Source organism: Stutzerimonas stutzeri (genome assembly GCF_024448985.1).
Classification (GTDB): Bacteria; Pseudomonadota; Gammaproteobacteria; order Pseudomonadales; family Pseudomonadaceae; genus Stutzerimonas; species Stutzerimonas stutzeri_AP.
Window position 1 is genome coordinate 1 of sequence record NZ_JAMOII010000024.1, and the last position, 54,176, is coordinate 54,176.

A 54,176-nucleotide genomic window follows, 5' to 3' on the forward strand; every position below is an offset into this window, starting at 1 on the left:
TTCAGCCCACCATCTGCTGGCACCGCTGGTGACGCCTCGCCTGGCCTATGCGGCCGGCGCTGAACTCTGGTGGGCTGAAGCCCACCCTACAAATTGCGCCGAGCTCTGGCTGGCTGAGTTGGAGCGCCGCCTGGCCCGGCCCTCGACTTGCTGCCTCGATCAGACGCCTTACTAAGCAGGCTCGAAACCGTGCGTGCCACGACATGATTAATTGTCGCTGCTACCTGCCGGCAAATAATCGCCACGGCTCAAACCATGGCGCTGCATCTTTTCGTTGAGGGTGCGGCGCGGTAGCTGCAGCAGGGTCATGACTTCGCTGATGTTGCCTTTGCACTGCTGCAGGGCGTTGTGCAGGCATTGCGCCTCGAAGGCTTCCATCTGCTCGGCCAGCGAGGTGCCGGTGCTCGGGCCGCTGGGCGGCGGCGGGGTCAGGCCCAGGGCGTGGCGTTCGGCGGCGTTGATCAGTTCACGGACGTTGCCTGGCCAGTCGTGGCTCAGCAGCTGCGCCAGTTCGGCGGGGCCGACCGGCAGGGGCTTGCGGCCATGGCGCTGGGCGGCCTGGGTGACGAAGTGGTCGAACAGCAGCGGAATGTCTTCACGACGCTCGCGCAGCGGCGGGATATGCAACTCGGCAACGTTCAGCCGATACAGCAAGTCTTCGCGGAAACGTCCGCCGCGCACTTCTTCCAGCAGGTCCGGCTTGGCCGCGCTGATCACTCGCAGATCGACTTCGATGCTGCGGTTGGAGCCCAGCCGTTCCAGGGTCCTTTCCTGCAGCACGCGCAATAGCTTGACCTGCTGGGCCAGCGGCATGCTTTCGATTTCATCGAGGAACAGGGTGCCGCCGTGGGCATGCTCGATGCGACCGATGCGCTTGCCCTGGGCGCCGGTGAAGGCGCCGCTTTCATGGCCGAACAGCTCGCTCTCGAAGATGCTTTCGGGGATGGCCGCGCAGTTCAGCGCCACGAACGGATGGCGCGCGCGCGGGCTGAAGTCGTGAAGGCAGCGCGCCACCTGTTCCTTGCCGCTGCCGGTGTCGCCGCGGATCAGCACGTTGACGTCGGTGCCGGCCAGTTCCAGTACCTGGCGGCGCAGGTTATCCACGGCGCGGGATACGCCCAGCAGCATCGATTCGATACGGCCCTTACGAGTGAACTGCTCACGCAGCTGGCGGTTTTCGCAGACCAGCCGGCGTTTGTCCTGGGCGCGGCGCACGCTGTCCAGCAGACGCTCAGGCGTGAAGGGTTTTTCGATGAAATCATAGGCGCCCTGGCGCAGCGCCTGCACCGCCATCGGCACGTCGCCATGGCCGGTGACCATGATCACCGGCAGCTCCGGGTCCATCGCGACCAGCTTTTCCAGCAGGCCGAGGCCGTCCAGGTCCGGCATGCGCACATCGCTGATCAGCACGCCGGGAAAATCGCGGTCGAGCAGGCCCAGCGCTTCGCGCGCGCTAGCGCAGGTGCGCACGCTGAAGCCGGACAACTCCAGCCATTGCTGGACTGCCTGGCGGATCGCCGCTTCGTCGTCGATGAAGATGACCTGACCGCTCATGTTTCGCTCCTTTGCCTGGCGCCAGTCTACTCGGCGACGTGCTCTTCGGCTGCCGGCAGCCGAATCTCGAATACCGCCCCTCCGGCGTCATTGCGTACAGTGAGGCTGCCGCCCAGGGCACGCACGATACCGTAGGAAACCGCCAGTCCCAGCCCAAGCCCTTGGCCGACCGGCTTGGTGGTGAAGAAGGGCTCGAATACCTGATCCAGATGTTTGCTGGCGATGCCGCCACCGCTGTCGGCGACACCCAGCCGCCATTCGTTCGCGTCGCGGCGGCAGTCGATGCGCAACTGCCGAGCGGCGCTGCCCTGCATGGCATCCAGCGCATTGTTGAGCAGGTTGATCAATACCTGCTCCAGACGGATCGCATCGCCGTTGACCCAAGCATCGGCCGGCACCTGGCGCATCACCTCGACGTCTTCGCCGCGAATGCGCGGGCCGAGCAGCTGCAGGGCCTGTTCCAGCACCTCGTCCAAACGTACGCGCTGCGGCAGCCCGGCGGGATTCTTGCGGGCGAAGGTCTTCAGGTGGCTGGTCAGCGCTGCCATGCGCTCGATTAGCCCTTCGACCTGCCCAAGGCCTTCGCGAACCGCCTCGCTTTTGCCGCTGTCGAGCAGCAGCCGCTGGCTGGCCAGCTGCATGCGCAGGGCGGTCAAGGGTTGGTTGATTTCATGGGCGAGGGCGGCGGACATCTGTCCCAGGGCGGCCATCCGGGCGGCATGGACGAGGCCGTCCTGTGCGGTCTGCAGTTCGCGGGTGCGGGCTTCCACCAGCCGTTCCAGCTCGTTGCGGCTGCGCTGTTCGACCCGGCGCGTCTTGCGCCGCTGGGCCAGGTAGAGCAGCAGGAAGGCCAGCGTCATCCACACGCCCGCGGCGGCCAGGCGATAGCTGCGGACGCTCGCGGCAACCTGTTGCGGCTCGTGTAGCAGGTGCAGCGTCCAGTCTTCCTCGGGCAGCGGTAGGCGCTGCCAGAAATAGCTGTGGCGACCGTCCGGTCCGTCGACCTGGCGACGTTCGCTATCCTTGTCGATGCGTTGCAGGGGCTTGCTGTGCAGTGGCCGCAGGTTCTGTTCGGCGTAGCGGCGTGCTGTGACCAGACGGTCGCGTACCTCGTCGCTGAGCGGCTGCAGGTAGCGGAAGCGCCAGGCCGGACGGTTGCTGAGGATGACAATGTCGAGCGAGTCGGTGATCAAGAGAATGCCAGACTGGCCGACCCATTCGCGCTGCATATCTTCCAGCTCCAGCTTGACCACCAGCACGCCGAGCACTTCGCCAGAGGCGTTCTTCACCGAGCTGGAAAGGAAATAGCCGGGAATTCCGGTGGTCACGCCCACCGCAAAATAACGGCCGTTGTCCTGGGTCAGCGCATCGCGAAAGTAGGGGCGAAAGCTGTAGTTGTAGCCGACGAAGCTGCTCCATTCACGCCAATTGCTCGCGGCCAGGGTGTCGCCGTTACGGTCGATCAGATAGAGCACCGACGAGCCGGCGGCCAGGTTCTGCTGCTCCAGGCGCCGATTGAGGCGGGCGCGCAGTTGCCGGTCATCGGGATTGGCCAGCAGGCTGCGGATGTCGCTGTCCAGCGCCAGCAGGGCCGGCACCGAGCGGAAGCGCTCGACCTGGGTATGGATCGTCTGGGCATAGAGCTCCAGCTGCTCGCGGGCTTCCTGACTACGTTCGGCCCAGGCGCGCTGTTCGGCGAGCCGCCCGGCCCAGTACATGCTCAGCAGCAGGCCGGCGAAGATCAGCAGCACGATCAGGACGACACGGTAGCGGTTGGCGAGGGCGGACATGAGCGGCTCTTTTTGTAAGAACGGCTATGTTAAGCCAGAGCGGCGCATTGCCAATCACTGCCGATGGTCCGTTTTGCCGTTAGCCGCGCATAACCGGGCGGCGTCGATGGTTATGATTGCCACTGCGGTTATCCCTGCAGAGGTATTGAGTGCTCAGGAAAATCTCCACAAACCAGCTCCGGTTCGGCATGTACATTCAGGCCATCGACGGGAGCTGGTTTTCGCATCCGTTCTGGCGAACCCGCTTCGTGCTCAGCGATCCGGCGGATCTGCAAGCGCTGCGCAGTAGCGGGGTGCCGGCTGTCTGGATCGATACCGAGCAAGGTGTAGATATCGCCGATGCAGCTGCCGCGACAACCGAACCCCATCCCGCCGTCGAGGCCCCTATCGAGGAGCTACCCGCGCGGGCCGCAACCTGCAGCGCCCGCGATGAAATGCAGCGCGCCTCTCGCGTGCTCAACCGCTCGAAGCAAGCGGTGGCTTCGCTGTTCAACGAAGCGCGTCTGGGCAATGCCGTGGACACGCAGGCGTGTCTGCCGGTGGTCGAGGAAATCAGTGAATCCCTCGCGCGCAATGCCTCTGCGCTGATCGGTCTGGCCAGGCTGAAGGACCGTGACGAATACACCTACATGCACTCGGTCAGCGTCTGCGCTTTGATGGTGTCGCTTGCTCGCCAGCTTGGACTGAATGAAAGCCTCACTCGCGAAGCTGGCCTGGCTGGGCTGCTGCACGACGTCGGCAAGATGGCGATGCCAGCGCAGGTGCTCAATAAACCCGGCAAGCTGACCGATGCCGAGTTCGACATCATGCGCGCTCATCCCGAGCGTGGCCACGCGATGCTCGTGCACAGCGGCACGATGCCCGAGGCGGTGCTGGACGTGTGCCTGCACCATCATGAAAAGGTCGATGGCAGTGGTTACCCGCACGGGCTGAAGGGTGAACAGATCAGCCTGTTCGCGCGCATGGGCGCGGTGTGCGATGTATACGATGCGATCACCTCCAGGCGCCCCTACAAGGAGGCCTGGGATGCCGCCAGTTCGCTCTCGCGAATGGCGCAGTGGAAGGGGCATTTCGATACCGGCGTGTTTCACGCGTTCGTCAAATCGGTGGGCATCTACCCGCTCGGTACGCTGGTCCGGCTGGAATCCGGTCGGCTGGGCGTGGTCGTCGACCAGAACCCCGGCAAGCTGACGGAGCCGGTGCTGCGCCTGTTCTATTCGACCAGAACGAAGATGCCCATCGCCCCGGAGGAACTAGACCTGTCGCGCCGCCACGGTGAAGACCGCATCGTCAGCCGTGAAGACCCGGTTACCTGGGGCTTCGCCAATCTGGATGATTTCTGGCGCTAGCGATGCAGGCCATCAGGCGGCCATCGCCGGTTGCGGCGTGATCCGCTATCCTTCGCCGCCCTTGCAGCGACCCTCCGCCTGAGCAGCAGCTCGGCGCGATAAATCTGCATTCCCCGCGCTTCGATTAGCGCGGTTCGCCCTACATTCGAAACTGGAACGGCTCTGTCAGCCGGCGCATCGCGTCGGGTCTGCAGCTGCCGCTTTTTCCCCTGGATAGCCAATGCTCCACTCGATCAAGCAAAACTGGTTCAGCAACATTCGTGGCGACGCGCTTTCGGGCCTCGTGGTGGCCTTGGCGCTGATTCCCGAGGCCATCGCCTTTTCCATCATCGCCGGGGTCGACCCACGGGTCGGCCTCTACGCGTCCTTCTGCATCGCCGTGGTGATCGCCTTCGTCGGCGGCCGGCCGGCGATGATATCCGCCGCCACCGGTGCCATGGCGCTGCTGATGGTGACCCTGGTGCGCGAGCACGGTCTGCAGTATCTGCTGGCGGCGACGCTGCTCTGCGGCGTGCTACAGATCGTCGCCGGCTACCTGCGCCTGGGCTCGCTGATGCGCTTCGTTTCACGCTCGGTGGTGACCGGCTTCGTCAATGCGCTGGCGATCCTGATCTTCATGGCGCAGCTGCCGGAACTGACCAATGTCACCTGGCACGTCTATGCCATGACGGCGGCGGGGCTGGGCATCATCTACCTGTTTCCGTACGTGCCGAAGATCGGCCGGGTGATCCCCTCGCCGCTGGTGTGCATCCTCTCGATGACTGCGGTGGCCATCTATTTCGGCCTGGACATCCGTACCGTCGGCGACATGGGCGAGCTGCCCGATACGCTGCCGATCTTCCTCTGGCCGGAGGTGCCGCTGACCTTCGAAACCTTGCAGATCATCTTCCCGTACTCCGCCGCTCTGGCGGTGGTCGGCCTGCTGGAATCGCTGATGACCGCGACCATCGTCGATGAAATGACCGACACCGGCAGCGACAAGAACCGTGAATGCAAAGGCCAGGGCGTGGCCAATATCTTCTCCGGCCTGTTTGGCGGGATGGCCGGTTGCGCGATGATCGGCCAGTCAGTGATCAACGTGAAATCCGGCGGCCGCACGCGCCTGTCGACGCTGATCGCCGGTGGGGTGCTGCTACTGCTGGTGGTGTTCCTCAGCGACTGGGTACGGCAGATTCCGATGGCGGCGCTGGTAGCGGTGATGATCATGGTCTCCATCGGCACCTTCCGCTGGGATTCCGTCCGCAACCTCAGGCGCTATCCGCTTTCCACCAACATCGTCATGGTGGTGACCGTGGCAGTGGTGGTCTTCACACACAACCTGGCCTATGGCGTGCTGGCCGGCGTGCTGCTGGCGGCGATGTTCTTCGCCAACAAGGTCGGCCACTACTTGCATATCGACTCGGAACTGGATGCCGAAGGCGGGCAGCGGACCTACCGTGTGGTCGGACAGGTGTTCTTCAGTTCCTCTGAGAAATTCACCACGGCCTTCGACTGCAAGGAGGCCCTCGCCAGGGTCATCATCGACCTCAGCCACGCGCATTTCTGGGATATCACCGCCGTCTCGGCGCTGGACAAAGTGGTGCTCAAGTTCCGCCGCGAGGGCGCTACGGTCGAGGTGCTGGGCCTGAACGAAGCCAGCGCGACCATCGTCGATCGCTTCGGCACCCACGATAAGCCTGAAACCACCGATACGCTGATGAGCCATTGATCGCGTACGCGCCAGGCAAGTGTCTGGCGCTATCGGTACAGATCGGCCCGCGACCAGGGCACCTCATGGGAGCCATCCGGCAGCGGCTTGCTCGCCAGAATCTGGTGCAGATTGATCCAGTTGCGACGGAAACCATAGGCGCAGCCGGCGAGATAGACACGCCAGATGCGCAACGCACGCTCGGGAATCATCTGCCGGGCCTCGGCCAGATTCGCTTCCAGGCGCTGGCTCCAGAAATCCAGCGTGCGCGCGTAATGCAGGCGCAGGCTCTCCACGTCAACGATTTCCAGCCCTGATTCGCTGATGCAGGCGCCGATCTTCACCAGATGCGGCAGCTCGCCGTGGGGGAACACGTAACGGTCGATGAACTCGCCGGCGCCATGCCCCACCGGTCGCCCATCGATGTGCCGCGAAGTGATGCCATGGTTCATCACCAGGCCACCGGGGCGCACCACTTCCGACAGCTGCTGGCAGTACAGCGGTAGGTTGGCGTGGCCGACATGCTCGAACATGCCGACACTGACCACCTTGTCGAACTGGCCGTTCTTGGGCAGATCGCGGTAGTCCATTAGCTCCAGCTGCACTTGGCCCTCCAGTCCTTCCGCGGCGACACTCTCGCGCCCGAGCTTGAGCTGCTCGCGGCTGAGGGTGATACCGAGCACTTCTGCGCCAAACTCCCGCGCCGCAAAGCGCGCCAGCCCGCCCCAGCCACAGCCGACGTCCAGCAGGCGGTCACCGGGCTTCAGCCGCAGCTTGCGGCACAGATGGCGCAGCTTGGCCTGCTGGGCCTGGTCGAGGTCTTCCGTTCCGGTCTCGAAATAGGCGCATGAATAGACCATCTCCTGATCCAGCCAGAGCTGATAGAAGTCGTTGGACAGGTCGTAGTGATAGGCAATGGCCTCGGCATCGGTGGTCTTGTCATGCGATTCGCGGGTCGGCAGGACGGTGGCATCGCCACCCAGAGCGCGGGTGATTTCATCGCCGATGCGGATTACCTCTTCAAGCGGGCCGTGCAGATCGATCTTGCCCTCGACGTAAGCACCGCCCAGCAGGGCGAGGCTGGGATGAGCCAGCTGCGCGATTAGATTGGGATCCTTGATCTCCAGCGTCACGCTCGGTGCGGGACCGATGTCGATTTCGTTGCCGTCCCATAGCCGCAGGCGCAACGGTAGATCCAGGTCTCGTAATGCTGGAAGCAATGTTGCCAACATGCTCGTTCTCCTTTTCCACACGTGCTGAAAAGGCTAGACCAACAATTCGAGTTTGCAGTGGGCTATGGATAGTTTTTAGCTATCGGTCAGATAGGCAAGTGGCTCAGGGCGAACCGTCGACCAGCCAAGCTCGACGATAGGTGCCTCTGCAGGCCTGCTCGCATAAAGCCGCCCGTGAATAGGGCGAATTGAGCGAAGCGGATAATGGCGGAAGGCAGTGGGAGTCGAACCCACCCGGGAACGGCTGCCGCCCCCAACCGGGTTTGAAGCCCGGCCGCACCACCGGGTGCGATTGCCTTCCAGAGACGTGCCCGAACGGGACTGAATCTGGACGTGCTGCAGCCTACCCGACCTCAGCCTCCGAGGCCAAGGCGCTGTCGGGTCGCACCTTGCGTTCGTTGCCGAAGCGCCGGGTGAGGCCGATACGGTCGAAATGCTCGAGCAGCTGGATGCTGCGCTTGCGGCCGAGCTGAATCTGGTCGCGGAACGCGGCGGCGCGGATCACGCCGTGTTGCCGTTCCATATCCACCACCCGATTGGCCAGCTGGCGGATGGTGGAGTCGGTGTAGAACAGGTCTTTGACGACCTGTTGCAGCATTCCTATGCGGGACAGCTTGCGCAACAGATGACGAACCTTGTCCTCCTCGATGCCCAGTTCGCCGGCCAGATCGCGGACCCAGGGTGGATCGAAACGGGCGGATTCCAGCAGCGGCCATAGCCGGACTTTCAGCGCTTCTTCCTCGTCGCTCAGTCGGACGCGGTGTCCAGGCAGGTGCAGCCAAGGACCGCTGGCTTCGATCTGTCCGGCTGCCAGCGTTTGTTCCAACAGCGCAAGATAAATCGGTCGCTCCAGCTGAGGCAGCGCGTAGCGGCGCAGGCGGTCGCGATCCGGGCCCAGCTCGTCCGGTTGGGCTTCATGGAAGCGCTGCAATGCCGCCACAAGGCTCTGGCCGAGGTAATCCCAGGTGTCGCGGTCGAACAGGCGCGGGCCAAGCCGTGTGGTGATTTCCAGGGCTTCGTCCGGCAGCTTCCAGGTGTGTCGCGGACGGTTGAACTGCCGTTCCAGCAACGCCGGCTCCAGGCCGTTGATCGCGCTAGGCAGCAGCCCTGGCAGGATGTGTTCCAGTGTTTCGCCGTCCAGCGCGCGCAACACCGCCAGGCGCGCCTGGCGGTGCCGGTTGCGCGGCGGAGCGAAGGGGTCGAGTACTCGCCCGCCACCCAGAGTCCGCTGTGCGGACTGGTCGCGCAGTATCACTCGATCGCCGTGCACCGCATGAGTCGGCGCATTTAGCAACAGCTGCGCATGCACGCGGCCTCCGGGCGCCAGGTATTCGCCTTCCAACAGGGCGATCCGGCCGGTGACGTCCTGCGCACCAAGGTGAATGTGTACCGGCGTCCAGTGGCGCAGTTCGCGAACTTCGCTGGGCAACAAGGTGAATTCGATATCGATGCGCTGGGTTGCGGCCTGTAGCTCGGGTTTCAGCAGCCAGTCGCCCCGGCTGATTTGCTCTGTCGCGAGGCGTTCGCCGGCAAGGTTCAAGGCGACCCGCTGACCCGCATGGGCCTCGTCGGACGCCTGGTTCTGCGCGTGCAGTCCGCGTACCCGAACGGTTCGTCCGGCTGGGCTCAGGGTCAGTTCGTCCCCCACGCGCACCCGGCCCGCGAATGCCGTGCCGGTCACGACGACGCCGGCACCGACGACACTAAAGGCTCTGTCGATGGCCAGGCGGAAATAGCCGTTGCCGCAACCCGAGCGTACATCTGCGGCCTGCTCGATCAGCGCCGAACGGAGCGCATCGATCCCTTCGCCGCTGATACTGGACACCGCGAAGATCGGCGCGCCGGCCAGCGGACCGGCCTGTAGCAGCGCTTCGACTTCCTGGCGCGCTTGGTCAATGCGTCCCGGGTCGACCCGGTCGATCTTGGTCAGCGCCACCAGCGCCCGACGAATGCCCAGCAACTCGATGATGGCCAGATGCTCGCGTGTCTGCGGCATCACGCCGTCATCGGCAGCGACCACCAGCAGCACGCAGTCGATGCCGCAAGCACCAGCCAGCATGTTGTGCACGAAGCGTTCATGACCGGGTACGTCGATGAAACCGGTGAGGTTTTCTGAATCGCCAAGCGAGGCGTACAGGTAGCCGAGGTCGATGGTGATGCCGCGCAGGCGCTCCTCGCGACGACGATCGCCCTCTTGCCCGGTCAGAGCCTTGAGTAAAGCCGTCTTGCCATGGTCGATGTGGCCGGCGGTGCCGATGATCATGACATCAGCTCCCGCTGCAGGTGCGGCAGCTGTTCCAGCATTGCCGCCTCGTCGTCCAGTTGCCGAAGGTCGAGCCAGAGCGCGTCTTCGGCGAGCCGGCCAAGGACCGGAATCGGTAGGCAGCGCAAGGCTTCTTCCAGCTGGCGCAGACTGCGGCCGCGCAGCCGCTTGGGTTGCAGCGGGCTGATACAAACCGCGGAGCTTGGCAGTCGTGCCACCGGCTGTGCGCCGCTGCCGATCATGCCCAGTGCGTCGCGGACAGCAACCTGCCAGTTTTCGCCGAGTGCCGTGGCGATTGCCGGCGCAATTCGTTCGGCTTGTGCACGGATCTGCTCCTGCGGGCGGCTGAGCAGGCGCAGGCTGGTCAGGCGTTCGGCCAGGCGATCAGGGTCGCGATAGAGATTGAGCACTGCTTCCAGTGCGGCCAGGGTCAGTTTGTCTACCCGCAGGGCGCGTTTGAGAGGGTTCTTCTTGATCTTCTTGATCAGCTCGCGGCTGCCTACGATCAGCCCGGCCTGAGGGCCGCCGAGCAGTTTGTCGCCACTGAAGGTGACGATATCGGCGCCGTCGCGCAGGGCTTCCTGGACGGTCGGCTCCTTCGGCAGGCCCCAGCGCGACAGGTCGACTAGGCTACCGCTGCCCAGGTCCTCCAGCAGCGGCAAGCCATATGCGTGAGCGATGGACGCCAGCTCGGCCGTGGCGACGCTTGCAGTGAAGCCCTGCACGCTGTAGTTGCTGGTATGTACGCGCATCAACAGGCCGCTGCGCGGGCTGATGGCGGTTTCGTAGTCGCGCGCGTGGGTGCGATTGGTGGTGCCCACTTCATGCAGCTTCACCCCGGCTCTGGCCATGATGTCGGGGATGCGGAAGGCGCCGCCGATCTCGATCAGTTCGCCACGGGAGATGATGCCTTCCTTGCGTGCGCCGAGGCTGTTGAGTGCCAGCAGTACGGCGGCGGCATTGTTGTTGACCACGGTGACGGCTTCGGCGCCGGTCAGCTCGCGGATCAGCCCCTCGATCAGATCGTCGCGATCACCGCGCTTGCCGCTGGCCAGATCGAATTCGAGATTCAACGGGTAGCGAGCCGCAAGGGTGATCGCCTCGATGGCTTCGTCGGGAAGCAGCGCGCGGCCGAGGTTGGTATGCAGCACCGTGCCGGTAAGGTTGAATACGCGACGTACGCGGCTGCGGTGCTGGCTGGCGAGGCGCTCCCCGGCGCGCCCGGCAAGCACGGCCTCTGACAATTCCAGCGCGGCGAGCTGACCGTGGCGGGCCGGCTCGCGTAACTCATCGAGCAGATCACGTAGCGTACCGAGCAGCGCTTCGCGGCCGTAGCGCTGCTGCAGGGGTGCGCAAGCAGGCGCACGCAGCAGACGGTCCACCGAGGGCAGGCGAACGCTGCTCATGGCTGATTATCCGATCGGTGGCTCGATACGAGAAGGGTGGTGGGAGCGCTCGTCATGCTGACGGCGTAAAACCCTGTCATGAGGTTGCCTGACACGCAGGACTCCATTCTTTTTAGTATTTTCCGAGCAGCATAGACGCTTAATTCCTCACAGGGTTCAGCCGAGCTGCGCGCTTCCCGCTGCCAAAAACGAAAAAACCCGGCAAGCCGGGTTCAGAATGCTGCTAAAGGAAACAGCGCCGCTCGGAGGGCGGGTCCTACGTCGTTTCGCTGAGCTTTAGCTGATTTAAGGGCATCCCTGGATACTGACTAGTGGTTTATGAGACAGGTCAGGACGAGCCGGCAATAAAACGATTCGCCTTGAAAACGAAACCCCGCAGTTAGCGGGGTTCGTTATTGCTGAGCCCGATTAAGCCCGGACTCTGGGCGGCGCCTGCGCGTATCAGGCGTTCTGACGGATACCCGCGACCAGCCACGGCTGGTTCTCGCCCTGTGCACGCTCCATGCGCCAGCTTTCGCTGAAGGGCTCGCCCTGGTCGAAGCGCGAGTTTTTCGCGACGCCAGTGAAGGTCAGCGTGGCGGTGGTCTTCTCGGCATTGTCATCCACGCCGTCGAGCTGGATCTGCAGGTCATCGACATAGGTCGACTGGTAGGCGTCGCCAATCTCGGCACGCTCACGCTTGAGGAATTCAAGCAGCTGCGGCGTGACGAACTCGGAAATCTTGTCCATTTCGTTGGCGTCCCAGTGCTGCTGCAGCGACATGAAATGCTCGCGTGCCGCACCGACGAAGCTCTGCTCGTTGAACCAGGCCGGCGCGTTGATAACCGGTGCGTTGGCAACGGTTGCGCTGCTGCCGCCGAAGATGGACGGTTGCTGCGGCATTTCGCGCTGCATCGGCGCATGGCCGGCCACGGCTGGCTGCTGTTGGCGACGGCGGGCGGCCAGGAAGCGGAACAGCAGGAACGCGATCAGGCCGAAGATAAGGATATCCATGAACTGAATGCCTTCGAAGCCGTCGCCCATGAACATCGAGGCGAGCAGACCGCCTGCGGCGAGGCCGGCGAGCGGGCCGAGCCAGCGCGAAGCACCGCTAGCCGCGGCCGGTTGTTGGCGGCCTGCTTGCTGTGTGGCTGCGTCATTGCGTTGTTGAGGCTGCGCCTGGCGGGTCTGGTGGCTGGGCGCCGAACCAAAGCTCTTGCCGCCGCCGAAGCGCTTGGCGTGCACGTCGAGACTGAGGGTCAGACCGATACACAGCGCCATGAAAATGCTAAGCACACGTTGCATTGAGTGTTCCCGCTTTTAATTAGTGGAAGTACGCGCGTCATCCTGCCCAGTGCCGCGAAACAACGCCAGCGCTAAATGATTTCAGGCTTTTGCTTTGGAAGTGATGGCGCTTTGGTATCGCTTTTGGTCGGCTGAAGAGCAGAAATGCAAGCAGCGCACCCTCGAGGCCACGTACGCGGCGTACTGTTCAGTGGCAGTGCTGCTGCTTTTCGGCGTTGGTTAAAGGGGCGCACCGCCTTGATCGGCGCGCCTCTTTTTATGTCTGTTTCAACTTACCAATCCGAACAGCGGTGGGCTTCAGCCCACCATTCCCGTTTCACGAACCGAGCGAGCGGCTCAGCGCCAGTTATAGAGCTCTTTCTCGGATATTTCGTGCATGGGTTTGACCTGCGCCTGGAACGCCTTCATCGACGCCCAGATACGGCCGTTCAGCTCGCTTTGTGCGGCCAGCTCACCAAGCACGGCATCGGACTGCTCGCGCATGGCGGCCAGCACCTCGTCGGGGAAGCGCTTGAGTTCGGTGCCCTGCTGCTTCAACTGATCGAGCGCGAGGGCGTTGTTGTAGACATAGTCGTCGATCATGTCACGGCTTGCTGCGCCGGCGGCCTCGGTGAGAATGGCGCGCAGATCGCCCGGCAGGCTGTCGAGCGCTTTCTGATTGACCAGCAACTCCAGCACCGCCTGCGGCTCCTGCCACCCGGGGTAGTAGTAGTACTTCGCTGCCTTGTGCAGGCCGAAAGCGAGATCGTTATAAGGGCTGACCCAGTCGGTGGCATCGATCGCGCCGGTCTGCAGCGCCGTGAAGACTTCGCCGCCGGGCATGTTGACGGTGGTCGCGCCGAGCCGGCTCAACACTTCGCCACCCAGGCCGGGTGTACGGATCTTCAAGCCCTGAAGGTCCTGCAGCGAGTTGATTTCCTTGTTGAACCAGCCGCCCATCTGCATGCCGGTATTACCCACGACGAACGGCTTGACGCCGTGCGGTGCGTACGCTTCGTCCCAAAACGCCTGGCCGCCGCCGCGGGTCAGCCAGGCGTTCATTTCGCTGGTCGAGAGGCCGAAGGGTACCGAGGTGAAGAATTGAGCCGTAGGTACTTTGCCCTTCCAGTAATAGGCGGCGCCGTGGCCGACTTCGGCGGTGCCGCGCGAGACCGCATCGAATACCTCGAGGGCAGGCACCAGCTCGCCGGCGGCGTAGACCTTGATGGTCAGCCGCCCATTGCTCATGGCATTGACGCGCTCGGCCAACCGCTCGGCTGATGTGCCCAGGCCTGGATAGTTCTTCGGCCAGGCGGTGACCATCTTCCAGTTGTAGGTTTTAGGCGCTTCGCTGGTAGCTGGTTGCGACTCAGCGGTGGATTCGACTTTCTTCTCATCGTTACAGCCTGCAAGGCCGAGTGTTGCAAGCAGGGCAGCGGCGGCACCAAACAAGTGACGGCGTTTCATGAGTGAGTTTTCCTTTGACGAATTTTTATTAGGTTGACGTGCACGTCATAGCGCTTGGAGTTTGGCATAACTGAGCATCAACCACTTGCTCCCTTCGCTTTCGAAATTCACCTGAACGCGAGCTTGTGCGCCTGAGCCCTCGAAGTTCAGGATGGTGCCTTCGCCAAACAGCGAGTGCGAGACGCGTTGGCCAAGATTAAATGGCGTTTCCGGCACGTTGGCGCCGTCGAACAGAGAGCCGCCGCCCATGCCCCGGCTGTTGAAGCTACGACTAACCGTATTGCTCAGGCGCACCTCGCTGATCAGCGCGGGCGGCACTTCGCGGATAAAGCGCGAGATTTTGTTATAGGTCTCGCTGCCATATAGCCGTCGGGTTTCGGCGTAGGTGACAATCAGCTGCTGCATGGCGCGGGTGATACCGACGTAGGCCAGGCGACGTTCTTCTTCGAGACGGCCAGGTTCTTCCAGGCTCATCTTGTGCGGAAACAGCCCTTCTTCCATGCCTACCAGGAACACCAGCGGGAACTCCAGGCCCTTGGCGCTGTGCAGTGTCATCAACTGCACGCTGTCCTCGTGATCGCCTGCCTGCTGCTCGCCGGCTTCCAGCGAAGCGTGGTCGAGAAAGGCGGCAAGCGGTGTCTGCTCGTCTTCTTCCTCTTCGCTGTAGTTATCGAAGGCGCGTGCGGCGGAGACCAGCTCCTCGAGGTTTTCCACCCGCGCCTGGGCCTTTTCGCCCTTTTCGTCGCGGTGGTAGGCGAGCAGACCGGATTGTTCGATGACCAACTGCGCCATGTTGTGCAGCTGCATGCCTTCGACTTTGAGCGCGAGGGTATCGATCAGCTCGACGAAGCCGTTCAGTGCGCTGGCCGCTCGGCCCGATACCACCTTGGTGCCCACCGCCTGGTGCAGCGCCGCCCATAGCGACAAGCCTTGCGCGCGGGCCAGCTGGCGCAGCGCTTCGACAGTCTTTTCACCGATGCCGCGTGCCGGCACGTTGATCACCCGTTCCAGCGCCGCGTCGTTATCGCGGGTCTGGATCAGGCGCAGGTAGGCCATGGCGTTCTTGATCTCGGCGCGCTCGAAGAAGCGTTGGCCGCCGTAGATGCGGTAGGGGATCTTCTCGCGCAGCAGGGCTTCTTCCAGTACCCGCGATTGGGCGTTGGAGCGATAGAGAATGGCGATCTCGCTGCGCGCCAGCCCTTCTTTCTTGATCGCGCTTTCGATGCTCTCGACTACATAGCGCGCTTCGTCGTGTTCGTTGAAGGCGGCATAAAGGCTGATCGGCTCGCCTTCACAGCCTTCGGTCCAGAGCTCCTTGCCCAGCCGCCCCTGGTTGTTGGCGATCAGCGCGTTAGCGGCTTTGAGGATGCAAGCGGTGGAGCGGTAGTTCTGCTCCAGTCGGATGGTTTCGGCGTCCTGGAAGTCTTCGCTGAACTGGTGCAGGTTTTCGACCCGCGCGCCGCGCCAGCCGTAGATAGACTGGTCGTCGTCGCCCACCACCATCAGGCTCTCGCCACCCTTGGCCAGCAGGCGCAGCCAGGCGTACTGCACGGCGTTAGTGTCCTGGAACTCGTCCACCAGAATGTGGCGGAAGCGGCGCTGATAGTGGTCGAGCAGGCCCGGGTTATCGCGCCACAGATCCAGGGCGCGCAGCAGCAGCTCAGAAAAATCGATGACGCCAGCGCGCGCGCAGGCCTCTTCGTACGCCTGGTAGATGCTCAGCATCGTTGCCAGAAACAGGTCGCCGCTGGGCTGGATGTGCTGCGGGCGCAGGCCTTCATCCTTCTGCCCGTTTATCCACCATTGAGCCTGGCGCGCCGGCCAGCGCTGCTCGTCGAGGCCCAGTTCGCGGATCACCCGCTTGACCAGCCGCTGCTGATCGTCGGAGTCGAGGATCTGAAAGTTCTGCGCCAGCTTGGCTTCCTGCCAATGCGCCCGAAGCAGGCGGTGCGCCAGCCCGTGGAAGGTGCCGACCCACATGCCCTGCGGGTTGACCTGCATCAGCTGTTCGATACGCTGGCGCATCTCGGCGGCGGCCTTGTTGGTGAAGGTCACCGACAGAATCGAATGCAGCGAGGCGCGCTCGACCTGGTGCAGCCAGGCGATGCGATGCACCAATACGCGGGTCTTGCCCGAGCCGGCGCCAGCGAGGACCAATTGACGACCTAGCGGCGCGGCCACGGCCTGGCGCTGGGCGTCGTTGAGGGAGTTCAGGAGGAGAGAGAGATCGTCATGCATGGGCGCCATTCTATCCGCAAACCGGTTCGGCTCGCTCGCGCAACGGACAGGCGCGTTGACTTGAGCGTCACTGGATCAGGTTTGCCGCGCCAGACGCAACGCCCAGGATGCAAAGGCGTTCTCGTTCGTTGGTCGGAACGCACTGTTGTCTTTGGCCGGCAACATGCCATCATCCGGACCATCAGCTGCGGCGAACAATGCCTTTCAGACACCTATAACAAGAGTGCTCGATGATCGATTCCGCACAGGCAATCCAATCGGCGTTACTGACCCAGGACGAGCAGGCCGTTCTCGCCTGCGCTGATGTCGAGCAGCGAACCGAGCGTACACGGTTGCTTTATCAGAGCTCCAGGATATCGCTCGTGCTGTTGTTGGTTGCCGTTGCGGTGTTCCTCGGCCTGCTTTGGGACAAGGCCCCGCTACTAGAATTGACGTTGTGGTCGGGCTGCACCCTGTTGCTGGCGCTGTGGCGGCTGCAGCAGGCGAGCGCATTCGACAGGGCCGCTGCGCAAGATCAGCAACGACTGTATTGGCGCCGGACATTCTTGCTGGGCAGCGGTATGACAGCGTTCACGCTGTGCTATGCGATCGTGGCGCTGGTGCCTGACGATAGTTTCATCCAGCACACCATGCTCTACGGCGCGGTCGGGTCGGTGATCGTTACCGGCGCCGTGACCAGCGGCGTATCGCTTCGAGCGTTCTTCATCTTCACCATACCCAGCCTGGTGCCCTCCGCCTTCGTGCTGTTGAGCGGTGAGCAGCCGCAACAGCGTGGTTGGGGGGTGTTGACGGTCGTGGTGCTGCTGACGCTCTGCATCATCGCCTGGCAGACCAACCGCCTGCTGACTGTGAGCTTGCGCCAGCGCTATCACAACCAGCAGCTGATCGCGCGCCTGCAGCTCATGCACAGTGAGGCCACCCAGCTGAACAACGAGCTGGCAGGCGAGATCGAGCAGCGGCGGCACGCCGAAGGCCTGCTGCGTGACACTCTCGACGGGCTCGAACAGCGCGTGGCCGAGCGTACGGCGGAGCTGAGCGAAAGCGAGACTCGATTGAATCTGGCGCTCGAAGCCAGCGATCTGGGGTTGTGGGACTGGGATCTCGAGCACGACGAGGTCCACCATCTACGCATGGAGGTGGTGTTCGGCATCGGCAAGAGCGCCCGGCTACAGCTGGCCGATCCGCTACGGCCCAAGGTTCACCCTGACGATCTGCCGCAAGTACGCAAGGCCATCATCGCCCATCTCAAAGGGGAAACCGAGCTGTACACGGCCCGCTATCGTGCGGTGAAGACTGACGGCAGCTGGCTGTGGATGGAGGATTGCGGACGGGTCATCAAGCGTGATGTCCATGGCCGTGCGCAGCGGATGATCGGAACACGGCGGGATATCAGCGAGGCTCATCGGCAGACCGAGCAGCAGCGCTTGGCGGCCACCGTGTTCGACGCGGCCGGCGAAGGCATGGCGATCATGGATGCCGACTTCCGCCTGCTGGCAGTCAACGATGCCTGTTGTGCGTTGTCCGGTTACGCGCGTGAGGAGCTCATCGGGCGTAGCGTCGCGCGGCTGGCAAGTTCCGAAGACAGTCGGCAGCAGTATGCGGCGATTCGAGAATGTCTGGAGCGGGAGGGAAGCTGGCAAGGTGAGCTGATCGAAACCCGCAAGAACGGTGAAGTTTATCCTCAGTGGGCGCAGCTGCATGCGGTTCGCGACAACGAAGGCAAGCTCAGCAATGTCGTGGCGTTCGTATTCGACCTCAGTGTTCGGCGTCAGGTGGAAGAGCGTCTGCGCTATCTCACTCACTTCGACGAGCTAACCGGGCTGGCCAATCGCAGCCTGCTCAAGACCCGCCTGCACGATGCCTGCGAGCGGACGCACACCAATAGCCGCGGTCTGGCGGTGCTTTATATCGACCTCGACCGTTTCAAAATCCTCAACCAGAGCCTGGGACACGAAGCGGCCGACCAGCTGCTGCGTGAAATGTCGCGGCGGCTGTCGCATACCTTTTCCGATGCGGACACCATCGCGCGGCTGTCTGGCGACGAGTTCATGGTGGTGCTCGAAGGCTACGGCAGCCTGTCGAACCTTGCGCATAGTGGCAGCCGTCTGCTGTCGCGCATCAGCAAGCCCGTGTTGATCGGTGATCAGGAGCTGGTGATCAGCGCATCCATTGGCGTCAGCCTGATGCCCGACAATGCGCGCGATGCTACGTCCCTGCTGCTGCAGGCCAATATGGCGATGCAACATGCCAAGCACCTGGGCGGTAACACCGTGCAGTTCTTCACCGAGCGCTTGCAAAGCACCAGCCTGGAAAATCTGAAGCTTGAAAACCAGTTGCGCCAGGCACTCGAAGAGGGGCAGCTGGAAGTCTTCTATCAGCCGCGCTTGAACGTAGCGGAAGATCGCCTCGACGCAGCCGAAGCGCTGGTGCGCTGGCGTCATCCGCAGCAGGGGCTGATGGCGGCGGGTCACTTCATTCCACTGGCCGAAGAGACCGGTTTGATCGTCCAGGTGGGCGAGTTCGTCCTGCGCGAGGCCTGCCGGCAGGCCCGTCAATGGCAGCTGGATGGACTCGCGACGATCCGGGTTTCTGTGAACCTCTCGGTCAAACAGCTGCGCCAGGGCAATTTTGTCAGCCTGGTGCGGCAGGTACTGGTGGAAACAGGTCTGCCGGCAGAGTTGCTGGAACTAGAGCTGACCGAGAGCCAGCTGCTCGACGACATCGACAATGCTGTCAGCATCAGTCATCAACTGCGTGCGCTCGGCGTGAAACTCGCCATCGATGATTTCGGTACCGGCTATTCGTCGCTCAGCTACCTGAAACGTTTCCCGGTGAACTACGTCAAGATCGACCGCTCGTTCATCTCGGAGCTGGATCAGGTCAGTGAGGACTCTGCCATCGTCCGGGCCATTATCGCGATGGTCCACAGCCTGGAGTTGAAGGTGGTCGCCGAGGGCGTGGAAACCCAGGCGCAGATGGATTTCCTCAAGGAGCAGGGCTGCGACGAAATCCAGGGCTACCTGATCAGCCGCCCGGTGCCCGCCGAACAGTTTGCCGAGTTGTTGGGGTAGGGCAGGCTGAAGCGGGGCGCCGTCTGACCCGTACCACGATGTGTATTCTGATTCGAGCGACTGGCACTGCCTGGGCCGTCCGAAACGTGATTCGAGTCATGCTGCGGCCTTGCCATCGTTGAAACGGGCGTCCTCGTCGGTCAACCTCCGGCCTTCGCCTGACTCAAGGATGGAGGCCAAGGCATGCTGGATGCCAATCAAGCGCATATTACCCTCGCCATTTCCGGCGTCGAAACCGGCCTACAGGTACTGGGTTTCGAAGGCCATGAAAAGCTCAACCGGCCCTACCGCTTCGATATCGAAGTGGTCAGCGAGCGTCCCGATCTCGATCTCGAGACTCTGATCAACCGGCCCGCCTATCTCGCTTTCGGCCCCGCTGGCAGGGGCGTGCACGGCGTGATCCACAGCATCGGCCAGGGTGACTCCGGCAAGCGTCTGACCCGCTATACCCTGAATCTTCGTCCGCAACTGGCCTATCTGGGTCACAGCCATGATCAGCGCATTTTCCAGCACCTCAACGCGCCGCAGATCATCGCCCAGGTGCTGGAAGCCCACGGTATCCAGGCCGATGCCTACCGCTTTCAGCTTGGCCACGCTTATCCCGAGCGCGCCTACTGCGTGCAGTACGACGAATCCGACCTGCATTTCATTCAGCGGCTATGCGAAGAGGAAGGCATAAGCTTCCACTTCCAGCACAGCGAAGCCGGCCACGTCCTGGTGTTCGGCGACGATCAGACGGTGTTTCCAAAGCTGGCGCCAGTGGCCTACCAGCAGGATTCCGGCCTGGTTGCCGACCGGGCAGTCGTCAAGCGTTTCGGCGTGCGCCTGGAAACCCGTAGCAGCCACGCCACCTTCCGCGACTACGACTTCGAACAACCCAGGCTGCAGATGGAAGCCGGCTACGGCAGCGAGTTCGCGCCGGCGCTGGAGGTCTACGACTATCCCGGCCGCTTCACCACCCGCGTCCGTGGCAAGCATCTGGCCAAACGCAACCTGGAGCGCCTGCGCGCAGATTACGAACTGGCCGAAGGCCTCAGCGACGCTTACCTGGCGTGCGGCCATTTTCTCGCCCTCACCGACCATCCGCGCCAACAGTGGAACGACCTCTGGCTGCTCACCGAAGTGTTCCATCAGGGTAAGCAACCACAGGTGTTGGAAGAGTCGATCACTCATTCATCAGGCTCGCACTATCGAGCACCCTCTCCCCTCAGAGGAGAGGGTTGGGACGCCCGGCTTACGGGTGAGGGAAAAGACCACACCGACTTCCACCAAGGCTACCGCAACCGCTTCACCGTCACGCCCTGGGACATCGTCTACCGCCCAGCACTCCAGCACCCAAAACCCAAAATCCTGGGCAGTCAGACCGCCATCGTCACCGGCCCTGCCGACGAAGAAATCCACTGCGACCAATACGGTCGCGTGAAAGTACAGTTCCAATGGGATCGCCAGGGCCAGGCCAACGACAAGACTAGTTGCTGGCTGCGCGTCTCCAGCAGTTGGGCCGGCGATCGCTACGGCGGCATCGCCATCCCGCGAGTCGGCATGGAAGTATTGGTGACCTTCCTCGAAGGCGATCCCGACCAACCACTGGTGACCGGCTGCCTGTACCACGCCGAGCACGTCGTGCCCTACGAACTGCCAGCCAACAAGACACGCACCGTCTTCAAGACCCTCAGCTCGCCGGGTGGCGATGGCTATAACGAGCTGCGCATCGAAGATCGAAAGGGTGCCGAACAGATCTACGTTCACGCCCAGCGCGACTGGGACCAGAACATCCAGCACGACCAGAAGATCCGCGCCGGCCACGAACGCCACGATACGGTGGAAGCCAACGCCTACAGCGAATTCAAGGCCGAAGAACACCGCACCAATCACGGCGACCGCAAGACCGAAGCCAGAGCCAGCGACCACTTGACCGTGGGCAACACCCAGCACGTCAAGATCGGCAGCGGGCAGTTCGTCGAAGCCGGTAACGAGATCCACTATTACGCTCGCACTAAAGTCGTCATCGACGCCGGCATGGAACTCACCGCCTCAGGCGGCGGCAGCTTTCTAAAGCTTGATCCCAGTGGTGTCACGCTGAACGGCGCGACCGTCAAGATGAATTCAGGTGGTGCGCCGGGTGAGGGCTCGGGCAGCCATCCCATCCTGCCGGGAAAGATGCAACAAGCAGACAGCGGCAAGGCGGGTGCGCTATTGACCCGTCTTACCGCGCAAAAAAGTACGCGCTTGGCACCGCCAGCAGGCATTTGCGTGGAATGCCTGCTTAAAGCCATTCGTGAGCAAGCGGCCGTTCTCTCTGGGGAGCAACCATGAGCGAACTGAACCACAGCGAGCAGGACTGGACCCGCGCTTACGCCGAAGGATACACGCTGGTCCTGATCATCGAGCAAGCTCTACTCGACTCTGATCAACGCAAAGCCCTGGCTGAGCATGAGGGAAAGCGCTAGCCCCTCATGTCGCAGCCGGAGGTCGCCCATCTATGTGATATCGGGCCGCTGCTCCTGGATATGAGTGGCCGCCCGTTCGAAGACCTTGTCTCCCTCCACGACCTGCTCGACGTCAGCCTGCTCGGCTGGCTGGGCAGCCCGGTACCCGCACAGCACTTGGCTAATCATCTTGGCGACGCACTGGCATGCCAAGACGCGAACGGCGCTTCGTTGCTGATTCGCAGTTACATCTCACCGGCACTGCCGCTTCTGCATCAGCGTTCAGATCTGCCATTGCACGGATGGCTGTTCGGACCTGTTGACACCTGGTGGGCCAGAACCGATCCGAGCTGGCAACGTTTCGCCGGACTGTCGCAGCGCGAGATCGCTGAATACCACCCGATCCGTCTGGACGAAGCATTGATGCGGGACTTGCAGCACGATGCCCGCGCTGAGCAATTGCTTCAGCAAGTCGGCCACGTTGCACCGGAATCCTTTTCCAGCGATTGCCATGGCGAGCGACTGAAACAGGTGCAGCGGCTGCTTGTTGTCGCAGGGGAACAGAAGCTGGCCCAAGCGGATGACCAGGCGTTCTTCGTGCTGTACAGCCTCATGTCCAAAACCTCACTACACGACCGCCCTGACTGGCCCGATATCCTGAGACGGGTCCACCACGAACACGCCACGCTCGAACGACTACTGGCAGCAGAAGAAGGAATTTGATGTGAGCCGGCTACAAACCCTCAAAACCCGCTGGCGATCCCTCTCGTCACTGCACAAAGGACTGCTCCAGCTATTGCTCTGGGGATCGCTGATCGTGGCCTACGTCATCTGGCAGGCCCTGCGTATGCCGGGCGCAGCGCTTTACGGCCACAACCATACCGATAGACCAATCTTTAGCTATTTCATCAACGAAAACTGGGGCGGTAACGGCGGTATGACTTGCTGCTGGCGTATCGAGGGCGAGACGCTGAGGGTGGAGTGGATCAAGGGCAGAACTGGAGAACAAGTGAGGCAGGGAGTTCAGAAAGAAACCCTCATGCTTGAAATGCCCAACCCACCGCGTCGGCGGGGAGATCGCTATCTGCACGTACATTTCTTCCCAGGCGATCAAGTCCGGCTGCATTGGAGCCCTGATCTGGACACACCATACGAACATCTCCAGGAAGCGCCATCTCAGTCAGTACCCGAGGACACGGAGGTTGAAACTCAATGAGTGCAAGAGCATTTGATCAGGCCGCAGCAGCGGGGGCCCGCTGTATGGAATCGCACGACAATACTCATATCATGAGCTGCGAACGCACCCTGCGGATCGGTTTTTTTTTGACGGGTTTGGAAGACATCTACTCAAGGACCTGCAGACCGGGCGAGTCAGCAACGTGGGCAAACTCTACTTAGCCCACCCTGTGGACATGCCGAACCAACTACGGGACCCTTTGCTCGCTTATCGCAAAGCCTATCTCTCTGGACTGGGCGAAGACTACGACGCAGATCTAACGACCATGGCCAACGGCTCACTGGACAGCTTTGGCGGAAAAGCAGCCGACGTGCCAAAGGACGGAGTCCTGGATCAAGGGGTAGAGGCTCTCAAGGATGGGCTGAAACAACGCAACTGGTGGGAGCGCCTCAAGCGCGACCTGGGGAGTCTAGGCCAACATCCCGAAAAGGCTGCCAAAGTGCTGAAAGGCGCTGCGATTGATGCAGCAGTAGAGGCCGTGGCGCCCATACGCGACAACCCCATTGCTGCTCAGCTGCTCAAAACCGGCGCTAATACCAGGATCGATGGCGCAATCGACTACCTGAACACCGAACTAAACAAGATCGGTAAGCCAGGCGCCCCAACACTGAAGCACATTGAATTGTCAGTCTATGGTTTTGACTACGGCGCCACGCTGGCACGTGCCTTTCTGCATCGCCTCCTGGCACGCTGCCTGATCGACGGGGACAAGGTGGAGTATCAAGGCATCCGTCTGGTGGTGCTCTTTGCCGGCCTGTTCGATTCAGTGGATCGTAGCCATATCGAGGCCCCTTTACTCAATGATTTGCTCTTGGGTCCACTGAGCACCGTGTTGGGAGATTCCAACGGCCTGCCCCCGCAGGTACGCCAAGCTTTGCATCTCGTAGCGGCCCATGAACGACGTTTTTACCGTCGCGCCAGCCTGCTCGGTGACGTCAACCCTAGCTGGCGCGAAGAGCTTATGCCCGGTGTCAGCGAGGATATCGGCGGCAGCCTGCTCCCCGGCGAGCAGAAACCCAGCGCCGAACTGGCCTTGGTCAGCCTGCATCGGATGTACCAAGCGGCATTCAGGGCGGGCGTGCCCTTCGCTCATCTTGACGACTTATACGAAAAGGACGCTGATACCGCAGCTTTGTTCACCTATAACGACCACGTCTTAGGCAAGAATGCCTATGCGCTGGTCAGGCATTATCAGCGGGCGGCTGAAGTCAGCATTGCGCAACTTCGCGAGCTCCATCTGGGCAAGCAGGGCCTCTTCCTTGGCCATATGCGTCTGTACGTTCGCTGGCTGGCATCGCTTTGGCGTCCCTACGTACAGCGCTTGCGTGAGATTGGAGAAGAAGAGGATCGCCTACACGCCAGCCAATACCAAACCGGCAACACGCGTGGCCTGCTCGGGATACGCCAGGAAAGCCAGGAGCGCAGACAAGCACGCCTGGAGCGCACCCGGGAACTGCAAACGGAACGTGAGAATTTGCGCGCACAGCTAAGCTGGCTGGAAGATGTGGATAACGAGGCTCGCCAGATGCGCACCGCGCGCAAGGCGCATGGTCAATCGGCAGCCGGGGGCCAGCAGCAACTGACAATTTGGGGCGTACTGCTGGACCACGAGTGGTTCAATGAGACACCCCAGCCGCTACCGAATGAATTGAGCCAATTGTTCGGTCACTTCGTCCACGACCAGATGGTTCAAAGTACGGCTCAGCGCTCGGCGAAGTCATTGAGCGGGCAGCACTATTTCGACATCCGTGGCTTCGACATAGCGAAAACGTCTGCATGACTTAGAGCTACCCGGCAGGCAACGGATTAAGTCACCACGCGTGGACTCGGAACTTGGAAGAAGGTGTTCAGGCCCGTTTTTCGCTTTGGCTTTGCCCCTACCGGAGCCGCGAGCGGTACAGCGCTAGCAGCTGTTGCGCCTAAGTAGGTGAAGTGGTGGGAAAGGTCGCAAAAGGCTGAACGGGAGGGGCCTAGCGCTTGATTAACACCAAGTTGGCGCGCCTTCGACGGAACAAGAGAAACGGAGGCGCCCCGACAGTACCGCTTGGCTATGTAACGTGCACGTGCCGCGGTTATGGGCCGAGGAAGAAAACGGAAGCCGATGGCAGCGTCCGCCTGCGCCGCGTCTACCACCAAGACGTCGAGGATCTGCCGGCTATTCGCGGCAGCCTGACCTACCAACCCATCGAAGGGCTGTACCTGCCGCCCATGGATATCGATCTGAGCTAAGCCATGACCGTGGCCACGATTCACCCATTCGCCGAACGCCTGTTGCTATTCTGCAGCATGCTGCTACTGCCTGTTCGCACTCTGCAAAACTTTACCTACTTCATTGCCAAACGTCGCTCGCGCAGCCAATGGCTGAAATTGAGCTGGGCGGCGGAAGCGAGGCGGCCATTCTCTGGCAGCCGGTCTGTGCACTGATCGACGAGCAAACCTGCGCGCGCTACGTGGGCGAGATCGCTCTGGATGGAGACATGCCGAAACGCATTCCGCTGTGGGGACCTCATCATCTCAGCGATAGCGGCTACGCGCGTGCCGCATTGACGACGCTGCTGCGCTGGCATGACAGCGTCGAAAAACGTGACGGAGCATTGTTCACCGACAGCGAAATACGCGATATCTACGCTCAGGTGAGGAGCGTTCAACAACTTCTCGAGAGCTGGCAGCCACGTTCTTTCAACGAATTCCGTTGGGAAGTCCGGCGCAGCAGGGACATGCGTTTCTATGGCAAAAGCGATCTGGAGCTACGGGCCATCTATGCAGATGCACTCCAGAAAGGCGACCGGCTTCGTAAAGAGCAGGAACAGGCGCCTTCACGTGCACAGCAGCGGCTGCTGGCCAAAGCCGAGCGTGTCGTGACGCCGCGCAGCGTATTTGGCGAGCATGCGGAGCGGGCGGACGTGGCCGAGCTGGTTGCGCAATGGCGAGCCCTGAAAGAAAACCAAGCGGCGGAGAAGCTGGCTGGGGTCGGTGTCAAAACCTTACCCAGCTATGCCTAAAATCAAATCTCCCTGACCCGGGTTATGGGACCGTCGGGAACCCATCGTAAGTGGTTCGGTGCATTGCTGACGCAGTGCGCGACCGACCCGCTTGCTTTGGGAATACGCGGCTTGGTTCAATAGTCCGGCTGCGAAAACTTCGGCGTTCAGTCCCGCGCAGTCAGTAGCTCCTCGTCGTCCCACCCTCCAGTTCGCGCATCAGCAACGCGTACCGCAGATCTACGCTTTCCGGCACAGGCAGGTAGACGGTGTGCCCATCGCCCGGCGCGACGTCGATGGGTTCGCCGCGCTTGTTTTCCAGCTTCTCCAAGCGCAGGTTGAGATTGCCCTGCGGCGTCATCAGCTCCAGCCTGTCGCCGACGGCGAAGCGGTTCTTCACTTGCACTTCGGCCATGCCGTTACGACGCCCGCCGGTCAGTTCGCCGACGAACTGCTGGCGTTCGGAGAGCGAGAAGCCGCGTTCGTAGTTCTGGTATTCGTCATGCACGTGACGGCGTAGGAAGCCTTCGGTGTAGCCACGGTGAGCGAGGGATTCGAGGGTGTCCATCAGCGACTTATCGAACGGCTTGCCGGCCAGCGCGTCGTCGATGGCCTTGCGGTAGACCTGGGCGGTGCGCGCCACGTAATAGTGGGATTTGGTACGGCCCTCGATCTTCAGCGAATGCACGCCCGTCCGAGCGAGGCGTTCGACGTGCTGCACGGCGCGCAGGTCCTTGGAGTTCATGATGTAGGTGCCGTGTTCGTCCTCGCTGACTTCCATGAACTCGCCGGGCCGACTTGAATCCTCCAGCAGGAACAGCTCATCGGTGGGCTTGCCCACGCCGAGAGTCGGCTCGGCGCGTTGCACGGCAATCGGCTCGTACTGGTGTACCACCTCGCCGAGTTCGTTTTCCTTGGCTTCGTGGGTCTTGTATTCCCAGCGGCAGGCATTGGTGCAGGTGCCCTGGTTGGGGTCGCGCTTGTTTATGTAGCCCGACAGCAGGCAGCGGCCGGAATAGGCCATGCACAGCGCGCCGTGGACGAATACCTCCAGCTCCATATCCGGCACCTGCTGGCGGATCTCCTCGATCTCTTCCAACGACAGTTCGCGCGAAAGGATCACCCGGCTAACGCCCTGTTGGTGCCAAAACTTCACCGTCGCCCAGTTCACTGCGTTGGCCTGCACCGACAGGTGGATGGTCATCTCCGGAAAATTCTGGCGAACCAGCATGATCAGGCCGGGGTCGGACATGATCAGCGCGTCCGGCCCCATCGCCACCACGGGCGCGAGGTCCTTGATGAAGGTCTTCAGCTTGGCGTTGTGCGGCGCGATGTTGACCACCACGTAGAACTGCTTGCCCAGCGCATGCGCCTCGTCGATGCCGAGCTTGAGGTTGGCGTGGTCGAACTCGTTGTTGCGCACCCGCAGGCTGTAGCGCGGCTGCCCCGCATACACCGCGTCGGCGCCGTAGGCGAAGGCGTAGCGCATGGATTTCAGGGTGCCAGCCGGGGACAGCAGTTCAGGGCGCGAGCGGGCCATGGTGGGGTGACTCTTACCGATAAAACGTGCGGATTCTAAGGATTTGCCCGGTACTTTCACTGAGCCAGATCAAGAACGTGGCGAACTCAGCCGCCGAACCCCAGTCACTCATAAACAGGGCTTGGTCAACTGTCACACGTTCCGATGCGAGCCAAACCGCCCATATCCGGAGGCTAACGTGAGCGCCAACCTCGTCGATGCCAAGGGCAGCCTGATCGCAACGATCTTTCTCGGGATCGGCCTGATGGCAGCGGTCGATGAGATCGTCTTTCATCAGATTCTCGCCTGGCACCACTTCTTCGATCGCTCGACGCCTGCCATCTCACTGCTGTCCGATGGCCTGTTGCATGCCGCTGAGTTGCTGATGCTGGCGGCCGGTTTCTATCTGTTCGTCAAGCTCAGCCGCGATCGGGCAGTCTCGCGCGGTCATGCCTGGGCTGGATTGTTCTTTGGTGCGGGCGGCTTCCAACTGTTCGATGGCATCGTCGATCACAAGCTGCTGCGTCTGCATCAGGTGCGGTATGTCGAGAACCTCTTGCCCTACGATCTGGCCTGGAACGGCTTTGGCGTAGTCTTAGTGCTGATTGGCGTGATGATCTGGCGACGCGCCTGCGCCGGCCGGCCGATGGCTAGGCGGGGCGCCTAGCCGGTGACCCACGACGCCCATTTACTGACATTGGTGGGTGCCTTCGTACTGGTGATGCTGACGCTGAACCTGTGGTTCGCCTACGTGCTCGCAATGTATCGCCAGCGCAGACACCGCAAATTCTGGAGCTGCTGGCGCCTGGTCAGCTTCACGTTTGGCTGTGTTTTGCTGATCGTTGCACTTTCACCGCCTATGCTCGAGTGGGGGCATACCGATCTGCGCGGGCACATGGCGCAGCACCTGTTACTCGGCATGTTCGCGCCCATCGCGCTGATGCTCGGCGCGCCGGGGACCTTGCTGCTGCGCAGCGTGCCGCCCGGAGCCGCGCGGCGCATCATGGCCATTGCCGGGACCATGCCGGTGCGCTGCCTGACCCATCCCGCGACGGCATTGCTGTTGGATATCGGCGCGCTCTACGTGCTTTATCTCACGCCGCTTTACCGGTTGAGCTTCAGCGAGCCGCTGTTGCACCTGTGGTTGCATCTGCATTTCGTCCTGGCCGGCTACCTATTCAGCTGGTCGATCGCAGGACCAGACCCGGCGCCACATCGACCAGGCATGCGGGTACGACTGGCGGTGCTGTTCGTCGCCACCGCCGCCCATGCCGTGCTCGGCAAGCTGATGTATGCCTACGGTTTCCCAAGGGACGCCGGCCACGACCTGACAGAAATCGAAGCAGCCGCTCAGTTGATGTATTACGGCGGCGACTTCGCAGAGCTACTGCTGGCGCTGGTGTTTTTCGCTGCCTGGTTTCGGCGATATCGAGTACCCGACGCGGTCAGTAAATGGCAGACGGCAAACCGCCGGACCTAGCGCAAGCCGGGCCCGGCGGTTCGGTGTAGCGGAGGGCTTACGCCGCGGCGATCACGTCGCCGTGGTTTTCCGGCTCGATCAGCGCTCGGTGCAGGGCGGCGATGGCGGCGTCGTAGTCTTCCTCGTTGACCACGCACTGCATCTCTACCTGGCGAATCGACTGGTGGATAGCCTGGATGCTGATGCCGGCACCGGCCAGCGCCGCGACGGTCTTGGCCAGGATGCCTTTGACCTTGAGGTCCGAGCCGATCGCCGAGACGATTGCGACGTTGTGTACGGTCACTTCCGCCGCCGGATAGCGCTCCTCGATGAGGTTGGCTGCGCGATTGATCAGCTTGCGCGAGCCAGAGGCGTAGTAGGTGATGCTGTTGGCGTCCGAGTCCTTGTTCACCACGTAGAGCTTGAGTTGCTTGAGCAGCTTGGTGATCTCAATGTCGTAGGCCACGTCACCGAGCATGTCCTGATCGAACACCTCGATGCCGAAGACATCCTTGCGTCCGGCGATGATTTCCACGCAGGGCCGCTCGCTCTTGTAGTCCTGGCTGATGAGGGTGCCGGCGTGCTGCGGCTCGAAGGCATTCTTGATGCGCAGCTCGATGCCGGCGCGGCGCAGGGTCTTGGCCGCGCGGGGGTGGATCGCTTCCATGCCGAGGTTCGACAGCTGGTCGGCCACGTCATAGTTGGTGCGGCCGATGGTCACTACCTTGTCGGCGCCTACCAGGTTCGGGTCGGCGGAAGACAGGTGAAATTCCTTGTGGATGATCGCCTCGCGCGCGCCGGTGGCGGCGGCGATCTGGGCGAAGGTGATTTCGCTGTAGCCGCGATCGAAGGTGTTCATCAGACCTTCGCTGCAATGGGTGTAGCCGGTGGCGATCACCAGTTCGCGGCTCAGGTCGACGCCTTCGAAGCTCTCGCGCACCATCTCCTCGAAGGGCAGCGGAGAATCGCGGTGCCAGCCGGTCAGGTCGACCATGCGCCCGTTGATGCCGCGATGCTTGAGTGCCAGCACGGCGTTGAAGGCGCTGTGTGCTTCGCCCAGCGAGGCGAGCATTTCGCGCACTTTCATCAGGTGTTCGCCGAGTTGGAAGTGACCGTAGGCGCACAGGCGCTGCAGGCTGCTCATACATTCGCGGGCATCGTCGATGCGCGAGTTGATGAACTGGTCGGCGGCGTGGCGCTCGAAGTCGCCGGGGAACAGCTCAGCGTTTTTGTCCAGCATGCGCTGGCGCACACTCTGTAGCGCGTCGAGCCAGGCGCCCTCGTTCTGTGCGTCGGCGAAGCGCTGGTAGACGCCAGGCTCGCCGGTTTTCTTGTGTTCCAACAGCAGGTTGGTCATGCCGCTGTAGGCCGAGACGACGAAGACCCGCTGGTATAGCTGGGCGCCTTCGCGCTGGCCGATGAAGATATTGTCGAGTAGCTCGTCGAAGCGGCTCATGGAGGTGCCGCCGATTTTTTCTACGGTATGCATCGATTCAACGTCCCGTCTTGGGGTGAATTTCATCCCTGGGCCGCCTTCGGCAGGCCAGCAGAAACCATCGCCGCGTAGACGGCGATGGCGTGTCAAAGTCAGAGATAGTGTTGAGGCTGGATCTGCAGCGGCGTGAAATCTTCACGCTCGGCAACGAAGCCGGGGCGTGGTGCGAGCCCGCAGAACGGCGCCTGCGCGGCATTATCCACATGGTTGTAGACATAGAACAGATTGCTGCGCGCACTCGGCGTGATGTTGCTGTTGGAGCCGTGCATGGTGTTGCAGTCGAAGAACACAACGCTGCCCGCCGGACCGGTGGCGGTGTCGATGCCATGCTGCTCGGCCAGCCGGGTGAGGCTGTCGTGATCCGGTACGCCGAACTCCTGCTTGCGCAGGGACTTTTCGTAATGGTTTTCCGGCGTCGCGCCCACGCAGCGGATGAAGTGCTTGTGCGAACCGGGGACCAGCATCAGCGGGCCGTTGTGCGGCTCGTTATCAGTCAGCAGAATCGAGCAGCTGATCGTGCGCATGCGCGGCAGGCCGTCCTCGACGTGCCAGGTTTCGAAGTCCGAATGCCAGTAGAACTCCTTGCCGGTGAAGCCGGGTTTAAAGTTCATCCGCGACTGATGCACGTAGATGTCGCCGCCGAGAATGAAGCGGGCAATGGCGGCGATACGCTCGTCCGCCGCGACGCGGGCGAACAGCGCGTTGTCTTTATGGATGGCGAACACCGAGCGGATCGCGCCGCTGTCGGGTTCCTTGATGGTCTTGCCGGAGTCGGCGACGGCCGGATCCTGGCGCATGCGCTCGAGCTCTTCGCGAAACACCGCGACTTCCTCGGCGCTGAACAGGTTGGGGATGACCAGATAACCGTCACGCGCGAAGCGTTCGATCAGCTCCGGTGCGATGGGAGCGTTGGCCAAGTCGCTGCGGTAGACGACCGGGTCCAGCCGTTCCTGCCAGCTGGGTTCGTCGTGCTGGCGCGAAGGGTAATGGTCGGCTTGCACGGGATTCACTTCGCATTCTCCTTTCGGTTGCTCTGACAATGTTCTCTGCGCTTCTGACCAGCTAGTGGCCATTCGCTGCGGGGCGCGCCACCAAAGCGGTGCGGTGCGCGCTTTTGACTTGTGGGAGGGCGGACCTCGGCGCGAAGCTTTGGCTCTATTGGCAGGCTATCGCCTGCATTCGCCGCGGGGCGCGCCTCCCACAGGTCGGTGTACATCTGCTGCGTTTGCGGGCGGGGTTCCTTCGCTCAAGTTCAGGCGACGGTTTCAGCCTCTAGCGGATATACGCCGCTGTCGTCATGTACTTCCTTACCGTTGAGCGGCGGGTTGAAGACGCAGGCCATCTTCATGTCCTCACTGCCGCCGCGCAGCAGGTGTTCGTCGTGCTTGTCGAGGATGTATAGGGTGCCGGCCTCGATCTTGTAGATCTTGCCGTCGGCGACGGTCTCGATCTCGCCGTTGCCGCTGATGCAATACACCGACTCCAGATGGTTCTGGTAGTGAATGTGCGTCTCGGTGTTGGCGAAGATGGTGGTGATGTGGAAGGAGAAGCCCATCTTGTCGTCCTTGAGCAGCATGCGCGTGCTGTCCCAGGTTTCGGTGACGATCTTGCGGTTGGACTGCTCACATTCGGCGAGGGTGCGTACGATCATTTTTCAATTCCTCAAAACGTGTGGGGGCTGTGCGGCAACTGTTGCGATCGGTCAGGCAGCATCGCAACGCGCCTGCCTGACACTTCTCGTGTTGCGTCTTAGCCAGCCTGCTCGCGGGTCTGGTCGGACATCACGGCGGCGAACGCCTTGTCCAGAATGCTCATGGCCTTGTCGATCTGCTCTTCGCTGATCACAAGCGGGCAGAGGCACTTGACCACTTCGCTGTGGGCGCCGCTGGTCTCGATCACCAGACCGTTCTCGAAGGCATGGCGGCAGACCGCGGCGGCGGTGTCGCCATCCGGGCAACTGATGCCGATCATCATCCCGCGGCCTTTGACGAACAGGGAATCAGGGCCATAGCGGCGGACGATCTTGTGCATGCCATCGGCGATGCGTTTGCCCTTGGCCTGAACACTCTTAGCGAATTCGTCGTCCTGCCAGAAATGCTCAAGGGCGGCGGCAGCGGTCACGAATGCATGGTTGTTGCCACGGAACGTGCCGTTGTGCTCGCCGGGGCTCCACTGGTCCAGCTCCTTGCGCAGCAGGACCATGGCGAACGGCAGTCCGAAGCCCGACAGCGACTTGGAGAGGGTAATCATGTCCGGCTTGATGCCCATCTCTTCGAAGCTGAAGAAGCTGCCGGTACGACCGCAACCAGCCTGGATGTCGTCGATGATCAGCAGCATTTCGTGCTTGCGGCAGAGTTTTTCCAGCTTGCGCACCCACTCGGCGGACGCGGCGTTCAGGCCACCTTCGCCTTGGACCACTTCAACGATCACCGCCGCCGGCTTGTCAATGCCGCTGGATGGGTCGGCGAGCAGCTTGTCCATCATCGCGATGGTGTTGACCTTATCGCCGAAGTAGTTGGCGTAAGGCATGCGGCTGACGTCGGTCAGCGGAACGCCGGCTGCGCCACGGTGATGTTTGTTACCGGTCGCCGCCAGGGCGCCGATGCTGCAGCCGTGAAAGCCGTTGGTGAAGCTGATGACGTTGTTGCGACCGGTCACCTTGCGCGCCAGCTTCAGCGCGGCCTCCACCGCGTTGGTGCCGGTAGGGCCGGTGAACTGCATGACGTAGTCCATACCGCGCGGCTTGAGAATCAGGCGGCTGAAGGTTTCGAGGAAACGCTCCTTGGCATCGGAGTACATATCCAGACCGTGGGTGATGCCGTCGTCGCTGATGTAGTCGAGCAGCGCCTGCTTGAGCACCGGATGGTTGTGGCCGTAGTTCAGCGTGCCGGCACCGGCGAGAAAGTCGATATAGGACTTGCCTTCGCGGGTGATGAGTTCAGCGCCACGGGCCTGCTTGAAAACCACTGGGAAGGAGCGGCAGTAGCTGCGAACGCCAGATTCGTGCAGTTCGAAAGTTTTCATGCGTTTTCCTCGAGTTCTTCTTCTGAATGGGGTGCGTCGAACGGGCCGGCGCGATAGAGCACTTCGTCTTCGTGCTTGCCGGCAAAATGTTCGGCGCGGGAGAACAGGGTGCGGGTGCTGTAGTCGACGCCAAGTTTGGCGAAGGCCTTCTTGAACAGCGCCTGCGATGCCCCGTTGTCCGGCGAGATGGTGGTTTCCAGGTTACTGACGCCTTGCTCTCTGGCGACCCGTGCGATCAATGCCATCAGCATGCGCAACGCCAGACCCTGGCCGCGCATCGAAGCGTCGACCGCGACTTGCCAAACGAACAACGTGTCCGGGCGGGAAGGAGGGCAGTAACCGGAAATGAAACCTACCAATTGGCCATCCGCGTTTGTGGCGGCAATGGAGGTGTCGGCGAAATCGGAGCATTGCAGGAGGTTGCAGTACGCCGAATTGGTGTCCAGAGGTTGGCAGCGCGCTACCAGCTCATGGAGGGGATAACCGTCGCCGTCGGTTGGGCGACGGAGCGTTACGGTAGGAACACTCAAAACAAGACCTTTGGGGTTGCTGATTGAAATCCTTTTCTAGAATAAACACATCGAAAAATTAATCTCAACCCAAGTCGCCGATCATGGGCATTGATTCGCCGCTGATATCTCCGAAGTTCGTGTTTTATCGCGAAAGTTGAACTAACCGGTCTCGGCTTGAGATTCGCTGTGATCCAACTTGAATATTCTGCTGGATATTGGCGGGCCCAGCCGCGAAGAAATAGGCCAATTCAGAGGCCTGGATTCAGACTGTATTCCGAGACCATGCGTTGTTGTCTAAGGCTACTGCGAAACCCTGATGGGCGGAGGCTTTCAGCGGATTTCGGTTGTACGATTTGAGCAACGGATCGCGGCCGTTTTTCACGGCTGTTGAATTAACCGAACTTGCGCTGGCAACTAGAGTGAATAAGGTGGCAGAACTAAGGCGTCGAGCTGCCGATACCGTTGCAGGATATCGGCGATCCGTTTCCAAGGAGATGGCGACTTCATCGCATCGATGAAATTTTTGTGGTCGCCCGACTGAACCGCGATGGATGCGAACTTAATCCTTAGTTCTCGGGCGACTGATGCGTTAGTTGGTATTACTTGCGCGAACGGCTCTGTCCCAGTGGCTGGAACGAAGATCGGTGTATCGGGAATCGCGCCGTTCGGCGGCTCAGCGCCACCATTGCCGGCCCTGATGCTCGATCAGCTGACGGGCCTGCTCCGGGCCATCGGTGCCGGCCGGGTAGGGCCTCGGTTTGCGATAGTGGCTTTGCCAGCCGCGCAGGATCGGATCGACCCAGTTCCAGGCGGCTTCCACTTCGTCGCGGCGCATGAAGAGCGTCGAATCGCCTTCGATGACATCCAGCAGCAACCGCTCATAGGCCTCCCAGCGACGGGTCGTGCTGAACGCGCTCGCCAGGTTTAGATCCAGTTCCACCGGCTCCAGCTGCATGCCTTTGCCGGGCGCCTTGGCCATGAGCTGCAGGCTGATGCTCTCTTCCGGTTGCAGGCTGATCACCAGGCGATTCACTTCGCCTTTGGTGAACAACATGTGTGGCACCTGCTTGAAGGTGATGATGATCTCCGAGCGCTTGCGGGACATGCGCTTGCCGGTGCGCAGATAGAAGGGCACACCGGCCCAGCGCCAGTTGTCGATCTCGGCCTTTACCGCGACGAAGGTTTCGGTATCGCTGTCGTTGTCGACATCGTTTTCGAAGTAGTAGGCCTGCACGTCGTGGCCGCCGATGCGGCCGGCGCCGTACTGACCGCGCACAGTCTTGTCCTGCACGTCGTTGCCGGTGATGGGTTTGAGAGCTTCGAGAATCTTCACCTTTTCGCCGCGTATCGATTTGGCATCGAAACGCACCGGCGCCTCCATTGCCACCAGGCAGAGCAACTGCAGCAGATGGTTCTGCAACATGTCGCGCATGGCGCCGGAGTGATCGTAGTAGCTGCCGCGCTCTTCAACCCCGAGGGTTTCGGCCACGGTGATCTGCACATGATCGATCTGGCCCGCACGCCAGATGGGCTCGAACAGCGCATTAGCGAAGCGCAGCGCCATGAGGTTCTGCACGGTCTCCTTGCCCAGGTAGTGGTCGATCCGGTAGATCCGCGACTCGGGAAACACCGCGCCGATGGCTTCGTTGATTTCCAGCGCGGAATCCAGCGAATGGCCGATGGGCTTCTCCAGCACGATGCGCGCGTTCTCGCCGGCGAGGCCGGCGCTTTCGAGATTGGAGGCGATGGGTACGAACAGCCTCGGCGCGGTCGCCAGGTAATGCACCCGCACGCGTCCCTCGGATTGGCCGAGGTGATGTGCGAGACCGACAAATTCGCCACGCTGGGAAGCATCCATGGCGAAGTAATCGAGGCGGCGACTGAACGCTTGCCAGATGTCGACCTCGAAATCGGTGCGCGCGATTCCCGCGCGGCAATGGCGCTCGGCTAGGGTCAGGAAGGCGTTGCGGTCGATCTCCTGGCGAGCGATGGCAAGGATGCGCACGTCATCGTGCAGACGCCGCTCACGGTGCAGGTGATAAAGGGCAGGGATGAGTTTGTGTAGCGCCAGATCGCCGGTACCGCCAAATACCAGCATGTCGCAGGAAATGGACACAGCGTCACTCCTAGCTAGAAGGTGAACTCAATAGGTGGGCGATGCTGCAGGCCTTGTAGTATAACTACAAGCCCACTACAGCCAGCCGGCAGGATAGCTGCGACGCATCGCTGCGTTTGACCTTCCTTGTCCGGTATTGATCATAGCGAGTCCGGAACGTGAACCTGCTGCAACACATCGCCCAATCGAGAAGTTCGCTGCGCAAGTCGGAGCTCAAGGTGGCCGACCATGTACTGCTCGATCCGGCTGCGGTGATGCACAGCTCCATGGCGGACCTAGCCCATGCGGTAGGCGTCAGCGAGCCGACCATCGTGCGCTTCTGTCGCGCAATCGGTTGCCTTGGTTTTCAGGATCTCAAGCTCAAACTGGCGCAGAGTCTCGCCGCTGGCGCCAGCTTCGGCCAGTTCGCCATCAGCGAGAACGATTCGGTCACCGATTTTGCGCTGAAGATATTCGACACTACTTTGCATACTCTGATGGACGTGCGCGAGCGCCTCGACTCCGATGCTTTGGAGCGTGCCGTTACTGCCATGGCCAAGGCTGAGCGGGTGGAGTTTTACGGTTTCGGGGCGTCCGGCGCGGTGGCAACCGATGCCCAGCACAAGTTCTTCCGGCTATTGCTCAGTGCGGCGGCCTATTCCGACCCGCATATGCAGGCGATGTCGGCGGTCACGCTGAAACCCACCGACGTGGCGATCTGCATCTCCCAGTCGGGGCGCTCAAAGGACCTGCTGATAACCGCCAATGTGGTGCGCGAGTCCGGCGCCACGCTGATCACGCTCTGTCCGAGCCAGACGCCGCTGGCGGAGCTGGCGACCATCAACCTGGCCATCGACGTTCAGGAAGATACCGAAATCTATACTCCGCTGACCTCACGTATCGCCCACTTGGTGGTGATCGACGTGCTGGCGATGGGGGTCGCCATGGCGCGCGGGCCGAGTCTGGTCAACCATCTCAAAAGCGTAAAGCGCAGTCTGCGCAGCTTGCGCCTGTCGCCCAAGTCGGTGAAGCCGCACGAAGATTGACCGTCTTCGAAACGTCATTGACCTGACCTCATAGCGTCACCTATAGCTCCGATGCTGAACCTCCCAGTACCTTTCTCGGGAGAACCCCATGTCTCAGCACCGTGAAACCTACGTCAACCTCGATGCCCGTGCACGCCGCAAGCTGCAGGACGAGCGCCGCATGTACTTCCGTCGAGCCATTGAAAGCTACGACGAGCAGCGCCAATTGCATGCGCAGCTGATGGAGTTCCCCGATTTGTTGATGGTCAGCCCGTTGCTGGAGGCTGGGGCAGAACACCGGCAAAACGCGTCGCCAATGCGCTGATCTGCGCACGCTCTTCACGGATGAAGGCGATGAACGCTTGGGCGACCGGGCTGAGCCGCTTTGCTCTTGGGTGCACCACGCACCAGCTGCGGTACAGCGGTAGCTCCAGCACCGGAAGCTCGCACAGCAGTCCGTGCTGAAGCTCCAGATACACGGCGTGGCGTGGCATCAGTGCCACGCCAAGTCCAGCCACCACGCTCTCACGCAATGCGTCCAGCGAAGCTACCTGTACGGTTTGGGCGAAGTGTGCGCGCTTCTGGCGCAGATAGTCTTCGCCAGCCTTGCGTGTGCCCGAACCGGGTTCGCGCACCAGCAGTGGGTAGGATGTCAGGTCTTGCAGTGTCAGCTCGGTTGCCTGGCTCAATGGATGATTGGCCGGCGCGACGGCCACGATCGGGTTGTTCAGGAACGGCATGAACTCGAGGTCCATGTCGGTCGGCACCTGCGACATGATCAGCAGATCGTCGCGGCTGATCGACAGGCGCTTGACCGCCTGCGCGTGATTGACCACGACCAGTTCGAGGCTCACTTCCGGATGCTGCCGTTTGAACGCGGCAAACAGATGCGGCGTGATGTATTTGGCACTCGATTCCACCGCGAGGTTCAGTTGCCCCTGTAGCGAACCCTGCAAATCAGACAGCTGCATGTCTAGGCTGTCCAGACGCCCGAAAATATCGGTGCTGGCGCGCTGCAACGCCTCGGCCGCCACGGTGAGATAGAGTTTTTTGCCCAGGTACTCGAACAACGGTTGGCCAATCAGCTCTTCAAGCTGGCGAATCTGCAGGCTTACGGCTGGTTGGGTCAGCGCCATTTCTTCGGCCGCTCGGCTATAGGAACGGCTTTCACATACCGCCCGAAACACCTGTAGTTGGCGCAAGGTTATGCGCATCATGGTCTTCCGCATCTTTCGCCGCTCTCGCTTGTTTTTGTCAGGGTTTGGATCGAATTCATCTGCCTATGCCGCGTGAACAGGCGCCTGTAACTGATCTATAAGTAATTACTTATTCAACGGCAAACTATTATTCATTTTCAGTAATCGCACCGGCAAGCGTAGGGTTTAAATGCTTGCACGGTGCAAGCGTCACACGGCCCCAGATGGCGGCCTTTTGCTCATTGACCGAGGGAATGACAGCGTGATCAAGAAGCTGCTGATCGCTAACCGCGGTGAAATTGCCGTCCGCATCGTGCGGGCCTGTGCCGAGATGGGCGTTCGCTCGGTAGCCGTATACGCCGAGCCTGACCGCCATGCGCTGCATGTCAAACGTGCCGATGAGGCTTACTTCATTGGTGAGGACCCTCTGGCGGGTTACCTGAACCCACGCAAACTGGTGAACCTCGCGGTGGAAACCGGCTGCGATGCGTTGCACCCCGGCTATGGGTTTCTTTCCGAGAACGCAGAGCTCGCGGAGATCTGCGCCGAGCGCGGTATCCGCTTCGTTGGCCCTAGCGCTGAAGTGATTCGCCGAATGGGCGACAAGACCGAGGCCCGGCGCAGCATGATTAAGGCCGGTGTGCCGGTCACACCAGGCACCGAAGGCAACGTAGCGGATGTCGAAGAAGCATTGGCCGAGGCCGAGCGCATCGGTTATCCGGTGATGCTCAAGGCGACCTCCGGCGGTGGTGGCCGCGGTATTCGCCGGTGCAACTCCCGTGAAGAACTGGCTCAGGCCTACCCACGGGTCATCTCCGAGGCGACCAAGGCGTTTGGCTCTGCTGATGTGTTTCTCGAAAAATGCATTGTCGAACCCAAGCACATCGAGGCGCAGATTCTCGCCGACTCGTTCGGAAACACCGTACATCTGTTCGAGCGCGACTGCTCGATCCAGCGGCGTAACCAGAAGCTCATCGAGATTGCCCCCAGCCCGCAGCTGACCCCGGAACAGCGCGCCTACATCGGTGATCTGGCGGTGCGCGCGGCCAAAGCGGTGGGTTACGAGAATGCCGGCACCGTGGAGTTTCTGCTCGCCGATGGCGAGGTGTACTTCATGGAGATGAACACCCGGGTGCAGGTGGAGCACACCATTACCGAGGAAATCACCGGTATCGACATCGTGCGTGAGCAGATCCGCATCGCCTCCGGCATGCCCCTCTCGATCAAGCAAGAAGATATTCAGTATCGCGGCTTCGCCTTGCAATTCCGCATCAACGCCGAAGACCCGCGCAACAATTTCCTGCCCTGCTTCGGCAAGATCACCCGCTATTACGCGCCGGGCGGCCCGGGGGTGCGCACCGATACCGCGATTTATACCGGCTATACCATCCCGCCGTACTACGACTCCATGTGCCTGAAGCTGATCGTCTGGGCACTGACCTGGGAAGAGGCGCTGGCCAGAGGGTCGCGCGCGCTGGACGACATGCGCGTGCAGGGCGTGAAGACCACGGCTTTCTACTATCAGAAGATTCTCGAGAACCCGGATTTCCGCAGCGGGCAGTTCAACACCAGCTTCGTCGATAACCATCCGGAATTGATGACCTACTCGATCAAGCGCAAGCCGAGCGAACTGGCCCTGGCCATCGCCGCCGCTATCGCCGCCCACGCAGGCCTGTGAGGAACGAACCATGACTGCTCAGAAAAAAATCACCGTCACCGATACCATCCTTCGAGACGCCCACCAGTCGCTGATTGCGACCCGCATGCGTACCGAGGACATGCTGCCGATCTGCGAGAAGCTCGACCGCGTCGGCTACTGGTCGCTCGAAGTCTGGGGCGGCGCGACCTTCGACGCGTGCGTGCGCTTCCTCAAGGAAGATCCCTGGGAGCGCTTACGTGAGCTCAAGGCGGCACTGCCCAACACCCGTTTGCAGATGCTGCTGCGCGGGCAGAACCTGCTGGGCTATCGACACTACGCTGATGATGTGGTCGAGGCGTTCTGTGCCAAGGCGGCCGACAATGGCATCGACGTGTTCCGCATATTCGATGCGATGAACGATGTGCGTAATCTGGAAACAGCCATCCGTGCGGTGAAGAAAACCGGAAAGCACGCGCAGGGCACCATCGCCTACACCACCAGCCCTGTGCACACCGTCGAGTTGTTCGTCGAGCAAGGCCGGGCGATGCGCGACATGGGCGTCGATTCCATTGCCATCAAGGACATGGCTGGCCTGCTGACGCCGTTTGCCACTGGCGATCTGGTCCGCGCGCTGAAGGCCGAGATGGATCTGCCGGTTTTCATCCATTCTCACGACACCGCCGGCGTCGCCAGCATGTGCCAGCTCAAGGCCATCGAGAACGGCGCCGATCACATCGACACGGCGATTTCGTCCATGGCCTGGGGCACCAGCCATCCAGGGACCGAGTCGATGGTTGCCGCGCTGCGCGGCACGCCGTACGACACAGGCCTCGATCTGGAATTGATCCAGGAAATCGGCCTGTACTTCTATGCGGTGCGCAAGAAGTACCACCAGTTCGAGAGCGAATTCACCGGCGTCGACACTCGCGTGCAAGTGAATCAGGTGCCCGGCGGAATGATTTCCAACCTGGCCAACCAGCTCAAGGAGCAGGGCGCGCTCAACCGCATGGATGAAGTGCTGGCCGAGATTCCGCGCGTGCGCAAGGATCTAGGCTACCCGCCGCTGGTGACGCCGACCTCGCAGATCGTCGGTACCCAGGCCTTCTTTAACGTTCTGGCTGGCGAGCGCTACAAGACCATCACCAATGAAGTGAAGCTCTATCTTCAGGGCCGCTACGGCAAAGCGCCGGGCACCATCGACGCCAAATTGCAGCGTCAGGCCATCGGCGGCGAGGAAATCGTCGAGGTGCGTCCAGCCGACCTGATCAAGCCAGAACTGGACAAGCTACGCCAGGAGATAGGCGCGCTGGCCCACAGCGAAGAAGACGTGCTGACCTATGCCATGTTCCCCGATATCGGCCGCAAGTTCCTCGAGGAGCGTGAGGCCGGCACGCTGCAACCGGAGGTCCTGCTACCGATTCCGGACGGCAGCGCGGTGAGTGCGGCGGGCGGCGAGGGCGTGCCGACCGAATTCGTCATTGATGTGCATGGCGAGACCTACCGGGTCGACATCACGGGCGTCGGCGTCAAGGGCGAGGGCAAGCGGCATTTCTTCCTCTCCATCGACGGCATGCCGGAAGAAGTGGTGTTCGAGCCATTGAACAACTTCGTCGGCGGCGGCGCTGGTGGTCAGCGCAAGCAGGCCAGCGGTCCGGGTGATGTCAGTACCAGCATGCCGGGCAACGTAGTCGATGTATTGGTCAAGGAAGGCGACGTGGTCAAGGCCGGCCAGCCGGTGCTGATCAGCGAGGCGATGAAGATGGAAACCGAAATCCAGGCGCCAATAGCCGGCACCGTGAAGGCTGTGCATGTGGCCAAGGGTGACCGCGTGACGCCTGGCGACTTGCTGATCGAGATTGCCTGAGCCCGAGCCGTGCCTGGATGACGTCCAGGCGCGGCATAAGGTGTCTTCCTCGCCGGCGCATGCGTCTTTTGGAACGGCGTGTTTCAAGCACGGAAAAACGCTTTACCCACCCGTGCCTGCGGATGATGCTAGTAGGGTCTGTTGCCGTTTCGTCGCGGCCGCGACGGCCCGTCCCTTCGGGTGGGGCCGCCTAGGTTGCGCGGCAAATGATGCCATGCGGCGTTGCGGGACCTGGCAACGGAGCGACCATTACCTGCGTCCCGCGCCTTGCCTGGCATTATTTGTCGCGGCAACGCGGCTTGCGACGAAATGGCAACAGACCCTATGTGGCGTCCGGCTTGGGGTCGGCATGGAGGAGGTGAAACCATGAAAACGGTAGGACAGGTCGTCAGCAGCAAGTCGAACTTGAGCGTACATACCATCGCACCGACCGACACGGTACTCACGGCGCTGCAGGTGCTGGCGGAAAAGAACGTCGGCGCACTGCCGGTGGCCGAAGCTGATGGTCGCTTGGTCGGCATCGTCAGTGAGCGCGACTATGCGCGCAAATGTGTCCTCAAGGGGCGTTCGTCGTTCGCGACTCCTGTGAGCACGATCATGAGCGTCAACCTGGTGACCGTCGAGCCGCATCAGGGACTCGAGGAATGCATGCAGCTGATGACCGATCGGCACTTGCGTCACCTACCGGTACTCGAAGCGGGCAAGTTGGTCGGCATGCTCTCTATCGGCGACGTGGTCAAGGAGCTCGTCGCCGAGAAAGAAAGCCTGATCCAGCATCTCGAACAGTACATTCGCGGCGAATAACCAAACCCGTGGTCGGCATGCTCGAGCGCCGGCCCGCCCGGGTCTCGGTGCCCGCTTCGGCACGAATTGCCGGGCCGGGCTCAACCTATACAAAAGAGATGACGTACATGAGCCTCGAAGACAAGACGAGCGAAACGGCGCAGGACGCGCTCGATAACCTGGTCGCGGGCGTCATGCGCTTTCGCGAGGATGTCTATCCGCAGCAGCGCGAGCTGTTCGCCAAGCTTGCCCACGAGCAGACGCCGCGGGCGATGTTCATCACCTGCGCCGATTCGCGGATTCTCCCGGAGCTGATCACCCAGAGTTCGCCGGGCGATCTGTTCGTGACCCGCAACGTCGGCAACATCGTGCCGCCTTACGGCCAGATGAACGGCGGCGTGTCGACAGCGATCGAGTTCGCCGTGATGGCGCTGGGCGTCAAGCACATCATCGTCTGCGGGCATTCGGACTGTGGTGCGATGAAGGCGGTGCTCGATCCCTCGGGCCTGGAGCGCATGCCCACTGTCCGCAGCTGGCTGCGCCATGCCGAGGTGGCCAGGACTGTGGTGGAAGAAAACTGCGGCTGTGCCGATGACAGCACCTTGCGCATCCTCACCGAGGAAAACGTGCTGGCGCAGCTCGAACACCTGCGTACGCATCCTTCGGTCGCCGCGCGACTGGCCAGCGGTCAGCTGTTCATTCACGGCTGGCTCTACAACATCGGCACCAGTGAAATCCGTGCCTACGATGCGGCGCGTGGTGAGTTTCGCCTGATCGGCGACGGCCCGCTGCCGATGGCAACGCCCAAATCGCGTTACGTCTGAAAGGCTGCGGATTGGGCTTCGCGACGAAGCCCAACGGTGCCAAGGCTATTTGTGCAGAACGAACTGGCCGGTGAAGCGCACGGCGTCGCGACCATCGGCTGCGAGGATTCGGCTGTGCAGTGTGAGACGTGAGCGGCCGCGACGCCGGTAGATCGTCTCGAAGCGCTCCCAGGCGCCGTCGTCCGGCGCCGAGCAGATCGCCGTCGCGTCATCCACCACCGGTAGCGGATAGTCGATCTGGCCTTCGTGAATGACGATATGGCCGTCTTCGATACCGGCCTCGCGCAAGCGCAGATGCAACCAACCCCAGCCAGCCAGCACCGACGCGCAATACAGGCTGCCGCCAAACATGCTGCTCTTGTGATTGATGTTCGCTTGCAGCGGGACCTTCAAGCGCAACTCGTGGTTTTCCCATTGATCGACACGCAGGCCCATCGCCCGGGTCAGAGGGATGTCGTGATGCAGGATGGCTTCCAGATAGCGGCTATCGCGGCTCATGCCGGGTGGATTCCTAAACGTTTGCAGATACAGGCAGACGCCAAGCATGACCGCTGAGTCACGATATTGCCAGTTTCTAAAACCGCTTTTCGCCGCTTTCAGGAGACCACACGACGGTTAGCATCAGCGTGCCGCAGCTTTCTGCTGATAAGCGCAGTAACCGGGACGTGGGCCAATTCTGGGGTGGTTGCGGCAGGTGTCCGGGCGCTTGGCGTAGACCGTGCACAGGCGGGTCTTGCGGTCCAGATAGAGGCAGTCACCGTTGGCCAGCCGGGTCAGGGTGAAGATGCCTTGCTTCTGATTGAAATGCTCGACGATGCCCGCTTTGCTCAGGCGTTTGGCGACGTTCTTCAGCGGCTCGTCACGTTCGAAGGCATCGACCACTTCCAGGCGAATCAGGTCGTCGATGCGCACCTCGACCGGCAGCGTGCAGCACGTCGCATGACAGTCGCGGCACAGCCCGTTGCTGTAGCGGGCCCAGGTTTCCAGGCGGTCGGGGTCGGCGGAGGCGATCAGTCGTGTCTTCACTGTGGCGGTATCGGTAATGGCGGCGCGCGATCATAACGACCCTGGGTTGAATTTCCAGCGAATCCGACGAGTCGAACGCCGGACAGACGGTCGCGCAGATTCAACTGAAACCTGCAAACCTGTTTGCATTGCCCTTTGCCGAGGTGGCCTGTGCTGCCATGAACCCCTTTCCAGCTCCATGAGGTCTGTCGATGTCGCAAGAATCCACTGCTCCTGACGCCGATGCTGTCGCAACCTTCCGCAATTCGATCATCAGCAAGCTGACCTATTCGATCGGCAAAGACCCGGAGCATGCGTCCGACCACGACTGGTTCGAAGCGGTCGCGCTGGCCACGCGCGATCGCATGATCGATCAATGGATGGACCGTACGCGCGAGGGCTACCGGGAGGGCAAGAAGCGCGTTTATTACCTCTCGCTGGAATTTCTCATCGGGCGATTACTCACCGACAGCCTGAGTAACCTCGGCCTGCTTGACGTTGCGCGCGAAGCCTTGGCGGGTGTCGATGTGGATTTCGAGCGCATTCGTCTGACCGAACCGGATGCGGCGCTGGGCAACGGAGGCCTGGGCCGACTGGCGGCTTGCTTCATGGAAAGCATGGCGACACTGGGTATCGCTGCCCATGGTTACGGGATTCGCTACGATCACGGTCTGTTCCGCCAGGCCATCGTCGATGGCTGGCAGCACGAGCAGACCGAAACCTGGCTGAATTTCGGCAATCCCTGGGAGTTCGAGCGGCCCGAAGTGAGTTATCTGATCGGCTTTGGCGGTAGCGTCACGGCCATGCCGCACGACGCGACCGGACAGGAGCAGCCCAAGCACTTCTGGCACTGGGCCGAAGGCGTGCGCGCCATTGCCTACGACACGCCGGTGGTCGGCTGGCGCGGGGCGAGCGTCAATACGCTGCGCTTGTGGCGCGCGCGCGCCGAGGCGGATTTTCATCTGGAACGCTTCAACGCCGGCGACCATATCGGTGCCGTTGCCGAGGAGGCGCGCGCTGAAAGCATCTCCCGCGTCCTGTATCCGGCCGATAGCACCGAGGCGGGCCAGGAGCTGCGTCTGCGCCAGGAATATTTCTTCGTGGCGGCCTCACTGCAGGACCTGCTGCGGCGGCATCTGGATCAGCGAGGCACCTTGCTGAATCTGCCGGAATTTGCCGCGATCCAGCTCAACGATACCCACCCGGCGATCGCCGTCGCGGAGTTGATGCGGCTGCTGGTCGACGTGCACGACATCCCGTGGAGCAAGGCCTGGGAGCTGACCGTCAATACGCTGTCCTATACCAACCACACGCTGCTGCCGGAGGCGCTGGAAACCTGGCCGGTGGGGCTGATGGAGCGCCTGCTGCCGCGGCATATGCAGATCATCTACCTGATCAATGCCCAGCACCTCGATGCGTTGCGCGAGCGCGGTATTCATGACCTGGACCTGCTGCGTTCGGTCTCGCTGATCGAAGAAGGGCATGGCCGCCGGGTGCGCATGGGTAACCTGGCGTTCCTCGGGTCGCACTGCATCAACGGCGTATCGGCGCTGCATACCGGGCTGATGCGCGAGACCGTGTTCACCGATCTGCATTCGTTGTATCCCGAACGCATTAGCAACAAGACCAACGGCATCACCTTCCGCCGCTGGCTGTACCAGTCCAACCCGCAATTGACCAAGCTGCTGGTCGAGCATGTCGGCGAAGAACTGCTCGATGCCCCGGAAACGGTTCTGCGCCAGCTCGAACCTTATGCCGACCAGCCGGACTTCCGTGCGCGCTTCGCCGCCCAGCGGCTGAACAACAAGCAGCTGCTGGCGCGCATGATTCAGGAGCGGCTGGGCATCACCGTCGACCCGAACGCGCTGTTCGACGTGCACGTCAAACGCATCCACGAATACAAGCGGCAGCTGCTCAACCTGTTGCACACCGTGGCGCTATACCAGGCGATCCGCTCCGATCCGGGCCGCAACTGGGTACCACGGGTGAAGATTTTTGCGGGCAAGGCGGCGGCCAGTTATCACACGGCCAAACTGATCATCAAATTGACCAACGACATCGCGCGGACCATCAACGATGACCCGACGGTGCGCGGCCTGCTCAAGGTGGTGTTTCTGCCCAACTACAACGTCAGCCTGGCCGAGCGCATCATTCCGGCCGCCGACTTATCCGAGCAGATTTCCACAGCGGGACTGGAGGCTTCGGGCACCAGCAACATGAAATTCGCCCTCAACGGCGCGTTGACAATCGGCACGCTCGACGGCGCGAACGTGGAAATGTCCGAGCAGATCGGACGCGAGCACATGTTCATCTTCGGCATGACCGCGCAGGAGGTCGAGGCGCGCAAGCAGGCTAACGAGTACAACGCCGAGGCGATGATCATCGACTCTCCGCGGCTTAACGAAGTGCTCATGGCGATTCGCAACGGCGCATTCTCGGCTGACGACCCTGGTCGTTACACGGCGCTGATCGACGGTCTGAAATGGCACGACACCTTCATGGTGTGCGCCGACTTCGAAGCCTATTGGCAGGCGCAGCTGGAAGTCGAAGCGCGTTGGAGCGATGCGGACAGCTGGTGGCGTTCCGCCGTGCTCAATACGGCGCGTACGGGCTGGTTCTCCTCGGATCGGACTATTCGCGAGTATGCCGAAGACATCTGGAAGGTGCTCTGAGCGCGACTAGTGCATGGCCCTGCGGTCTCGAAGGCGATTGCAGGGCCGCCAAACCCGCGCCAGAGCGGCTGAGAGGCGGCGCCTGCAGGCACTTTGCCGTTGCGCTGAACTCTGTGGCCGCAGGGCTGGTCTGAGGCAGGGTTAGTTTCCCCTCGGCCTGCTAAACTGCGCGGGTTTTTCATCCTCTGGAGCCATTCCATGTCACGCGTAACCCTGAGTCGCTACCTGATCGAGCAGACCCGCAGCAACAACACCCCGGCGGACCTGCGCTTCCTAATCGAGGTAGTGGCCCGAGCGTGCAAGGAAATCAGCCACGCCGTATCCAAGGGCGCGCTAGGCGGCGTGCTCGGCAGCGCTGACAGCGAGAACATCCAGGGCGAAGTGCAGAAGAAGCTCGACGTGCTGTCCAACGAAATCCTGCTCGAAGCCAACGAGTGGGGCGGCCACCTGGCCGGCATGGCGTCGGAAGAAATGGACAACGCCTACCAGATTCCCGGCAAATACCCCAAGGGCGCCTACCTGTTGGTCTTCGACCCGCTGGACGGCTCCAGCAACATCGACGTCAACGTCTCGGTTGGCACCATCTTCTCAGTGCTGCGCTGCCCGGGCGAATGTTTCACCCAGAACGATGCGCTCGGTGAAGAAGCATTCCTCCAGCCCGGCACCAAGCAGGTCGCCGCCGGCTACGCGATCTACGGACCGCAGACCATGCTGATCCTGACGCTGGGCAATGGAGTCATGGGTTTTACCCTCGACCGCGAACTGGGCAGCTTCGTCCTGACCCACGAGAACCTGCGCGTACCCGAGTCAACGGCCGAGTTTGCCATCAACATGTCCAACCAGCGCCACTGGGAACCGCCGGTGCAGCGCTACGTCAGCGAGTTGCTGGCTGGCGCCGAAGGCCCACTGGGCAAGAACTACAACATGCGCTGGATCGCTTCGATGGTGGCCGACGTGCATCGCATCCTGACCCGTGGGGGCATCTTCATGTACCCGCGTGATGCCCGTGAGCCGGGCAAGGCGGGCAAGCTGCGGTTGATGTACGAAGCCAACCCGATGTCCTTTATCATCGAGCAGGCCGGCGGTGCCGCCACCACAGGCACGCAGCGCATCCTCGATGTACAGCCCGAGTCGCTGCACCAGCGCGTACCGGTCTTCCTTGGGTCTAAGGAAGAAGTCGAGCGCGCCACCGCCTACCATCAGGACTGACCGATGCAGGCGCCCTGGCTGGAGTTGCTGAACTGGTGGTTCGGTCAGGGCGTCACTGTTGGCGAGATCGCCCAGCAGAAACACGGGCTGTGGTTCGGCTATAAGCCCGAACAGGACGCCGAGGCCCGTGACCGCTTCGGCGACTTGACCGAGCAGGCGCTGGCCGGCGGGCTGGGCCACTGGACCGAATCCCCGCACGGCTGGCTCGCGTTGGTGCTGTTGCTCGATCAGCTCCCGCGCATGATTTACCGCGGGACGCCGCAAGCATTCGCCGGTGACGAGCAAGCCCTGCAGTTAGTTCGCGAGGGCATGGCGCATGGCGGCGATGTACTGCTTACGCCAATTCAGCGGGTATTCATCTATCTGGTTCTCGAACACGCGGAAAACCTGCAGACACAGGAGCAGGCCGTTGCGCAATTCCAGATGCTCCACGGACTCGTCGCACCCGAAGACCGAGAGCTGTTCGCCGACTTCCTCGATTTTGCGGAACGCCATCGCGATGTGATTGCCCGGTTCGGACGCTTTCCTCATCGCAACGATACGCTCTGTCGCCAAACCACCGAGGCCGAGCAGGCATTTCTGGCCGAGCCCGGCTCACGTTTCTAGCGGCAGCGAGGAACCTCCCCGCCTGTTCGCTTCCTAACCTCCATCAGCCGGGCGCGGCCAGGCACCGTCCCGAAAAAAGGAATCTTTCATGTCGTTGCGTCGTTTGTCGTTGCTTGCGGTAGTCGTATTGCTGACGGCCTGCAGTCCGGTCACCCAGGAGAATTTCGCCAAGTTGAAAGCCGGCATGCCCCGCGCGGAAGTCGAAGAGCTGCTTGGCAAGCCCGGTGAGTGCGCCGGCGCGCTGGGCATGTCCAGCTGCACCTGGGGGCAGAAGAACCGCTTCATCAGTATTCAGTTTGCCGGCGATAAAGTGATGATGTTCTCCGGTCAAGGCCTGCAATAAAGGAGCACCTATGCGTTTTCTCTTAGCCCTGTGTTGCGCGCTGTTGATTACCGGTTGCGCAGGTTCACGGAATGTCGAAGGGCCCGAGACGGTCGGTCAGGTCGATCTCCAGCGCTATCAGGGCACTTGGTACGAGCAGGCGCGCCTGCCGATGTTCTTCCAGCGCAACTGCGTACGTTCCGAGGCCGAATATCAGTTGCAGAATGACGCCAGCGTGGCGGTAACCAACCGCTGCGAAACCGCCAACGGCGAATGGCAACAGGTCCACGGTCAAGCGGTGCCCCAACAGGCAGGAAAGACCGACAAACTCTGGGTTCGCTTCGATAACTGGTTCAGCAACCTGTTTCCGAGCCTGACCAAAGGGCACTACTGGATTCTCTACCTCGACGAGGGCTACGACGTGGCGCTGGTGGGCAGCCCGGACCGAGATTATCTGTGGCTGCTTTCGCGTGAGAAGGAAATCGACGCGGCGACGCGCGACAGGCTGCTCGCCGAGGCCCGTGAGCGTGGCTATGACGTCGGCGAATTGATATGGCGCGGCGAGTCGTCCTGACTGTCGTGGAGTGCCGGCTCGCCTTTTACAGGTGGGCCTAAGGTCTGCTCCCTTTTCAAGTAAGTCATCTGTAGCGCCGGATTATTCGGCCGCAAATGGCAAAAGCCGAACAAGTTCGGCCCTACAAGCTTGCCGCCGACCAGCCGGAAGGACGGGCTCCGTCGCAATCGCAGCGAAACAGGAGCTGACCTCAGGCGCGGTTATTCCCAGTCCAGCCGCGCCAACAGCCACTCACCATCCTCGTGCCACCATTCGAGCCTGACGTGATAGTGCCCGATGCGTTGCGGTAGCCAGCGCTCGGCGCCGGTCAGTGCTACCTGGGCTTCGCTGTAGCCTTTGTCGGAATAGGTCGGATCAATCCAGCTCTGGGGATTCAGCGCTATCACCCGCACGTTAGCGTGCCGCAAGAACATCAGGCCGGCCGTGCGCCGCACCCAGTCCCGGTCGAGGTTCTGGTTGGCGCGAAACTCCGGATGTATCCGCGCCATCAGGTCGCCGTTGTCCTTGTTTTCGATGCTTTCCTGTAGCGATTGCGCGGCCACTTCAAGCGCCGCTTGCGGATCGTCGCGTCCACAACCGACTAGCAGCAAGGCCAGCGCCGCGATAGCGGCGGCTAATTTCCATACGGGCATGCCGAACCTCTCGAACCTCGTTATGATGCCGGAAACGTCAGGCGGGTCTAGGCCCGCGCACCGATCATGGAGTGTGCCATGCAGACCTTGTATCCGGAGATCAAACCCTACGCCCGGCACGAGCTGGCGGTCGACCAACCGCATGTGCTTTACGTGGACGAGAGTGGATCACCGGAGGGCCTGCCCGTGGTTTTCGTGCATGGCGGCCCAGGCGGTGGCTGTGATGCCCTGAGCCGACGTTTCTTCGATCCCAACCTGTACCGCATTATCACCTTCGACCAGCGTGGCTGTGGCCGATCGACCCCACACGCCAGCCTGGAAAACAACACCACCGCGCATCTTATCGCCGATATGGAGCGGATTCGTGAACATCTCGGCATCGACAAATGGGTGCTGTTCGGTGGGTCCTGGGGCTCGACCTTGTCGCTGGCCTACGCTCAGGCATTTCCCGAACATGTGCATGCGCTGATCCTGCGCGGCATTTTTCTCTGCCGACCGAAGGAGTTTCACTGGTTCTACCAGGAGGGTGCCAGCCGATTGTTTCCGGACTACTGGCAGGACTTTCTTGCGCCGATCCCGCAGGAGGAGCGGGGTGATCTGATGCAGGCTTACTACAGGCGACTGACCGGTAGCGATCAGATCGCCCAGATGCATGCCGCCAAGGCCTGGTCCTGCTGGGAAGGCCGTACCGCCACGCTGCGGCCCAACACTCAAGTCGTCGATCGTTTCTCCGACACCCATCGGGCGCTGGCGATGGCGCGCATCGAGTGCCATTACTTCGTCAACGATGCCTTCCTCGAGCCCGACCAACTACTGCGTGACATGCACAAGATTGCTCATCTGCCCGGGATCATCGTGCATGGACGCTATGACGTCATCTGCCCGCTGGAAAATGCCTGGGAGCTGCACGAAGCATGGTCGAACAGCGAGTTGCAGATCATTCGCGAAGCGGGTCATTCGGCAGCGGAGCCGGGTATCTGTGATGCTCTGGTGCGTGCCGCCGCGGACATCGCGCACCGCTTGCTCGATTTGCCACCTGAGGAAGCCTGATGAAGGCGTTGATCCAGCGCGTGCGGCAGGCGCGGGTCGAGGTGGCGGGCGAAGTGGTCGGCGCCATCGACCAAGGGCTACTGGTACTGGTCGGTGTCGAACGCGAAGATGACCGCGCTCGGGCCGACAAGCTGTTGCACAAGCTACTGCGCTATCGCGTTTTCGGCGACGAGCAGGGCCGGATGAACCGCTCGTTGACGGACATTGGTGGCGGTCTGCTGCTGGTATCCCAGTTCACCCTGGCTGCCGATACCGGTAGCGGTCTTCGACCCAGTTTTTCCAGCGCGGCACCGCCGCAGCTCGGCGAAGAGCTCTACGACTACCTGCTGGCGCAGGCACAGCATCAGCATTCGCTGGTCGCCAGCGGGCGTTTCGGCGCCGATATGCAGGTCTATCTGCTAAACGATGGGCCGGTGACCTTTCTGTTGGAGAGCTGAGTGGCGGAAAGTTGGCTCGTGGATGAGGCGGCCCTCTGTGCTTCACTTCGCTCCGTCCCTCACCCCAACCTTCCCCCCGTGGGGGAGCGAGACAAGTCGGGCGGCAAGCGCCGCCCAGGACACGCCCTATTGCAGCAATCCACTCTCCCTCTTGGGAGAGGGCTAAGGTAAGGGAGCGGCCCCTACCAACCGGTACCGAGCAAAGCTAGCGTCCCGAGGGCTCCAGTCCGTTGTCGTGCAGCCAGGTGATGGCGTATTCGCGTAGCTGAACGGCTTGGTAGTCCAGCCAGGCCTGACGCACTGCGGGAAAATCCTCCAGTTTGAAATCGAAGGTTCGCAAAGGCTTGCGGCCTGTCAATGCGTCGCTGAGCATCGCGTGCGCGATGGGGTCATGCTGGGTGAACAGAAACGCCTCGCGCATGGCGATCGACTCGGCAAGCCCGAGGGGTTCGATATGCAGAAAGCGATCCTCCTGCACCTCGTATTTTTCGTCCACGCCCGGCGTGGTTTCGCCGGGAAATACCGCGCGGATTTGGCCGGACTCCAGATCGAGGTAATGCTCGCTGGCGTCGCGGTTATCCAGCGCGTATTCCAGGCGGTGAAGATCGATGGTCAAAGGTCGCATGGCAGCTACTGCTTTTGGGGTTCAGTAGCTCTGACCCACATGCTCCGGATGCGTGCATTACGTTCATCGGTACTGCATCGCCACGCGACGTACGTGCCGGCTTTGTCAGAACAGGCGCGCCAGCAGCGCACTGACGGCGGTTTCCACCCGCAGGATGCGCTCACCCAGCTGAACAGGCTGCAGACCTGCTTCGCTAAGCTTGTCGATTTCGTAGGGTATCCAGCCGCCTTCCGGCCCGATGGCCAGCGTCACCGATTCGGTGATGGCGCGTGGACAGTCTGGATAGTCGCCCGGATGCCCGACCAGGCCGCGAGTTCCGGCGGCCAGTTGCGGCAATCGATCCTCGACGAAGGGTTTGAAGCGCTTCTCGATACTTACATCCGGGAGCACGGTATCGCGCGCTTGCTCCAGCCCGAGCAGCAGCTGCTCGCGAATGGCGGCCGGTTCAAGGAAAGGGGTTTGCCAAAAGCTCTTTTCCACGCGATAGCTGTTGAGCAGCACCAACCGCGGCACGCCCATGCAGGCGACGGTCTGCAGTACACGGCGGAGCATCTTCGGTCTTGGCAGCGCCAGCAGCAGGGTGATCGGCAGTTTGGCAGGCGGCGGTTGATTCAGCTCGACCTCGAGCTCCGCCTCATTGGCGTCCAGCCGCAGCAAGCGGCCCCGACCCATTTCGCCGCCGAGCAGGCCGACGCGCAGATGCTCACCTGCCTCGGCGCGGTGTACCTCTTGAATATGCGTGAGACGGCGATCATGCAGGACCACACGATTGGCGGCCACGAAATCGGCCGCCTCCAGCAGCAGCAGATTCATGGACGAGGCGTAGGCGATTGGTCGCTGTGGTGCGGTTGGTCGTCTTCGGCATCGCCGCGGAACTCTTCACGCTTCTTGACCATGCTGCCGCAGATCAGCCCGGCCTCGAACAGCAGCCACATCGGCACTGCAAGTAGCGCTTGGGAAAACACGTCGGGCGGCGTCAGAACCATCCCGATGGCGAAGCAGCCGACGATCACGTAAGGGCGGCTTTTGCGCAAGGTGGCCACGTCGACGATGCCGACCCAGATGAGCAGGAAGGTCGCCACCGGAATCTCGAAGGCCACGCCAAAGGCGAAGAACAGCGTCAGCACGAAATCCAGGTACTGGCCAATGTCGGTCATCATCGCCACGCCCTCGGGCGTCACGCTGGCGAAGAAGCCGAACATGATCGGAAACACCACGAAATAGGCGAACGCCATGCCGCCGTAAAACAGGAAGATGCTGGAAATCAGCAGTGGGATGGCGATGCGCTTTTCGTGTTTGTACAGGCCGGGGGCGATGAACCCCCAGATCTGATGCAAGATCACCGGCATCGAGAGAAACAACGCAACCATCAACGTCAGCTTGAAGGGCGTCAGGAACGGCGAGGCAACGCCAGTGGCGATCATCGTCGCCCCTTCCGGCAAATAAGCGCGTAAGGGTGCGGCAACCAGAGAGTAGATCTGCTGGGAAAAGTAAAATAAAGCGCCGAACAGTAACAAGATCGCCACCACGCAGTGAAGCAAGCGCTTGCGCAGTTCCGTCAGGTGGGCAACCAGCGGCATTTCCTGATCATCAATGGAAGGCTTGCTCATGGCTCGGCTGATCTGTCCGGTCGGGGTGCGGG

At 61.7% G+C, this 54,176-nt stretch carries 46 protein-coding genes and 1 tRNA gene; 24 read left to right on the top strand and 23 right to left on the bottom strand.

Annotated elements, in window-relative coordinates:
* Positions 1–207 precede the first annotated feature (207 nt).
* Both NA647_RS17810 and NA647_RS17815 read right to left on the bottom strand, forming a co-directional pair.
* A complete protein-coding gene (locus tag NA647_RS17810; protein WP_256058889.1) occupies positions 208–1,554 on the bottom strand; it encodes a sigma-54-dependent transcriptional regulator in 1,347 nt (448 codons plus the stop codon).
* A gap of 26 nt (positions 1,555–1,580) precedes the next feature.
* The gene (locus tag NA647_RS17815; protein WP_256058890.1) at positions 1,581–3,344 is read right to left on the bottom strand and encodes a sensor histidine kinase; all 1,764 of its coding nucleotides are present in this window, start codon (positions 3,342–3,344) and stop codon (positions 1,581–1,583) included.
* A gap of 149 nt (positions 3,345–3,493) precedes the next feature.
* Between NA647_RS17815 and NA647_RS17820 the strand changes: the two genes are divergently transcribed.
* A complete protein-coding gene (locus NA647_RS17820; RefSeq protein WP_256058891.1) occupies positions 3,494–4,693 on the top strand; it encodes an HD-GYP domain-containing protein in 1,200 nt (399 codons plus the stop codon).
* A gap of 220 nt (positions 4,694–4,913) precedes the next feature.
* On the top strand, positions 4,914–6,401 hold the full coding sequence (locus NA647_RS17825; RefSeq protein ID WP_256058892.1) for a SulP family inorganic anion transporter: 1,488 nt from the start codon (positions 4,914–4,916) through the stop codon (positions 6,399–6,401).
* A gap of 29 nt (positions 6,402–6,430) precedes the next feature.
* Here the strand turns inward: NA647_RS17825 and cfaB are convergent, their stop codons facing one another.
* The 7 genes from cfaB to uvrD all read right to left on the bottom strand — a co-directional run bounded on the left by cfaB (position 6,431) and on the right by uvrD (position 16,249).
* Entirely contained in the window at positions 6,431–7,612 is a 1,182-nt protein-coding gene (cfaB, locus tag NA647_RS17830) for a C17 cyclopropane fatty acid synthase CfaB (protein ID WP_256058893.1), read from the bottom strand.
* A 205-nt stretch (positions 7,613–7,817) separates the two neighbouring features.
* Positions 7,818–7,913: transfer RNA gene (locus tag NA647_RS17835), tRNA-Sec, on the bottom strand.
* A gap of 42 nt (positions 7,914–7,955) precedes the next feature.
* Positions 7,956–9,875 (bottom strand): selenocysteine-specific translation elongation factor, encoded by a 1,920-nt coding sequence (gene selB / locus NA647_RS17840; protein ID WP_256058894.1) that lies wholly within the window; start codon positions 9,873–9,875, stop codon positions 7,956–7,958.
* A complete protein-coding gene (selA, locus tag NA647_RS17845; protein WP_256058895.1) occupies positions 9,872–11,281 on the bottom strand; it encodes an L-seryl-tRNA(Sec) selenium transferase in 1,410 nt (469 codons plus the stop codon). Before selA ends, selB begins: the two co-directional genes overlap by 4 nt.
* A gap of 441 nt (positions 11,282–11,722) precedes the next feature.
* Positions 11,723–12,565, bottom strand: coding sequence for a Tim44 domain-containing protein (locus tag NA647_RS17850; protein WP_256058896.1), 843 nt, complete (start codon positions 12,563–12,565; stop codon positions 11,723–11,725).
* A gap of 336 nt (positions 12,566–12,901) precedes the next feature.
* The gene (locus NA647_RS17855; RefSeq protein ID WP_256058897.1) at positions 12,902–14,011 is read right to left on the bottom strand and encodes a TRAP transporter substrate-binding protein; all 1,110 of its coding nucleotides are present in this window, start codon (positions 14,009–14,011) and stop codon (positions 12,902–12,904) included.
* A gap of 45 nt (positions 14,012–14,056) precedes the next feature.
* Positions 14,057–16,249: a DNA helicase II gene (uvrD, locus tag NA647_RS17860; protein ID WP_256058898.1), complete on the bottom strand. Its 2,193-nt coding sequence runs from the start codon at positions 16,247–16,249 to the stop codon at positions 14,057–14,059.
* Positions 16,250–16,479: 230 nt separating this feature from the next.
* On the opposite strand from uvrD, the gene NA647_RS17865 reads away from it, so the two are divergent.
* From NA647_RS17865 to NA647_RS17895, 7 genes are all read left to right on the top strand, one after another.
* Positions 16,480–19,320, top strand: a complete 2,841-nt coding sequence (locus NA647_RS17865; protein WP_256058899.1) for a putative bifunctional diguanylate cyclase/phosphodiesterase — start codon at positions 16,480–16,482, stop codon at positions 19,318–19,320.
* A gap of 183 nt (positions 19,321–19,503) precedes the next feature.
* Entirely contained in the window at positions 19,504–21,636 is a 2,133-nt protein-coding gene (locus NA647_RS17870) for a type VI secretion system tip protein VgrG (RefSeq protein WP_256058900.1), read from the top strand.
* On the top strand, positions 21,633–21,770 hold the full coding sequence (locus NA647_RS17875) for a hypothetical protein (RefSeq protein ID WP_256058901.1): 138 nt from the start codon (positions 21,633–21,635) through the stop codon (positions 21,768–21,770). The genes NA647_RS17870 and NA647_RS17875 overlap by 4 nt, the downstream gene beginning before the upstream one ends.
* A 6-nt stretch (positions 21,771–21,776) precedes the next feature.
* Positions 21,777–22,472 (top strand): DUF4123 domain-containing protein, encoded by a 696-nt coding sequence (locus NA647_RS17880; RefSeq protein ID WP_256058902.1) that lies wholly within the window; start codon positions 21,777–21,779, stop codon positions 22,470–22,472.
* Position 22,473: 1 nt separating this feature from the next.
* Positions 22,474–22,965: a DUF3304 domain-containing protein gene (locus NA647_RS17885; protein ID WP_256058903.1), complete on the top strand. Its 492-nt coding sequence runs from the start codon at positions 22,474–22,476 to the stop codon at positions 22,963–22,965.
* A 163-nt stretch (positions 22,966–23,128) separates the two neighbouring features.
* Entirely contained in the window at positions 23,129–24,766 is a 1,638-nt protein-coding gene (locus NA647_RS17890; RefSeq protein WP_256058904.1) for a phospholipase effector Tle1 domain-containing protein, read from the top strand.
* Positions 24,767–25,343: 577 nt separating this feature from the next.
* Complete coding sequence (locus NA647_RS17895) at positions 25,344–25,988, top strand: hypothetical protein (protein ID WP_256058905.1); 645 nt, start codon at positions 25,344–25,346, stop codon at positions 25,986–25,988.
* 160 nt (positions 25,989–26,148) lie between these two features.
* Here NA647_RS17895 and yegQ read toward each other — a convergent pair whose 3' ends face one another.
* Positions 26,149–27,507: a tRNA 5-hydroxyuridine modification protein YegQ gene (yegQ, locus tag NA647_RS17900; RefSeq protein WP_256058906.1), complete on the bottom strand. Its 1,359-nt coding sequence runs from the start codon at positions 27,505–27,507 to the stop codon at positions 26,149–26,151.
* Between the two features lie 178 nt (positions 27,508–27,685).
* Here yegQ and NA647_RS17905 point away from each other — a divergent pair, with 178 nt between their 5' ends.
* Positions 27,686–28,153 (top strand): DUF2243 domain-containing protein, encoded by a 468-nt coding sequence (locus NA647_RS17905; protein ID WP_256058907.1) that lies wholly within the window; start codon positions 27,686–27,688, stop codon positions 28,151–28,153.
* 3 nt (positions 28,154–28,156) lie between these two features.
* Positions 28,157–28,966, top strand: a complete 810-nt coding sequence (locus NA647_RS17910; protein WP_256058908.1) for a cytochrome c oxidase assembly protein — start codon at positions 28,157–28,159, stop codon at positions 28,964–28,966.
* Between the two features lie 37 nt (positions 28,967–29,003).
* Here NA647_RS17910 and NA647_RS17915 read toward each other — a convergent pair whose 3' ends face one another.
* From NA647_RS17915 to zwf, 6 genes are all read right to left on the bottom strand, one after another.
* Complete coding sequence (locus NA647_RS17915) at positions 29,004–30,434, bottom strand: aspartate kinase (protein WP_256058928.1); 1,431 nt, start codon at positions 30,432–30,434, stop codon at positions 29,004–29,006.
* A gap of 98 nt (positions 30,435–30,532) precedes the next feature.
* Positions 30,533–31,441, bottom strand: coding sequence for an ectoine hydroxylase (gene thpD, locus NA647_RS17920; RefSeq protein ID WP_336604967.1), 909 nt, complete (start codon positions 31,439–31,441; stop codon positions 30,533–30,535).
* Between the two features lie 251 nt (positions 31,442–31,692).
* The gene (locus NA647_RS17925) at positions 31,693–32,091 is read right to left on the bottom strand and encodes an ectoine synthase (protein ID WP_256058910.1); all 399 of its coding nucleotides are present in this window, start codon (positions 32,089–32,091) and stop codon (positions 31,693–31,695) included.
* Between the two features lie 98 nt (positions 32,092–32,189).
* Positions 32,190–33,464, bottom strand: coding sequence for a diaminobutyrate--2-oxoglutarate transaminase (gene ectB / locus NA647_RS17930; protein ID WP_256058911.1), 1,275 nt, complete (start codon positions 33,462–33,464; stop codon positions 32,190–32,192).
* Positions 33,461–33,994 (bottom strand): diaminobutyrate acetyltransferase, encoded by a 534-nt coding sequence (gene ectA / locus NA647_RS17935; protein ID WP_256058912.1) that lies wholly within the window; start codon positions 33,992–33,994, stop codon positions 33,461–33,463. The genes ectB and ectA overlap by 4 nt, the downstream gene beginning before the upstream one ends.
* Positions 33,995–34,649: 655 nt before the next feature.
* Positions 34,650–36,092, bottom strand: coding sequence for a glucose-6-phosphate dehydrogenase (gene zwf, locus NA647_RS17940; protein ID WP_256058913.1), 1,443 nt, complete (start codon positions 36,090–36,092; stop codon positions 34,650–34,652).
* 158 nt (positions 36,093–36,250) lie between these two features.
* Here zwf and hexR point away from each other — a divergent pair, with 158 nt between their 5' ends.
* Together hexR and NA647_RS17950 are read left to right on the top strand one after the other, a co-directional pair.
* Positions 36,251–37,117 (top strand): transcriptional regulator HexR, encoded by an 867-nt coding sequence (hexR, locus tag NA647_RS17945; RefSeq protein WP_256049732.1) that lies wholly within the window; start codon positions 36,251–36,253, stop codon positions 37,115–37,117.
* Between the two features lie 88 nt (positions 37,118–37,205).
* Positions 37,206–37,421 carry a PA3496 family putative envelope integrity protein gene (locus NA647_RS17950; protein WP_256058914.1) on the top strand — a complete coding sequence of 72 codons (216 nt, stop codon included), beginning with the start codon at positions 37,206–37,208 and terminating at the stop codon, positions 37,419–37,421.
* On the opposite strand, the gene NA647_RS17955 is transcribed toward NA647_RS17950, so the two are convergent.
* Complete coding sequence (locus NA647_RS17955; protein ID WP_272889748.1) at positions 37,363–38,325, bottom strand: LysR family transcriptional regulator; 963 nt, start codon at positions 38,323–38,325, stop codon at positions 37,363–37,365. The two genes, NA647_RS17950 and NA647_RS17955, sit on opposite strands and share 59 nt — an antisense overlap.
* A 229-nt stretch (positions 38,326–38,554) precedes the next feature.
* Here NA647_RS17955 and NA647_RS17960 point away from each other — a divergent pair, with 229 nt between their 5' ends.
* The 4 genes from NA647_RS17960 to NA647_RS17975 all read left to right on the top strand — a co-directional run bounded on the left by NA647_RS17960 (position 38,555) and on the right by NA647_RS17975 (position 43,402).
* Positions 38,555–39,970: an acetyl-CoA carboxylase biotin carboxylase subunit gene (locus NA647_RS17960; RefSeq protein ID WP_256058915.1), complete on the top strand. Its 1,416-nt coding sequence runs from the start codon at positions 38,555–38,557 to the stop codon at positions 39,968–39,970.
* 10 nt (positions 39,971–39,980) lie between these two features.
* Entirely contained in the window at positions 39,981–41,795 is a 1,815-nt protein-coding gene (gene oadA, locus NA647_RS17965; protein WP_256058916.1) for a sodium-extruding oxaloacetate decarboxylase subunit alpha, read from the top strand.
* Positions 41,796–42,161: 366 nt separating this feature from the next.
* Positions 42,162–42,599, top strand: a complete 438-nt coding sequence (locus tag NA647_RS17970; RefSeq protein WP_256049730.1) for a CBS domain-containing protein — start codon at positions 42,162–42,164, stop codon at positions 42,597–42,599.
* 107 nt (positions 42,600–42,706) lie between these two features.
* Positions 42,707–43,402 (top strand): carbonic anhydrase, encoded by a 696-nt coding sequence (locus NA647_RS17975; RefSeq protein ID WP_256049729.1) that lies wholly within the window; start codon positions 42,707–42,709, stop codon positions 43,400–43,402.
* A 45-nt stretch (positions 43,403–43,447) separates the two neighbouring features.
* Here NA647_RS17975 and NA647_RS17980 read toward each other — a convergent pair whose 3' ends face one another.
* Both NA647_RS17980 and NA647_RS17985 read right to left on the bottom strand, forming a co-directional pair.
* Complete coding sequence (locus tag NA647_RS17980; protein ID WP_131649405.1) at positions 43,448–43,900, bottom strand: thioesterase domain-containing protein; 453 nt, start codon at positions 43,898–43,900, stop codon at positions 43,448–43,450.
* A gap of 123 nt (positions 43,901–44,023) precedes the next feature.
* A complete protein-coding gene (locus NA647_RS17985; RefSeq protein WP_256058917.1) occupies positions 44,024–44,428 on the bottom strand; it encodes a YkgJ family cysteine cluster protein in 405 nt (134 codons plus the stop codon).
* Positions 44,429–44,619: 191 nt separating this feature from the next.
* Between NA647_RS17985 and NA647_RS17990 the strand changes: the two genes are divergently transcribed.
* The 5 genes from NA647_RS17990 to NA647_RS18010 all read left to right on the top strand — a co-directional run bounded on the left by NA647_RS17990 (position 44,620) and on the right by NA647_RS18010 (position 49,790).
* Positions 44,620–47,079 (top strand): glycogen/starch/alpha-glucan phosphorylase, encoded by a 2,460-nt coding sequence (locus NA647_RS17990; protein WP_256058918.1) that lies wholly within the window; start codon positions 44,620–44,622, stop codon positions 47,077–47,079.
* A 198-nt stretch (positions 47,080–47,277) separates the two neighbouring features.
* Positions 47,278–48,288: a class 1 fructose-bisphosphatase gene (locus NA647_RS17995; protein ID WP_256058919.1), complete on the top strand. Its 1,011-nt coding sequence runs from the start codon at positions 47,278–47,280 to the stop codon at positions 48,286–48,288.
* Positions 48,289–48,291: 3 nt separating this feature from the next.
* On the top strand, positions 48,292–48,894 hold the full coding sequence (locus tag NA647_RS18000) for a DUF924 family protein (RefSeq protein WP_256058920.1): 603 nt from the start codon (positions 48,292–48,294) through the stop codon (positions 48,892–48,894).
* Between the two features lie 88 nt (positions 48,895–48,982).
* Positions 48,983–49,237, top strand: a complete 255-nt coding sequence (locus NA647_RS18005; RefSeq protein WP_256058921.1) for an outer membrane protein assembly factor BamE — start codon at positions 48,983–48,985, stop codon at positions 49,235–49,237.
* A 10-nt stretch (positions 49,238–49,247) separates the two neighbouring features.
* Complete coding sequence (locus tag NA647_RS18010) at positions 49,248–49,790, top strand: lipocalin family protein (RefSeq protein ID WP_256058922.1); 543 nt, start codon at positions 49,248–49,250, stop codon at positions 49,788–49,790.
* 200 nt (positions 49,791–49,990) lie between these two features.
* On the opposite strand, the gene NA647_RS18015 is transcribed toward NA647_RS18010, so the two are convergent.
* On the bottom strand, positions 49,991–50,422 hold the full coding sequence (locus tag NA647_RS18015) for a hypothetical protein (RefSeq protein WP_256058923.1): 432 nt from the start codon (positions 50,420–50,422) through the stop codon (positions 49,991–49,993).
* Positions 50,423–50,500: 78 nt separating this feature from the next.
* On the opposite strand from NA647_RS18015, the gene pip reads away from it, so the two are divergent.
* Positions 50,501–51,472, top strand: a complete 972-nt coding sequence (gene pip, locus NA647_RS18020; protein ID WP_256058924.1) for a prolyl aminopeptidase — start codon at positions 50,501–50,503, stop codon at positions 51,470–51,472.
* Positions 51,472–51,909 (top strand): D-aminoacyl-tRNA deacylase, encoded by a 438-nt coding sequence (dtd, locus tag NA647_RS18025; RefSeq protein ID WP_256058925.1) that lies wholly within the window; start codon positions 51,472–51,474, stop codon positions 51,907–51,909. The genes pip and dtd overlap by 1 nt, the downstream gene beginning before the upstream one ends.
* Positions 51,910–52,114: 205 nt before the next feature.
* Here dtd and NA647_RS18030 read toward each other — a convergent pair whose 3' ends face one another.
* From NA647_RS18030 to tatC, 3 genes are all read right to left on the bottom strand, one after another.
* Positions 52,115–52,534 (bottom strand): UPF0158 family protein, encoded by a 420-nt coding sequence (locus tag NA647_RS18030; RefSeq protein ID WP_256058926.1) that lies wholly within the window; start codon positions 52,532–52,534, stop codon positions 52,115–52,117.
* 105 nt (positions 52,535–52,639) lie between these two features.
* Entirely contained in the window at positions 52,640–53,347 is a 708-nt protein-coding gene (locus tag NA647_RS18035; RefSeq protein ID WP_256058927.1) for a 16S rRNA (uracil(1498)-N(3))-methyltransferase, read from the bottom strand.
* Entirely contained in the window at positions 53,344–54,144 is an 801-nt protein-coding gene (gene tatC, locus NA647_RS18040; RefSeq protein ID WP_256058930.1) for a twin-arginine translocase subunit TatC, read from the bottom strand. Before tatC ends, NA647_RS18035 begins: the two co-directional genes overlap by 4 nt.
* Positions 54,145–54,176 lie beyond the last annotated feature (32 nt).

Coding starts and splice junctions, on each gene's coding strand:
- NA647_RS17825 (WP_256058892.1), top strand. CDS start 4,914: ATGCTCCACTCGATCAAGCAAAACTGGTTCAGCAACATTCGTGGCGAC.
- NA647_RS17870 (WP_256058900.1), top strand. CDS start 19,504: ATGCTGGATGCCAATCAAGCGCATATTACCCTCGCCATTTCCGGCGTC.
- NA647_RS17925 (WP_256058910.1), bottom strand. CDS start 32,091: ATGATCGTACGCACCCTCGCCGAATGTGAGCAGTCCAACCGCAAGATC.
- NA647_RS18035 (WP_256058927.1), bottom strand. CDS start 53,347: ATGAATCTGCTGCTGCTGGAGGCGGCCGATTTCGTGGCCGCCAATCGT.
- ectB (WP_256058911.1), bottom strand. CDS start 33,464: ATGAAAACTTTCGAACTGCACGAATCTGGCGTTCGCAGCTACTGCCGC.
- selA (WP_256058895.1), bottom strand. CDS start 11,281: ATGAGCAGCGTTCGCCTGCCCTCGGTGGACCGTCTGCTGCGTGCGCCT.
- NA647_RS17995 (WP_256058919.1), top strand. CDS start 47,278: ATGTCACGCGTAACCCTGAGTCGCTACCTGATCGAGCAGACCCGCAGC.
- NA647_RS18030 (WP_256058926.1), bottom strand. CDS start 52,534: ATGCGACCTTTGACCATCGATCTTCACCGCCTGGAATACGCGCTGGAT.
- NA647_RS18010 (WP_256058922.1), top strand. CDS start 49,248: ATGCGTTTTCTCTTAGCCCTGTGTTGCGCGCTGTTGATTACCGGTTGC.
- NA647_RS17955 (WP_272889748.1), bottom strand. CDS start 38,325: ATGCGGAAGACCATGATGCGCATAACCTTGCGCCAACTACAGGTGTTT.
- NA647_RS17810 (WP_256058889.1), bottom strand. CDS start 1,554: ATGAGCGGTCAGGTCATCTTCATCGACGACGAAGCGGCGATCCGCCAG.
- NA647_RS17815 (WP_256058890.1), bottom strand. CDS start 3,344: ATGTCCGCCCTCGCCAACCGCTACCGTGTCGTCCTGATCGTGCTGCTG.
- cfaB (WP_256058893.1), bottom strand. CDS start 7,612: ATGTTGGCAACATTGCTTCCAGCATTACGAGACCTGGATCTACCGTTG.
- NA647_RS17980 (WP_131649405.1), bottom strand. CDS start 43,900: ATGAGCCGCGATAGCCGCTATCTGGAAGCCATCCTGCATCACGACATC.
- NA647_RS17855 (WP_256058897.1), bottom strand. CDS start 14,011: ATGAAACGCCGTCACTTGTTTGGTGCCGCCGCTGCCCTGCTTGCAACA.
- NA647_RS17875 (WP_256058901.1), top strand. CDS start 21,633: ATGAGCGAACTGAACCACAGCGAGCAGGACTGGACCCGCGCTTACGCC.
- tatC (WP_256058930.1), bottom strand. CDS start 54,144: ATGAGCAAGCCTTCCATTGATGATCAGGAAATGCCGCTGGTTGCCCAC.
- NA647_RS18005 (WP_256058921.1), top strand. CDS start 48,983: ATGTCGTTGCGTCGTTTGTCGTTGCTTGCGGTAGTCGTATTGCTGACG.
- selB (WP_256058894.1), bottom strand. CDS start 9,875: ATGATCATCGGCACCGCCGGCCACATCGACCATGGCAAGACGGCTTTA.
- NA647_RS18015 (WP_256058923.1), bottom strand. CDS start 50,422: ATGCCCGTATGGAAATTAGCCGCCGCTATCGCGGCGCTGGCCTTGCTG.
- NA647_RS17975 (WP_256049729.1), top strand. CDS start 42,707: ATGAGCCTCGAAGACAAGACGAGCGAAACGGCGCAGGACGCGCTCGAT.
- NA647_RS17970 (WP_256049730.1), top strand. CDS start 42,162: ATGAAAACGGTAGGACAGGTCGTCAGCAGCAAGTCGAACTTGAGCGTA.
- oadA (WP_256058916.1), top strand. CDS start 39,981: ATGACTGCTCAGAAAAAAATCACCGTCACCGATACCATCCTTCGAGAC.
- NA647_RS17850 (WP_256058896.1), bottom strand. CDS start 12,565: ATGCAACGTGTGCTTAGCATTTTCATGGCGCTGTGTATCGGTCTGACC.
- NA647_RS17915 (WP_256058928.1), bottom strand. CDS start 30,434: ATGCATACCGTAGAAAAAATCGGCGGCACCTCCATGAGCCGCTTCGAC.
- dtd (WP_256058925.1), top strand. CDS start 51,472: ATGAAGGCGTTGATCCAGCGCGTGCGGCAGGCGCGGGTCGAGGTGGCG.
- NA647_RS18000 (WP_256058920.1), top strand. CDS start 48,292: ATGCAGGCGCCCTGGCTGGAGTTGCTGAACTGGTGGTTCGGTCAGGGC.
- NA647_RS17990 (WP_256058918.1), top strand. CDS start 44,620: ATGTCGCAAGAATCCACTGCTCCTGACGCCGATGCTGTCGCAACCTTC.
- NA647_RS17880 (WP_256058902.1), top strand. CDS start 21,777: ATGTCGCAGCCGGAGGTCGCCCATCTATGTGATATCGGGCCGCTGCTC.
- uvrD (WP_256058898.1), bottom strand. CDS start 16,249: ATGCATGACGATCTCTCTCTCCTCCTGAACTCCCTCAACGACGCCCAG.
- NA647_RS17895 (WP_256058905.1), top strand. CDS start 25,344: ATGGCTGAAATTGAGCTGGGCGGCGGAAGCGAGGCGGCCATTCTCTGG.
- NA647_RS17865 (WP_256058899.1), top strand. CDS start 16,480: ATGATCGATTCCGCACAGGCAATCCAATCGGCGTTACTGACCCAGGAC.
- pip (WP_256058924.1), top strand. CDS start 50,501: ATGCAGACCTTGTATCCGGAGATCAAACCCTACGCCCGGCACGAGCTG.
- yegQ (WP_256058906.1), bottom strand. CDS start 27,507: ATGGCCCGCTCGCGCCCTGAACTGCTGTCCCCGGCTGGCACCCTGAAA.
- NA647_RS17950 (WP_256058914.1), top strand. CDS start 37,206: ATGTCTCAGCACCGTGAAACCTACGTCAACCTCGATGCCCGTGCACGC.